General features: G+C 68.2%; 63 protein-coding genes (2 of these 63 cut by a window edge). 9 read left to right on the top strand and 54 right to left on the bottom strand.

The genetic code is table 11. The annotated features are described in order from the left end of the window. From xylB to glmS, 4 genes are all read right to left on the bottom strand, one after another. On the bottom strand, positions 1–752 hold the 5' portion of the coding sequence (gene xylB / locus DL990_RS07350) for a xylulokinase (RefSeq protein WP_125798220.1). Its footprint begins 676 nt before the window's first position; the window shows 752 of its 1428 coding nt (coding positions 1–752); the start codon lies at positions 750–752; the stop codon falls past the left edge of the window. Further along, on the bottom strand, positions 742–1557 hold the full coding sequence (locus DL990_RS07345) for a DeoR/GlpR family DNA-binding transcription regulator (protein ID WP_125788854.1): 816 nt from the start codon (positions 1555–1557) through the stop codon (positions 742–744). The genes xylB and DL990_RS07345 overlap by 11 nt, the downstream gene beginning before the upstream one ends. Before the next feature lie 234 nt (positions 1558–1791). Further along, positions 1792–3231, bottom strand: coding sequence for an NAD(P)H-hydrate dehydratase (locus tag DL990_RS07340; protein ID WP_125798219.1), 1440 nt, complete (start codon positions 3229–3231; stop codon positions 1792–1794). Positions 3232–3245: 14 nt separating this feature from the next. After that, entirely contained in the window at positions 3246–5108 is a 1863-nt protein-coding gene (gene glmS / locus DL990_RS07335; protein WP_125798218.1) for a glutamine--fructose-6-phosphate transaminase (isomerizing), read from the bottom strand. A 129-nt stretch (positions 5109–5237) separates the two neighbouring features. Between glmS and DL990_RS07330 the strand changes: the two genes are divergently transcribed. Further along, on the top strand, positions 5238–6062 hold the full coding sequence (locus DL990_RS07330) for a dienelactone hydrolase family protein (protein ID WP_125788851.1): 825 nt from the start codon (positions 5238–5240) through the stop codon (positions 6060–6062). A 237-nt stretch (positions 6063–6299) separates the two neighbouring features. On the opposite strand, the gene DL990_RS07325 is transcribed toward DL990_RS07330, so the two are convergent. From DL990_RS07325 to DL990_RS07305, 5 genes are all read right to left on the bottom strand, one after another. After that, a complete protein-coding gene (locus tag DL990_RS07325; protein ID WP_125798217.1) occupies positions 6300–6845 on the bottom strand; it encodes a hypothetical protein in 546 nt (181 codons plus the stop codon). A gap of 28 nt (positions 6846–6873) precedes the next feature. Then, on the bottom strand, positions 6874–9276 hold the full coding sequence (locus tag DL990_RS07320; protein ID WP_125798216.1) for a hypothetical protein: 2403 nt from the start codon (positions 9274–9276) through the stop codon (positions 6874–6876). Beyond that, positions 9273–9587, bottom strand: a complete 315-nt coding sequence (locus DL990_RS07315; RefSeq protein ID WP_007031081.1) for a hypothetical protein — start codon at positions 9585–9587, stop codon at positions 9273–9275. Before DL990_RS07315 ends, DL990_RS07320 begins: the two co-directional genes overlap by 4 nt. Before the next feature lie 138 nt (positions 9588–9725). Further along, positions 9726–10031, bottom strand: a complete 306-nt coding sequence (locus DL990_RS07310) for an acyl carrier protein (protein WP_233599203.1) — start codon at positions 10029–10031, stop codon at positions 9726–9728. Continuing rightward, positions 10021–11739, bottom strand: coding sequence for a fatty acyl-AMP ligase (locus DL990_RS07305; RefSeq protein WP_125798215.1), 1719 nt, complete (start codon positions 11737–11739; stop codon positions 10021–10023). Before DL990_RS07305 ends, DL990_RS07310 begins: the two co-directional genes overlap by 11 nt. A gap of 15 nt (positions 11740–11754) precedes the next feature. Between DL990_RS07305 and DL990_RS07300 the strand changes: the two genes are divergently transcribed. Continuing rightward, positions 11755–12687, top strand: a complete 933-nt coding sequence (locus DL990_RS07300) for a cytochrome P450 (protein WP_125788847.1) — start codon at positions 11755–11757, stop codon at positions 12685–12687. Positions 12688–12691: 4 nt separating this feature from the next. On the opposite strand, the gene DL990_RS07295 is transcribed toward DL990_RS07300, so the two are convergent. From DL990_RS07295 to rplM, 6 genes are all read right to left on the bottom strand, one after another. Then, entirely contained in the window at positions 12692–13165 is a 474-nt protein-coding gene (locus DL990_RS07295; RefSeq protein ID WP_125798214.1) for a hypothetical protein, read from the bottom strand. An 18-nt stretch (positions 13166–13183) separates the two neighbouring features. Beyond that, positions 13184–15571 (bottom strand): hypothetical protein, encoded by a 2388-nt coding sequence (locus tag DL990_RS07290; protein ID WP_125788845.1) that lies wholly within the window; start codon positions 15569–15571, stop codon positions 13184–13186. Then, complete coding sequence (locus DL990_RS07285) at positions 15571–15885, bottom strand: type VII secretion target (protein WP_233620412.1); 315 nt, start codon at positions 15883–15885, stop codon at positions 15571–15573. The genes DL990_RS07290 and DL990_RS07285 overlap by 1 nt, the downstream gene beginning before the upstream one ends. Positions 15886–15963: 78 nt before the next feature. Beyond that, positions 15964–17298 (bottom strand): phosphoglucosamine mutase, encoded by a 1335-nt coding sequence (gene glmM, locus DL990_RS07280; protein ID WP_125798213.1) that lies wholly within the window; start codon positions 17296–17298, stop codon positions 15964–15966. A 231-nt stretch (positions 17299–17529) separates the two neighbouring features. Further along, entirely contained in the window at positions 17530–18033 is a 504-nt protein-coding gene (gene rpsI / locus DL990_RS07275; protein ID WP_125788842.1) for a 30S ribosomal protein S9, read from the bottom strand. Between the two features lie 14 nt (positions 18034–18047). After that, the gene (gene rplM / locus DL990_RS07270; protein ID WP_005166833.1) at positions 18048–18500 is read right to left on the bottom strand and encodes a 50S ribosomal protein L13; all 453 of its coding nucleotides are present in this window, start codon (positions 18498–18500) and stop codon (positions 18048–18050) included. A gap of 277 nt (positions 18501–18777) precedes the next feature. Here rplM and DL990_RS07265 point away from each other — a divergent pair, with 277 nt between their 5' ends. Continuing rightward, entirely contained in the window at positions 18778–19668 is an 891-nt protein-coding gene (locus DL990_RS07265; protein ID WP_125788841.1) for a hypothetical protein, read from the top strand. Between the two features lie 3 nt (positions 19669–19671). Next, positions 19672–20409, top strand: a complete 738-nt coding sequence (locus tag DL990_RS07260; protein ID WP_125798212.1) for a DUF4333 domain-containing protein — start codon at positions 19672–19674, stop codon at positions 20407–20409. Positions 20410–20529: 120 nt separating this feature from the next. Here DL990_RS07260 and DL990_RS07255 read toward each other — a convergent pair whose 3' ends face one another. From DL990_RS07255 to eccCa, 4 genes are all read right to left on the bottom strand, one after another. Further along, positions 20530–20814, bottom strand: a complete 285-nt coding sequence (locus DL990_RS07255; protein WP_125788839.1) for a WXG100 family type VII secretion target — start codon at positions 20812–20814, stop codon at positions 20530–20532. A 53-nt stretch (positions 20815–20867) separates the two neighbouring features. Then, positions 20868–21188 carry a WXG100 family type VII secretion target gene (locus DL990_RS07250; RefSeq protein WP_125788838.1) on the bottom strand — a complete coding sequence of 107 codons (321 nt, stop codon included), beginning with the start codon at positions 21186–21188 and terminating at the stop codon, positions 20868–20870. A 608-nt stretch (positions 21189–21796) separates the two neighbouring features. Beyond that, entirely contained in the window at positions 21797–23737 is a 1941-nt protein-coding gene (locus tag DL990_RS07240) for a type VII secretion-associated protein (protein WP_125798211.1), read from the bottom strand. Between the two features lie 68 nt (positions 23738–23805). Further along, positions 23806–27813 (bottom strand): type VII secretion protein EccCa, encoded by a 4008-nt coding sequence (eccCa, locus tag DL990_RS07235; RefSeq protein WP_125798210.1) that lies wholly within the window; start codon positions 27811–27813, stop codon positions 23806–23808. Between the two features lie 470 nt (positions 27814–28283). On the opposite strand from eccCa, the gene eccD reads away from it, so the two are divergent. After that, positions 28284–29648 carry a type VII secretion integral membrane protein EccD gene (gene eccD / locus DL990_RS07230; protein ID WP_125798209.1) on the top strand — a complete coding sequence of 455 codons (1365 nt, stop codon included), beginning with the start codon at positions 28284–28286 and terminating at the stop codon, positions 29646–29648. 23 nt (positions 29649–29671) lie between these two features. Further along, positions 29672–31303 carry a type VII secretion-associated serine protease mycosin gene (gene mycP, locus DL990_RS07225; RefSeq protein WP_125788834.1) on the top strand — a complete coding sequence of 544 codons (1632 nt, stop codon included), beginning with the start codon at positions 29672–29674 and terminating at the stop codon, positions 31301–31303. A 98-nt stretch (positions 31304–31401) separates the two neighbouring features. On the opposite strand, the gene DL990_RS07220 is transcribed toward mycP, so the two are convergent. From DL990_RS07220 to eccB, 3 genes are all read right to left on the bottom strand, one after another. After that, positions 31402–32547 (bottom strand): WXG100 family type VII secretion target, encoded by a 1146-nt coding sequence (locus DL990_RS07220; RefSeq protein WP_125798208.1) that lies wholly within the window; start codon positions 32545–32547, stop codon positions 31402–31404. Positions 32548–32552: 5 nt separating this feature from the next. Further along, complete coding sequence (locus DL990_RS07215; protein ID WP_125788832.1) at positions 32553–32867, bottom strand: hypothetical protein; 315 nt, start codon at positions 32865–32867, stop codon at positions 32553–32555. A 68-nt stretch (positions 32868–32935) separates the two neighbouring features. After that, entirely contained in the window at positions 32936–34549 is a 1614-nt protein-coding gene (gene eccB, locus DL990_RS07210; protein WP_125798207.1) for a type VII secretion protein EccB, read from the bottom strand. A 576-nt stretch (positions 34550–35125) separates the two neighbouring features. Between eccB and eccE the strand changes: the two genes are divergently transcribed. The 3 genes from eccE (at position 35126) to DL990_RS07190 (ending at position 38227) form a co-directional block, all read left to right on the top strand. Then, entirely contained in the window at positions 35126–36307 is a 1182-nt protein-coding gene (gene eccE, locus DL990_RS07200; RefSeq protein ID WP_199746244.1) for a type VII secretion protein EccE, read from the top strand. Then, complete coding sequence (locus tag DL990_RS07195) at positions 36304–37026, top strand: hypothetical protein (RefSeq protein ID WP_125788830.1); 723 nt, start codon at positions 36304–36306, stop codon at positions 37024–37026. The genes eccE and DL990_RS07195 overlap by 4 nt, the downstream gene beginning before the upstream one ends. Before the next feature lie 241 nt (positions 37027–37267). Next, positions 37268–38227, top strand: a complete 960-nt coding sequence (locus DL990_RS07190; RefSeq protein WP_125798206.1) for an endonuclease domain-containing protein — start codon at positions 37268–37270, stop codon at positions 38225–38227. On the opposite strand, the gene truA is transcribed toward DL990_RS07190, so the two are convergent. The 32 genes from truA to rplW all read right to left on the bottom strand — a co-directional run. Next, complete coding sequence (gene truA, locus DL990_RS07185) at positions 38197–39030, bottom strand: tRNA pseudouridine(38-40) synthase TruA (protein ID WP_125798465.1); 834 nt, start codon at positions 39028–39030, stop codon at positions 38197–38199. The two genes, DL990_RS07190 and truA, sit on opposite strands and share 31 nt — an antisense overlap. Before the next feature lie 73 nt (positions 39031–39103). Continuing rightward, a complete protein-coding gene (gene rplQ / locus DL990_RS07180) occupies positions 39104–39667 on the bottom strand; it encodes a 50S ribosomal protein L17 (RefSeq protein WP_125798205.1) in 564 nt (187 codons plus the stop codon). A 75-nt stretch (positions 39668–39742) separates the two neighbouring features. Continuing rightward, on the bottom strand, positions 39743–40816 hold the full coding sequence (locus DL990_RS07175; RefSeq protein ID WP_005166811.1) for a DNA-directed RNA polymerase subunit alpha: 1074 nt from the start codon (positions 40814–40816) through the stop codon (positions 39743–39745). A gap of 127 nt (positions 40817–40943) precedes the next feature. Then, a complete protein-coding gene (rpsD, locus tag DL990_RS07170; RefSeq protein ID WP_037314696.1) occupies positions 40944–41549 on the bottom strand; it encodes a 30S ribosomal protein S4 in 606 nt (201 codons plus the stop codon). A 23-nt stretch (positions 41550–41572) separates the two neighbouring features. Next, on the bottom strand, positions 41573–41980 hold the full coding sequence (gene rpsK, locus DL990_RS07165) for a 30S ribosomal protein S11 (protein WP_020643222.1): 408 nt from the start codon (positions 41978–41980) through the stop codon (positions 41573–41575). A gap of 18 nt (positions 41981–41998) precedes the next feature. Beyond that, complete coding sequence (locus DL990_RS07160) at positions 41999–42184, bottom strand: hypothetical protein (RefSeq protein WP_034304268.1); 186 nt, start codon at positions 42182–42184, stop codon at positions 41999–42001. After that, positions 42181–42561 carry a 30S ribosomal protein S13 gene (gene rpsM, locus DL990_RS07155; protein ID WP_005166805.1) on the bottom strand — a complete coding sequence of 127 codons (381 nt, stop codon included), beginning with the start codon at positions 42559–42561 and terminating at the stop codon, positions 42181–42183. The genes DL990_RS07160 and rpsM overlap by 4 nt, the downstream gene beginning before the upstream one ends. Positions 42562–42766: 205 nt before the next feature. Next, a complete protein-coding gene (rpmJ, locus tag DL990_RS07150) occupies positions 42767–42880 on the bottom strand; it encodes a 50S ribosomal protein L36 (RefSeq protein ID WP_004558882.1) in 114 nt (37 codons plus the stop codon). Positions 42881–42916: 36 nt separating this feature from the next. Further along, the gene (gene infA, locus DL990_RS07145) at positions 42917–43138 is read right to left on the bottom strand and encodes a translation initiation factor IF-1 (protein ID WP_005166804.1); all 222 of its coding nucleotides are present in this window, start codon (positions 43136–43138) and stop codon (positions 42917–42919) included. Positions 43139–43682: 544 nt separating this feature from the next. Beyond that, the gene (map, locus tag DL990_RS07140; RefSeq protein ID WP_125788828.1) at positions 43683–44459 is read right to left on the bottom strand and encodes a type I methionyl aminopeptidase; all 777 of its coding nucleotides are present in this window, start codon (positions 44457–44459) and stop codon (positions 43683–43685) included. A 44-nt stretch (positions 44460–44503) separates the two neighbouring features. Then, positions 44504–45058, bottom strand: a complete 555-nt coding sequence (locus DL990_RS07135) for an adenylate kinase (protein WP_125788827.1) — start codon at positions 45056–45058, stop codon at positions 44504–44506. Beyond that, entirely contained in the window at positions 45055–46362 is a 1308-nt protein-coding gene (gene secY, locus DL990_RS07130; protein WP_034304262.1) for a preprotein translocase subunit SecY, read from the bottom strand. The genes DL990_RS07135 and secY overlap by 4 nt, the downstream gene beginning before the upstream one ends. A gap of 322 nt (positions 46363–46684) precedes the next feature. Beyond that, on the bottom strand, positions 46685–47317 hold the full coding sequence (locus DL990_RS07125; RefSeq protein WP_125788826.1) for a LysE family translocator: 633 nt from the start codon (positions 47315–47317) through the stop codon (positions 46685–46687). Positions 47318–47367: 50 nt separating this feature from the next. Next, positions 47368–48033, bottom strand: a complete 666-nt coding sequence (locus tag DL990_RS07120) for a hypothetical protein (RefSeq protein WP_233620410.1) — start codon at positions 48031–48033, stop codon at positions 47368–47370. 423 nt (positions 48034–48456) lie between these two features. Beyond that, on the bottom strand, positions 48457–48903 hold the full coding sequence (rplO, locus tag DL990_RS07115) for a 50S ribosomal protein L15 (RefSeq protein WP_125788825.1): 447 nt from the start codon (positions 48901–48903) through the stop codon (positions 48457–48459). Continuing rightward, positions 48900–49085, bottom strand: coding sequence for a 50S ribosomal protein L30 (rpmD, locus tag DL990_RS07110; protein ID WP_076163011.1), 186 nt, complete (start codon positions 49083–49085; stop codon positions 48900–48902). Before rpmD ends, rplO begins: the two co-directional genes overlap by 4 nt. A gap of 1 nt (position 49086) precedes the next feature. Then, positions 49087–49734 carry a 30S ribosomal protein S5 gene (gene rpsE, locus DL990_RS07105; RefSeq protein ID WP_076163010.1) on the bottom strand — a complete coding sequence of 216 codons (648 nt, stop codon included), beginning with the start codon at positions 49732–49734 and terminating at the stop codon, positions 49087–49089. 31 nt (positions 49735–49765) lie between these two features. Beyond that, complete coding sequence (rplR, locus tag DL990_RS07100; RefSeq protein ID WP_037314970.1) at positions 49766–50164, bottom strand: 50S ribosomal protein L18; 399 nt, start codon at positions 50162–50164, stop codon at positions 49766–49768. Between the two features lie 2 nt (positions 50165–50166). Next, complete coding sequence (gene rplF, locus DL990_RS07095) at positions 50167–50706, bottom strand: 50S ribosomal protein L6 (protein ID WP_125798204.1); 540 nt, start codon at positions 50704–50706, stop codon at positions 50167–50169. A gap of 16 nt (positions 50707–50722) precedes the next feature. Beyond that, the gene (rpsH, locus tag DL990_RS07090) at positions 50723–51121 is read right to left on the bottom strand and encodes a 30S ribosomal protein S8 (RefSeq protein WP_005166791.1); all 399 of its coding nucleotides are present in this window, start codon (positions 51119–51121) and stop codon (positions 50723–50725) included. An 80-nt stretch (positions 51122–51201) separates the two neighbouring features. Then, entirely contained in the window at positions 51202–51387 is a 186-nt protein-coding gene (locus tag DL990_RS07085) for a type Z 30S ribosomal protein S14 (protein ID WP_125788823.1), read from the bottom strand. 4 nt (positions 51388–51391) lie between these two features. Then, positions 51392–51955, bottom strand: a complete 564-nt coding sequence (gene rplE / locus DL990_RS07080) for a 50S ribosomal protein L5 (RefSeq protein WP_061979954.1) — start codon at positions 51953–51955, stop codon at positions 51392–51394. A 2-nt stretch (positions 51956–51957) separates the two neighbouring features. Next, entirely contained in the window at positions 51958–52272 is a 315-nt protein-coding gene (gene rplX / locus DL990_RS07075; RefSeq protein ID WP_125788822.1) for a 50S ribosomal protein L24, read from the bottom strand. 3 nt (positions 52273–52275) lie between these two features. After that, positions 52276–52644 carry a 50S ribosomal protein L14 gene (gene rplN, locus DL990_RS07070; protein WP_125788821.1) on the bottom strand — a complete coding sequence of 123 codons (369 nt, stop codon included), beginning with the start codon at positions 52642–52644 and terminating at the stop codon, positions 52276–52278. A 79-nt stretch (positions 52645–52723) separates the two neighbouring features. Beyond that, entirely contained in the window at positions 52724–53005 is a 282-nt protein-coding gene (gene rpsQ, locus DL990_RS07065) for a 30S ribosomal protein S17 (RefSeq protein ID WP_007031041.1), read from the bottom strand. Then, on the bottom strand, positions 53002–53250 hold the full coding sequence (rpmC, locus tag DL990_RS07060; protein WP_007031040.1) for a 50S ribosomal protein L29: 249 nt from the start codon (positions 53248–53250) through the stop codon (positions 53002–53004). Before rpmC ends, rpsQ begins: the two co-directional genes overlap by 4 nt. Continuing rightward, positions 53250–53669, bottom strand: coding sequence for a 50S ribosomal protein L16 (gene rplP / locus DL990_RS07055; RefSeq protein ID WP_061979956.1), 420 nt, complete (start codon positions 53667–53669; stop codon positions 53250–53252). Before rplP ends, rpmC begins: the two co-directional genes overlap by 1 nt. Positions 53670–53672: 3 nt before the next feature. Then, a complete protein-coding gene (gene rpsC / locus DL990_RS07050; protein WP_125788820.1) occupies positions 53673–54524 on the bottom strand; it encodes a 30S ribosomal protein S3 in 852 nt (283 codons plus the stop codon). Next, a complete protein-coding gene (gene rplV, locus DL990_RS07045; protein WP_125788819.1) occupies positions 54524–54940 on the bottom strand; it encodes a 50S ribosomal protein L22 in 417 nt (138 codons plus the stop codon). Before rplV ends, rpsC begins: the two co-directional genes overlap by 1 nt. 29 nt (positions 54941–54969) lie before the next feature. Then, the gene (gene rpsS, locus DL990_RS07040) at positions 54970–55251 is read right to left on the bottom strand and encodes a 30S ribosomal protein S19 (RefSeq protein WP_026468892.1); all 282 of its coding nucleotides are present in this window, start codon (positions 55249–55251) and stop codon (positions 54970–54972) included. Positions 55252–55269: 18 nt separating this feature from the next. After that, positions 55270–56106 (bottom strand): 50S ribosomal protein L2, encoded by an 837-nt coding sequence (gene rplB, locus DL990_RS07035; RefSeq protein ID WP_125788818.1) that lies wholly within the window; start codon positions 56104–56106, stop codon positions 55270–55272. A 16-nt stretch (positions 56107–56122) separates the two neighbouring features. After that, positions 56123–56149: the end of a 50S ribosomal protein L23 gene (gene rplW, locus DL990_RS07030; RefSeq protein WP_101612167.1), read on the bottom strand. Its footprint extends 285 nt past the window's final position; 27 of the gene's 312 nt are visible here — the last part of the coding sequence; the start codon falls outside the window, past its right edge; it ends in the stop codon at positions 56123–56125.

Here is a 56149-nt window from a genome sequence, read left to right as displayed (position 1 = left end):
CCGAAGACGGTGCCGCTGGTGCCCAGCGAGACCACGACGTCGCCGGAGGCGAGTTCGAGACCGAGCGCGGCGGCCATGTTGTCGCCGGTGCCTGCCGAGACCAGGATCCCGTCCGGGGTGTGGCCCGCGGCTTCCGCGTGGCCGATGACCTTGGGCAGTTCGGGCGTGCGGCCACCGAAGGCGTGGGCGAGGAGATCCTTGCGGTATTCGCCGGTGGCGGGCGAGAAGTAGCCGGTGCCGGAGGCGTCACCGCGGTCGGTGACCGGCTCGGCGCCGTCACCCAGCAGCCGCCAGGTCAGCCAGTCATGCGGAAGCAGGACGCGGGCGACGCGATCGGCCAGTTCGGGCTCGTGCTCCGCCATCCAACGCAGCTTCGTGACGGTGAAACTGGCGACCGGCAGCGAGCCGACGGATTTCGCCCAGTTCTCGGGACCGAGTTCGACGCCGACTTCTTCGGCCGCCTTCGCGGACCTGGTGTCGTTCCACAGCAACGCGGGCCGGACGACTTCACCCGCCTCGTCAAGGGTGACCATGCCGTGCTGCTGACCGCCGACGCCGATGGCGCCGACGCCGTCGAGCAGGCCTCCCGTGGCCTCGCGGAACGCGTCCCACCACACGGCGGGGGCGACCTCGGTGCCGTCGGGATGCGAGGCACGGCCGGTGCGGACGATTTCGCCGGTGTTCGCGTCGCAGACGACGACCTTCGTCGACTGGGTCGACGAGTCGATTCCGGCGACCAGCTCAGAACTCATATTCCGGGCCCTCCGGTGCGCATTCGACCTGCTCGATGGCGGTTCCCGCGGTCAGCGCCGCCTCGATCTCCTCGGTCGGCGCCTCTTCGTCGGTGATCAGGAGGTCGTAGTCGCCGATGTCGCCGTACGCGTAGGTGGCGGTGCGGCCGAACTTGGAGTTGTCGACCACCAGGACACTGCGGTCGGCGGTGCGCAACGCGGCCTTCTTGAGCTCGGCGTAGTCCTGGACCGGGTGGAACAGGCGGCCGACCGCGACCGCGGCGACCGAGACGAACGCGATGTCGGCGTGCGTGCGGTCGAGGAACGCGATGACGTCCGGGCCGGCGCACGAGTCGAACTCGTGGTGGTAGCGGCCGCCCGCCAGCACGACCTCGACACTCTTGGCCGGGCCGAGGATGCGGGCGGCTTCGAGCGAGTTGGTGATGACGGTGAGGTCTTCGATCCGGCCGAGACGGCGGACCAGCGGGAAAAGCGTCGTCGAATCGTCGACGAAGACGGTCTGGCCGGAGTGGACGTGCGCCGCGGCGGCCTCGCCCAGCGCGTCCTTCGTGGCCTGGTTGAAGGTGTCACGGAACCGGGCTGCCGACTCCATGGTCGTCGCGGGGTACGCCTCGACCTTGCCGCGGAGTTTGCGGAGGAGCCGGCGCTCGGCGAGTTCGTCGAGGTCGCGGTGCATCGTCATGAGGCTGACGCCGAACCGGGTGGTGAGGTCGTCGATGCGGACTTCGCCGGTGGCGATGACGTGGTCGAGGATCTCCTGGCGTCGCTGCTCGACGGCGGCGTCCGAAGGCCTGGTCTTAGACATGGGCGACACCGTTCACGACCCGGACCATCGCGGTCTCGGCGGGGTGGGTGTCGGCGCTCACACCTGCTTCTTACCAGATTATTCGCCTGGAGTTAACACGTAACTCGATAACTCCCGCATTTTTCTCGCCTCGCCCTCTGACCCCGTCGTGTCGCCTTTAGCGGGCTAAGTGCGCTCTGAGGGCACCCGCCCGCAGAGCGCACTTAGGGGGCTAAAGGCGCGTCGGCGCCCTGGTCAGGAGGCGAGAGACCGAGCCGACCGGATGGCGTCCGGGATCGCGGCGAGGATGCCGGACGCCGAGGTGGGGGCGCCGTCGGCGGCCAGCGAACCGGCGAGCGAGTGGACGTGCGCGGCGGCACCGGCCGCAAGCCACGGGTCGAGCCCGGCGGCCAGCAGCGCGCCGACCAGACCGGACAGCACGTCCCCCGAACCGGCCGTCGCGAGCCACGATCCCCGCGGCGTGTTCACCAGCGCGCGCCCGTCCGGCGCCGCAACCACCGTGCAGTACCCCTTCAAGAGCACGACCGCGTCGTACTTCCGCGCGGCCGAACGCGCCGCCGCGACCCTGTCCGCCCCCGGCGGCGAACCCATCAGCCGCTCGAACTCGCCGGCGTGCGGGGTCAGCACGAGCGGCGTGTCGGGATCGCGCGCGTCGAGCACGTCGGGCGAACCCGCGATGATCGTCGTCGCGTCGGCGTCCGCGCACACCGGCACGCCGCGGCCGAGCACGAACCGCAGCACGTCCCGGCCCTCGTGTCCGGTGCCGATCCCCGGGCCGACCACCCACGCCTGCACCCGGCCCGCGTCGGTGACCGAACCCGTCGCGATGACCTCGGGCCAATGGCCTCGCACCACGTCCGCGGCATGACCGGCATACCGCACCAGCCCGGACGTCGCCCGCACCGCCGCACCGGCCGCGAGCACGGCCGCCCCCGGATACGTCGCCGATCCGGCGGCCACCCCGACCACGCCCTGGCTGTACTTGTCGTCACTCGGACCGGGCATCGGCCAGGCGGCGGCGACGTCCGCCGTGTCGAGTCGCTGTAGGTCGGGCTTACTGAGCCGGAGTCCGATGTCCACCAGCGACACCTCGCCGCAGGACGCGGGCGCGAGGGCGTGCACCGGTTTGAGCGCGCCGAAGGTGACCGTCCGGTCGGCCACGACCGCCGGACCGTCGACGGCGCCGGTGTCCGGATCCACCCCGCTCGGCAGATCCACGGCCAGCACCGGCGAACTCACGTGCTCCAGCAGCGCGGCGGCGTCCGGCCGCAAAGGCCCGCGCGCCGAGATACCGACGATCCCGTCGACGACGAGATCCGCCCGGCTGATCCACTGTGGACCGTCCTCAAGGGACACGATCTTGCCACCGGATCGCTTCAAGGCGGCCAAACCCGGGCCATGCGCGCGTTCAGGCTTCAACAAGATCGCCGAGACGGCCACATTGCGGCGACGCAAGAACGCACCCGCCCACAAGGCGTCACCGCCGTTGTTTCCCGATCCGACGAGCAACGTCACCCGCCGCCCCGACACCGAACCCGTGTGCTCGGCCAGCATTTCGGCGGCGTGCACCGCGAGACCGAAAGCCGCTCGCCGCATGAGCTCGCCGTCAGGAGTGACGGCGAGCAACCGGTTCTCCGCCGCGCGAATCCGTTCCGTGGTCCAGATTCCCTGCACGACGCCTCCGGTCTCTATTCGACGGTGACCGACTTCGCCAGGTTACGCGGCTTGTCCACGTCGTACCCCCGCGTGCGGGCGATCTCGGCGGCCAGCACCTGCAGCGGCACCGTGGAAACCAACGGCTGCAGCAAGGTCGGGACGGCCGGGATCTCGATCAGTTCGTCGGCGAACGGGCGGACGGTCTCGTCGCCCTCCTCCGCGATCACGATCGTGCGGGCGCCACGCGCCTGGATCTCGCTGATGTTCGACACCAGCTTCGAGTGCAGCACCGCGCGCCCCTTCGGCGACGGCATCACCACGACGACGGGCAGGCCTTCTTCGATCAGCGCGATCGGGCCGTGCTTGAGCTCGCCCGCGGCGAAACCCTCGGCGTGCATGTACGCCAGTTCCTTGAGCTTCAGCGCGCCTTCGAGGGCGACCGGGAAACCGACGTGACGGCCGAGGAACAGCACGGCCTTCGAGTCGGCGATCCGGCGGCCGAGGTCACGGACCTGGTCCACAGTGGACAGGACCTTCTGCACCGCGGCGGGCATGGCCTCGAGTTCGGCGAACTCACGGGCGACCTCGTCCGGGTACTTGGTGCCGCGGGCCTGCGCGAGCGCCAGGCCGACCAGGTAGTTGGCCGCGATCTGCGCCAGGAACGCCTTGGTCGAGGCGACGCCGATCTCCGGACCGGCGTGCGTGTAGAGGACTGCGTCGGACTCGCGCGGGATCTGCGCGCCGTTGGTGTTGCAGACGGCCAGGACGCGGGCCTTCTGCTCGCGCGCGTGGCGGACGGCTTCGAGGGTGTCCGCGGTCTCGCCCGACTGGGAGACGGCGACGACCAGCGTCGCGCGGTCCAGCACCGGGTCGCGGTAGCGGAACTCGCTGGCCAGTTCGACCTCGACCGGGAGGCGGCACCAGTGCTCGATGGCGTACTTGGCGACGAGGCCCGAGTGGTACGCGGATCCGCAGGCGACGACGAAGACCTTGTCGACGTCACGCAGATCCTGATCGGAGATGCGCTGCTCGTCGAGGATGATCCGGCCGCCGTCGAAGTGACCGCGCAGCGTGTTCGCCAGCGCTTCCGGCTGCTCCTCGATCTCCTTGAGCATGAAGTACTCGTGGCCGCCCTTTTCCGCGGCCGACAGGTCCCAGTCGACGGTGAACGGCTTGGCCTGGGCGGCGTCACCGTGGAAGTCGGTGACCTCGTAACCCTCGCGGGTGATCACGACGAGCTGGTCCTGTCCGAGCTCGACCGCCTCGCGGGTGTGCTCGATGAACGCGGCGACGTCGGAAGCGACGAAGTGCTCCCCCTCGCCGACGCCGACCACCAGCGGCGACGAACGGCGGGCGGCGACGACGGTGTCCGGCTGGTCGGCGATGGTCACGACCAGGGTGAACGCGCCCTCGAGACGACGGCAGACCGCGGCGACGCTGGCCGGGAAGTCGCCCTTCGTGTCGCCCTCGGTGTAGGCGCGAGAGATCAGGTGCGCGGCGGTCTCGGAGTCGGTGTCGCTCGCCATCTCGACGCCGTCGGCCTCGAGCTCGGCGCGCAGGGCGGCGAAGTTCTCGATGATGCCGTTGTGCACGACGGCGACGCGCTGGGAGGCGTCGCGGTGCGGGTGCGAGTTGCGGTCGACCGGGGCGCCGTGGGTGGCCCAGCGGGTGTGCCCCATTCCGGCGGTGCCGGTGAAGGTGTCCCTGCCGACCGTGTCGAGCTGGGCCTCCAGGTTGGCCAGGCGTCCCGCCTTGCGCTCGACGTTCAGCGCTCCCGCGCCGTCGAGGACGGCGACGCCCGCCGAGTCATAGCCGCGGTACTCCATCCGGCGAAGCCCGCCGATGACGACGTCCAGAGCCGGGCGGTGTCCGACGTATCCCACGATTCCACACACGGCCACCAGCCTAACGACGGAAATTCGGCCCCTTCGCCCGGGCGCCCGCGCGTCGCCTTTAGCGGGCTAAACGCGATGCGCGGGGCGGCGCGCGGGCCGGACGGGGGTGCGGGCAGTAAGGTCACGAGCATGGCCAGCAAGCCCAAGCAGCTGCTCGCGGAGCTGTCCCACCCAGGTCCGCACGAGGTTCTGCGCGGCAACCTCGCCCTGGTCGGGCTCCCCGGTGTCGTGTTCACGCCCCGTTCCGGGCTCGGTCTGCCCGCGATCGCGTTCGGGCACGGCTGGTTGCAGCCGACCGGGAGCTACCGGCACCTGCTCCGGCACCTCGCGAGCTGGGGCATCGTCGCGGCGGCCCCGGCCACCCAGCGCGGGCCGCTGCCTTCGCACCGGCTGCTGGCCGGCGACCTCCTCACCACGCTCGACTTGATCACGACGGTCCGCCTCGGACCGGACGGCATCAGCGTCGACCCGGCGAAACTCGGCCTGGCCGGACATTCGACCGGCGGCGGTTCGGCGGTGCTGGCCGCCGCGCAGGCCGCCGAGAACGACGAGCGACCCGAGATCCGCGCCGTCGCGACCATCACCCCCGCGCAGACACTGCCACCCGCGACCGTGTCGGCCCGGTCGGTGACCGCACCCGGCCTGCATCTCGCGGCGGGGGAAGACCTGGTCGCGCCGCCGGTCGGGCACGCCGAGGCCATCGCGGACGCGTGGGGCGGGCCGGTGCAGCTGCGGACGCTCGGGAAGTCGTCGCACCTCGGGGTCACCGAGGGCAGGCACTGGAGCCAGTTGCTGCTGCACGGGAAGCCGCATCGCGGGACCCAGCAGCTGACGAGGGCGCTGTTCACCGCGTTCTTCCTCACTCACCTGACGGGGACGACGAAGTACCAGCCCCTGCTGGACGCCGACGTCAAACGCGCCCCGATCGAAGCCCAGGACGAACCCGCCGCCTGACCCGCTCCGGAGCGCGTTTAGCCCCCTAAACGCGATCTGGCCCCGGACGCGCTCCCGGTTACTTAGCCTGCCTACGCGTCGCGTTTAGCCCGCTAAAGGCGACGCGTGCCCGAACGAGGGCACCGCGGCGCCGGATCGCGTTTAGCCCGCTAAAGGCGACGCGCTGCCGCGGGGCGAGGTGGGCGAAAGAAAGGGCCCGGCTCTGGCGAGCCGGGCCCTGAAGTGCGGTGAAGCCGATCAGTCGACCATCCACGAGTTGTTCGAGAAGTCGTCGTCGTCGAATCCCTTGTCGTCGCGCGCGTGCCGACCTCGACGACGCGCGGGCGTCCCAGGTTCTTCCGGCGGCGCGGCACTCGGTGCGGGTGCCGGCGTCGGCGCCGCGGACGGGACGTCCACCGTCGCCGGGATCCCTGGCACCCCTGGCGCGACCGGAGGAGGCGGCGGAGGCAGCGGCGCCGGACGCGGAGCGTCGGGCCGCGCGCCGAACTCGGCGAACCGGGCGTCCGGCTTGTCGTCGTCTTCGATGTCGAAGCCGATCGTGTGGCTGCGGTCGGCGGTCGTCTTGCCGGTCAGCCAGCCACCCGCCTCCTTGCTCCGCTTCCCCAGCTCCTGCATGTGGGCGGCGTACTTGTCATGGATGGCGGCATCCTTCTGCATGGTCTCCGCCGCCTGGGCCTTGGCATCGGCAAGATGCCGTTCCCGCAGCCCGCGCTGCTCCACCTGCTCCGTGATGGCGGCGTCCTGCCTGGACATGGCGGCCGCCAGCCGGTCAACAGCGCTCATCGGTCCTCCCTCGTTCCCCGGCTACCGATCATCGCTCGTAACTGATCGAACGGTCGCCACCATCGTCGTCGAGCGAGCCGCTGATCCGGCCGCCCGCGCCACTGGTCTCGAAAATGCCACCCTCGACGCGGTACTGGCTCGACCCGCGTTGCGTGTCACCCCCGCCACCACCGGCCGCGCCGCCCATGGCACCCATTCCACCCATCATGCCGCCCATTCCGGCGGGCGAGCTTCCGGCACCCGCACCGGCAGCCGCGGGCGCCGGGTCCATCCCGCCGGGAGCCACCCCGAGACCGGCGTCGGCCCCGGCCGGCTGCGCGCCGCCTCCGGTCTGAATGCCCGCTTCGAGGGAACCGGCTTCGTTCAGCGAAGCCGCCGCACCGCCGTCGATGGCGCCGCCGAGCGCGCCTTCGAAGCTGCCTCCGCCTCCGCCGCCGCTGGCGGCAGGCACGGTGCCGTCGCCACCAGCACCCGAAGCGGCACCACCGGCCTCCGCGGACCCCGCGGCGGTCCCTTCCGCACCGACACCCACACCGACCTCGACGCCGCCCGGAGCGCTGAAGCCACCACCGGGAGGCGCGATGCCATCGGCCGGGGCGGGCATCGCCTGGACGTCTTCGACCTTGCCGGGCTGCGGATTGCCGGGATTCCGGTCGTCGAGACCGTTCTTGAGGTCATCGGTCTCGAGGACGTCGCCGGGCTTGAGTTCCTTCTTCTCACCCTTTTCGTCGAGGGTGTAGGTGGTCGGCTCGCCCTTGCCGTCGTCGACGGTCACCACGGTCGGACCGTTCGGGCCGTCGGGCTGTTCGGCGGTGATCTTGAGGTTGCCGTCCTGGATGTGGATCTTGCCGTCCGGGCCGGGCCGGTAGACGCCATCGGCGCCAGGCTCGCCTTCCTTGACCGCGCCCTTCGGGCCGAAGTCGCCGTCCTTGCCCTCTTCGCCGGGCTTGGCGTCCTTGCCTTCTTCGCCCTTCGGGTCGTCGAAGTCGAGCTTGTAGTCCTTCTCGTTGCCCTTGCCATCGTCGACCTTGATGTCCATTTTGCCGTCTTTATCCGGCTCGGTCATCTCGATCTTGTTGTCGCCCTTTTCGACGGTCATGGTGTCCTGACCGTCGATGCCGTCCTTGATCGCCTCACCCGTCGCCGGGTCGATCGGGTACGGCTTGCCGGTCTCGGGGTCCAGCTCGAGCGGCTTGCCGGTCACCGGGTTCGTGCCCTCGGCGGGCTTGTCCTCCGGCTTCGGCGTCTCGGGGACCGTAGCGGCGGGCGGCGTGCTGGCACCGCCCCCGCTGCCGCTTCCACCGCCGCTCCCGCTCCCGCTCCCGCTCCCACTTCCGCCGCCGTTGCCTCCGCCGTTTCCGCCACCGTTGCCGCCGTTGTCATTGCCCTTGCCGTCGTCGGCGGGCGGCTTCTCGGCCCCTGGCGCGGGGAACGGGTTCGTGTAGTCCTCCATGAACCGCGAAAGCTCGTGATACTGCGTGTTGATCGTTTCCGTCGCGTTCTTGCAGAGCTTTTTGAAGTTCTCGAACCGCTCACCGAACTCGGTGGCGAACGAACCCTTCAGCCACTGCTTCGCGGCCCCGATCGCGTAGTCCTTGTTTTCGTCGTTCAGCTTGCAGTCGTCGTCACGCAGCCGTTCGGCGAGGTTGTTACCAGGACACGCGGAGTCGAGCCAGTACGCGACGTCCATGAGCTTTTCTTTGGAATCGACCTTGCCGTTCGCGATCTCGACGACCTGCTTCGCCGTGAACAGCGGCGCCGTGGCGACTTTGTCGACACGCAGCTTCAGCGTTTCGTCGACCTTCAGCTTGAGCGCGCTGTAGATCTTGTCGATGGTCGAAGGCACCAATTTGATGGCGCCGTCCATCTGCGCGACGAGTTCTTTCGCGTCGGGCTGGATCCGCTGCTCGTATTTGACCTTCGCGGCCGTCGCGCCCTCCCCCTTCCAATCGTGGAAGAGCGTGGTCAGCGCCGAAGTCGCGTCCGTCCTGGTCTGCTCGACGGCCTTTTTGGCGTCGCCGAGATCCTCGACCTCGTCGAACATCTTCTGGAAGTTGATCTCACGGTTCTCGTGGAACCGGTCCCAGACGTCGGTCTTGTAATTGATCTCATACGGCCGGTCGGGCATCTTGTTCCAGACCTGCTCGGCCCAGTCGGAAAAGAAGCTCAGCGCCGGATTCCCGAGGTCGAGCACCTGGTCGGACTTGGTCGTCGAACCGCCCGCGGCCGGCCTGGACATGGCGTCGAGATCCTTGTCCGCCTTTTCCACGGCGGTCTTCTGCTTCTTGTCCGCGGCCGCGTTCGAATCACGCTCGGCGATGGCCTTCTCGTAGGCGTCGTCGCCACCGAAGAGCAGCTTGTCCTTCGTGCCCTGTGTGATGTACGGGTCGTCGAGGAGGGCTTTCTTCTGCTCCCACGTGTACTTGCTCATTGCGTCCCCGCCTTGTTGGCAGCCGCGGCGTTCGCCTGGTCGGATGAGGTGTAGCGAGTCGACGCGGTACTGACCCCTCCGGCGAGCTGGGTGAGCTGGCCCGCGTAGCCCTTCATCGCGTCGGAAATGGCGAGAATCCCGGTGGCGTAGCCCTTTTGGTAGTCCTTGTGCACCCGGCCGAAGTCCGCAGGCTGCACCTGGGTCGGCCCCACCTTCCCTGCCTCGGACGTCGTGTTCTCAGCTGCGCGCTCCAACGACGTCGACGCCGTGAGCATCGCCTCTGAATCGGCTTTGTAGCCCCCGTCCGGCATGACCGGTGCCCCCTTCGTCCCGCTGTATCCGCCTCGTTGTCCTACCTACGACGCACGCCGGTGGCCTCAGGTGCCGTCGCATATGCACACAGAATGTACCCACCGGCCATCGAGGCCGCAGGAACATTCACACCTTTGCTAACTCAAACGATTTCGGCGCAAGAAGCCTGGTAGGCCGCGTTTTCGCGGTTTCGCGCCCGCTTCGACGGCCTCGGCGAGAACGGTCGCCGCGCCCCGGATGTCGACAAGGCGATCCAGCTCGTCGAGGTCGATGTCGATGCCGAACTCCACCTCGACCGTCGCGAGGAGCCGGACGCGGCGCCGCGAGTCGACGCCCATCTCGGCGAAGGGCGTGTTCTCGTCGATGGTGTCCGGATCGACGTCGAAGGTCTCGCAGACGAGGGCCTTGATCTCGTCGACGTACTCGCTCGCGTCAGCTGCCATGGGGGGATTCTGTCCCATCCGGCGTCCAGTACCGCGTTCTGGCCGCGGAACGCGCGACCTTGCCGCTGGAGGTCCGCGGCAGGCCACCGGGTTTCACCAGGAAGAAGGCCCGGAGACGCACGTCGTGGCGCTCGGCGACGGCGCGGGTGGCGGCCCGTGCGATCTCGGATTCGTCGAAGTCGAGGGCCTTCCGCGCACGCTCGGCGACCACGACGACGCCCTCGCCTTCGTCGCCGTCGACCGAGAACGCGGCGACCCGCTCCGGCCCGAGGACGGGGTGGGCGGCGGCAACGGTCTCTTCGATGTCGTGCGGGCTGTGGTTACGGCCGTCGATGATGATCAGATCCTTCAGGCGGCCGGTCACGGAGAGCCTGCCATCGCGGATCGTGCCGAGGTCGCCGGTGCGGAGCCAGCCGCCTTCCCCGTCGAGTTCGGCGTCGAACACCTCGGCGGTCAGCTCCGGACGCCGCCAGTACCCGGCCGCCACGTTGGGCCCCTTGACCCAGATCTCTCCCATCCCGCCCAGGTCGACTTTAGCGGGCAAAACGCGATCCGACGGGGCGACGACGCGGACCCGCTGGCCCCGTGGCCGGCCGATCTCGACGACCTCGCGGCCGTCCACTTCGGTCACCACCGGGCCGCTGGAATCGCCGCTGGCGACGTAGACCGTCGCCTCGGCCAACCCGTAGGACGGCCGGAACGCGCCCTGCGGGAAGCCGTGGGGCTCGTACGCCGCGAGGAAATCCCGGACGGTCGCCCCGCGGACCGGTTCACTGCCGCTGAGCGCGATCGCCACGGTCGAGAGGTCGTACTCGGCACGCTTCGCCTCGGGCACGGCCTCCGTCACCAGGTCGTACGCGAAGTTCGGGGCCGCGGTGAGCGTGTTCGGATACGACGACATCAGCAGCAGCCAGCGCTCCGGGCGCCGGATGAACTCCAGCGGCGCGATGAACACCGTCCGGCCGCCGGCGTGCATTGTCCCGGCGAGCAACTGCGCCAGCCCCATGTCGTGGAAGAACGGGATCCAGCCGACGCACGTGGTGTGCTCGTCGACGTCGTAGGCGTCGCAGATCTGCCAGCAGGCGGCCGACAACGCCCGATGCGTGATGATCACGCCGGCGGGTGATCGCGTCGTGCCGGAGGTGTACTGCAGGTAGGCGGGGTCTTCGGGGGAAACCGGTGCCGGCAGGGATCGGTCCGCCGGATCCAGCGGCAGGGTGTCGACGGCGACGATCTCGCGCGGCGCCGGAACCGGTTCGGCCTCGGCGAACTCCGTCAGCCGTTCGACCAGCGCTTCCGACGTGAGCCAGATGTCGGCGTCGCAGTCGTTGAGCACCCCGACGAGCCGCTCGCGGTGAGCGCGGACGTCCGGAGCGGACAGCGGAACCGCGACGGCGCCGGCGTACAGCGCGCCGAAGAACGCGACGACGTAAGAGAGGTCCTGCCGCGCCGTGATCGCGACGCGGTCTCCCGGCTGGATCAGTTCGCGCAGCTTCGCCGCGACAGCGCGGACGTGGCCGAGAAGCTCGGCCCAGGTCAGCGTGTCCTCGACGGGTTCGTGCCGGTTCGAGCAGTCGAGGTGGGTGTACGCCGGACGCTCGACCTCGGCGCGCTCGAGCAGACGGTGCACGAGCGGGGTCCGCAACACTTCGTCGGGCACTTCTGATGACGGTTTCGAGGGCACTGGCACATCCTCCGGCCGCGGCATGGGCATCATACGAGCGTGGACGACTTCTTCGTGCTGGACGATCCGGCGGATCGCGTCAAGGCGCTGCGCGACCGCGAGCTCAGCTCGAACCCGGGTGGCGCCGCCGCCGAGACCCCGAACCTCCTGTTGATGGACGGCGCGGACCACCGGCGGCTGCGCGCTGTCGTCAAGGAGGTCATCGCCCTGGTGGAGCCCCTGCCGGACGCCGTGCTCACCGACCTCCGGATCGCGATTAGCCCGCTAAAGTCGCTCTCGCGGTTCGACCTGGTGGCCGATTTCGCCAGGCCGGTGGCGGCCAGGGTGACGGAGGCGATGCTCGGCACGGTCGAGCCACTCGGCGAGAAGCTGCTGACGAACCTTTCGGAGACCGCCGCGAACCTGGACGTCTGGTCGGGCGGGCCTGCCGGGGCCGACACCGCCGCGCTCAGGGTCGCGATGTTCTTCCTCAAGGCGACGGCCGTCGAAGGCGGCGGGCTGGCGCTGCTCCGCGAAGCGCACGAAGCAGGCCGGATCACCGAAGACGAGCTGATGATCACGCCCGTGATGCTCGCCCACGCGGCGTACGAGAATTCCATGAACTTCCTCGCCCTCGCCGGCCTCGAACTCCTACGCCGCCCAGACGTCCTCGACGACGTACGCGGCCTGATCCACGAAATCGCCCCGACCCGCTTCGCCGCCCGCCGCGTGATCGCGCCGTTCTCCTTGGCGGGCAAGGACTTCGCCGCCGGGGACAAACTGGCCATCCCGCTTGGCCCCGACGCCGAACTCGCGTTCGGCCTCGGACGGCACACCTGTCCCGGCTCACGAGTCGCGGTCGCCGAGGGCGAAGTGGCGCTTCGCGCCCTTGCCGAGGTCCTGACTCCCGACCATGTCGCCGAAGACGTGCGATACAAGACGCACGCCGTCTTCCACGGTGTCGAGCGGGCCATCGTGGCGCTGCGGACCTGACCGTTCAGGTCGCCAGCCAGTCGGTGTCGGCGAAATCGTCGTCGTCACCGCGTGCGGCCGCCCGCCGATGCCGCCCTGCCGGACGCTCTTCGGCGACCGGGGCCGGAGGCGGCGGAGGTGGAGGCGGCACGGGAGGAGCGGCCCGGTACGCGATCGGCGGCTCGTCGGCCGTCCGGTACCCGGCGCGGCGCTCGTTCTCGGTCTCGTCCTCCTCGAACCCGAAGTCGCCGTCGTCTTCGACCTTTTCGCTGAGAGTCGACTCGGTCGCCCAGCCGCCCGCGGCCTCCGCTCGCTTCTTCTGCTCGAGTCGTGCCGTCAGCGCCGCGCTCGTCTCCTGCTTGAGCTGGTCGCCGGCGGCCCGGGTCTCCTCGATCGCCTTGGTCGCGCGGTTGTCGACCAGGTACATCCGGTCGCCGTTCTCGCGCTCCAACCCGGCCAGCTTGTGCCGGAGTCTGGCGAGATCCTCCTCAGGATTCACTGATCCCTCCCCTGACCGCTAGCGGAAACCGATGACGCCGTCGTCGTCGAGCGAGCCGCTGATCCGGCTGCCCGTCGTCGCGGTGTCGAACAGGCCGCCGTCGACCCGGTATCCGCTGGACGTGCGCTGCTGATCTTCGCCGGATCCTTGTCCGCCTCCGGCCGCGCCGCCGCCCATCATGCCCATGCCGCCCATCATCCCCGCACCGGCCGCGGCCGGGTCCTGGGCGCCCCCGCCAGGGGCGGAACCGAGTCCGGACGGCGCCGACGGAGCGGACGCGCCGCCGCCGGATCCGGCCGGATCCGACGTGTCGCCGAGACCGCTGTCCCCACCGGCGAACGGGTCGCTCAACGACTGCGCCGTCGTCGATTCGGAACCACCGTCCGCGGCCACCGCCACCGGTTCGGCCGGCTGGCCTGGCACCGGCGCGGGCGCTCCGCCGCCGGTCCCGCCGGACGTGGTGTCGTGCGGGCGGACACCCTGCTCGGCCTGCTGACGCGCGACCTCTTCGACCGGCCGGGCCGCGGCGGCACCTTCCGCGGCATGCCTTCCGGCGGGCTGCGGCGCGGAGTCCGGGCTCCGGTCGTCTTCACCCAAGGTGTACTTCGACGGCTGCCCCGACCCGTCGTCGACGGTCACCAGTGTCGGCCCGTCGGGACCGTTCGGCCGTTCCGCGGTGATCTTGAGACCGCCGTCTTCGATGCGGATCTTGCCGTCAGGGCCCGGCTGATGGACCTGACCCGGGTTGGCCGGCTGCTCGGCGGCCGGCGTGGCCTTGCCGTCACCGAAGTCGAGGTCGTAGTCCTTGGCCTGGCCGGTGCCGTCCTGGACCGATATGCCCATCTTCCCGTCGGCGCCGGGCTCGGCCATGGAGATCTTGCGGTCGCCCTGCTCGACCGTCACCGGCTCGGGCCGGGTGGCCTCGGTGCCGTTCTTGATCGCCTCACCCGTCCGGGGGTCGATCGGATACGGCTCCCCGGTGGCCGGGTCGACGTCGAGCGGCTTGTCCGTGACCGGGTTCTTCTCCTGGCCCGGCACTTCGGGCTTTTCCGGCTGGATGTTCTCGTGATTGCTCGGCGTCATGCGGCCTGCCCCGCCCCCACCGGAAGACGGGCCACCACCAGTACCCGACGACGGACCGCCGCCACCGCCGGTGTCCTTGCCGCCACCGCCCTTCTCGACGGGCTTCTCGCCACCCGTCTCCGGGGTCTTGCCCAAGTCCGCGAACGGGTTCTCGACCACCTGGCCGAGTGAATCGAAGTACGCCTTCCACGCGCCGTTGATCGCGTCGCGCGTGTTCTTGCACACCAGCTGGAAGTTCTCGATGTGCTTGCCGAACCAGGCGAGGAAGACGTTCTTCAGCCAGGCGACCGCCTGAGGTTTGAGTACCTCGTCGATGGTGCTCTGGTCGATGTCGCCGCCGTCGTCGTTGAACGCGTCCTTGGCTTCGATGCTCAGGAACTTGATGCAGTGGATGATGTCGTTCTGACTGCACGAGCCGTCCGCGATGCGGATGATCCGCTCGATGTCCTGCGCCGTCGCGCCGTCGATGTTGTCGGTGTACCACTTCTGCAGCCACTCGACCTTTTCGCGGCAGAACTTGCCCACCGAGGCGTTGGTCCGCAGAAGTCCGTCGCCCGCGGCTTTGAAGGCCTCGGCGACCAGACCGGTCTTGTCCGAATAGGCCTTCTGGTAGGCACGCGCCTGCTCGGCCGCGGCGCCTTCCCAGGTGCCGAGCGAGTTCCCCAGCTTCCCGGAGACGTCCTGCGCCGACCCGGCGACGGCCGTGCTGACCGCGGTCAACTCGTCGGCGCTCGCCTTGAACAGGTTGAACGGGATGTTGTCCTGTTCGTGGTACAGCCGCTGGAGTTCGCCGAGGGAGACGGCCGCTCCGCCGCCCGCCAGGCTCAGCGCGCGGAGGTAGGCCGGGTGGAAGATCTCGTAGACCTTGAATCCCGACAGACCGGGGACCATGATGTCGTTCGAATTCGCGCAGCCCGGGTCGGTCTCGGTGGCGCGGCCGGCGATCTCCTGGGTCTTCGCCGCGTCCCTGTTCAGTGCGTCGCGATCGCCCTGCCGCCCGGCGGCCTGGCTCGCGTCGTACTTCTCTTGCGCGGTCTTGTATGCCTTTTTGACCTCTTCGAGGGAACCGTCATTGAAGTCGAGGTCCCCCTCGGTGATCCAGTCACCGTTCATCGACTTGAGGTGGTCCCGGAAGCCGTTTCGCTCGGCTTCGCTGGCGAACCCACAGCTTTCCGGGGTCTCGTCCTCGATGTAGTCAATGTAGTTGAGGGCGAGTTCGCGTTTGGTGTCGCGATCGATGTTCGGGTCGTTGAGGATCTTCTCGACTTCGGCCCGGCTGGGAATGTCGTGCCCGGTGTCGCCGCCGACATCTGCGAGAGGCATCAGTGCTTCCTCATCTCGGCGGCGTTGGAGTCCTCATTGGACTGGTAAAGGTCCTTGGACGCCGCGAGTTTGCGGCCGAACTCGTCCGAGGCCGCGAGGTAACTGCGCGCGCACTTCGCCAAGCGCTGGATGCTCGCGGAATAGCCGGTGAAGCAGTCCCCGTGCGCGGGCCCGAAACTCCCGGCGTTCAGGTTGATCTGCTCGACCGCCCCGATCGGCCCTTCGCAAGCCTGCTTGGGCAGGTCCTGCAGGACCTTGGCGGCCTCGTTCAGCTGCGCCGGATCGACCTTGTGCCCGTTGCCCGTCACCGTCACCCTCCCCTAGGTATACGCACACGGAATGTACCGGGCCGGTAACCCGGGCGCAGCGACTTGGGAAGATCGTGAGAGGGCTTACGAGGCGGACGAGACGACGCCCGCGAGCCGGTCCGCGGCCGCCTGTGCGGTGTCGTGCGCGGGGGCCTCGACCATGACGCGGACCAGCTGTTCGGTGCCCGACGGGCGCAGCAGGACACGGCCTTCTTCGCCGAGTTCGGCCTCGACGGCGCCGACGGCGTCGCGGACCGCGGCCGAGACGGCGACCGCCGCCTTGTCCGCCACCGGAACGTTCACCAGCACCTGCGGCAGGCGGTTCATGACGGCGGCGAGTTCGGCGAGTGACTTGCCGGTGGACGCCATGCGGCTCATCACCCGCAGCGCGGTGAGGAGACCGTCGCCGGTGGTCGCGTAGGCGGGAAGGACGACGTGGCCGGACTGCTCGCCGCCGAGCGCGAGCCCGCTCGCGCGGAGCTCCTCCAGGACGTAACGGTCGCCGACGGCGGTGGTGACGAGGTTGATGTCGTGCGCGCGCATCGCCAGGTGCAGACCGAGGTTGCTCATCACCGTCGCGACCAGTGTGTTCTTGGTCAGCTCGCCGGTCTCGGCGAGAGCGAGCGCGAGGACGGCCATGATCTGGTCGCCGTCGATGAGTTCACCCGCGGCGTCGACCGCGACACAGCGGTCGGCGTCACCGTCGTGCGCGATCCCGAGGTCCGCGCCGTGCTCGACGACGGCCGCACGCAACGCGTCCGGGTGATTCGAGCCACAGTGCTCGTTGATGTTCACGCCATCGGGGTCGGCGTGGATCGCGATGACCTCGGCACCGGCCTTGCGGTAGACCTCGGGGGCGGCGAAGGACGATGCGCCGTTAGCGCAGTCGACGACGACGCGCAGACCCGCGAGCGGATGCGGGGTGGCCGAAAGCAGGTGCTGGATGTAGCGGTCACCCGCGTCCGCGACGTCCTTGACGCGGCCGACGCCGATGCCGGTCGGGCGCGTGACGGGAGCGGCGAGACCGGCTTCGATCTCGTCCTCGATCCCGTCGGGGAGCTTGTGCCCGCCCGCCGCGAACAGCTTGATGCCGTTGTCGGGCATGGGGTTGTGGGAGGCGGAGATCATCACGCCGAGATCCGCTTCGAGCGCGCCGACCAGGTACGCGACGGCGGGCGTCGGGAGGACACCGAGGCGGAGCACATCGGCACCGGCGGAGGTGAGACCCGCCACGACGGCGGCCTCGAGCATCTCGCCGCTGGCACGCGGGTCACGGCCGACGACCGCGACCGGACGGTGCGAACGGTCGTGGGCCGCGAGGACGCGGGCGGCGCTGGCGGCGAGCGAGAGCGCCAGCTCCGGGGTCAGCTCCTCGTTGGCGAGGCCACGTACGCCGTCGGTACCGAATAGACGAGCCATCTGTCGACCTCCTTGAAAAACCACCACGACAACCTAGCCAGTACCCCCGGTTTCGCCTTTAGCGGGCTAAACGCGACGCGCGGAGCGCGTTTAGCCCGCTAAAGGCGAACGCGTGGGGCACGTGGGACTGCTGTGACAACGGGGTCCTCGGGCACGCCGAGACCCCGGAAACACGGAAGCGCCCATCCGAGAGACGGATGGGCGCTTCCGCGGGTTGCGCCAGAGGCGCGATCAGCGCTTGCTGTACTGCGGAGCCTTACGGGCCTTCTTGAGGCCGTACTTCTTCCGCTCCGTGGCGCGAGCGTCACGGGTCAGGAAGCCGGCCTTCTTCAGGGCCGGGCGGTCGTCGGCGTCGACCTCGACGAGCGCACGGGCGATCGCGAGACGGAGCGCACCGGCCTGGCCCGAGATCCCGCCACCGTGCAGGTTGGCGAAGATGTCGAACGAGTCGGGCTTGTCGACCGTCACCAGCGGCTCACGGATGAGCTGCTGGTGCACCTTGTTCGGGAAGTACTCTTCGAGCGTGCGGCCGTTGAGCTTGAACTCACCGGTACCGGGAACGACGCGCACCCGGACGACGGCCTCCTTGCGGCGACCGACGGTCTGGGCGTTGCCACCGGCGGCACGCGACGGGCGCGCGGTGCCGGGGGTCTCGCTCGTCGCGACGGCCTCGCCGACGGCGGGGGTCTCCGTGGTCGCGACGGCTTCGGTCGCGGTCTCCTCGGTGCTGGTCACAGACTGTTCCTCACTCACTGCGCGACCTGCGCGATCTTGGTGATCTCGCGCGCCTGCGGCTGCTGCGCGGCGTGCGGGTGCTCGGCGCCGGCGTAGACCTTGAGCTTCTTCGCCTGGGCGCGGCCGAGCTTGTTCTTCGGGAGCATGCCCTTGACGACCTTCTCGAGCAGGTGCTCGGGCTTGGTGTCGAGCAGTTCACCGAAGGAGCGCTTACGCAGACCACCGGGGTAACCGCTGTGCCGGTACGCGAACTTCTGCTCGCGCTTGTTACCGGTGAGCGCGACCTTCTCGGCGTTGACGATGATGACGAAGTCACCGGTGTCCACGTGCGGAGCGTAGGTCGGCTTGTGCTTGCCGCGCAGCAGCGTGGCGACCTCGGTCGCGAGCCGGCCGAGCACGACATCCTCGGCGTCGATCACGTGCCAGGCACGAGTGACGTCGCCGGGCTTGGGGCTGTACGTGGGCAAGGGTCTACCTCGTCGTCAACATTGCGTGTGGGTTCTGTGCGGGCCTAGCGCTTACGCGCCGCAGCGCACAACGACATATGAAGATACCCCCACGCCCGACCCTACTGCGAAGCGGGGGTCGGTCCGGGGTCCCATACTAGGACCGGCGCCCGGCGGGCGCCCCGCAACTGTACCTCGCCGGTGTGGCGGAACCGCCCACGGCATCGTCCTTCGCGGGAGAGGATGAGACGATCCGGACGCGCACCGCGCGCGGGGGACTCGATTCAGGGGAACGGCGATGAAGAAACGTCCAACGACCATCTTGTGCGTGCTGAGCGCTGTGCTGGTGCTCACCACCGCCTGCGGCCAGGGGCGCGCGGGCACGGCCGTGCCGAAGGGCGACGACGCGGCGACCTACGTCGGCACGAAGTTCCAGACGGCGATGAACAAGCTGCAGGACACCATCGGCGACCAGCGCGACGTCACCAGCGAGTCGGGCGCCTACTTCCGCTTCGACGAGAAGTACATCCGCAGCACGATCTCGTCCGCCCGCACCGGTTCCCCGGAGGGCCGGGTCAGCCGTCAACGCTCGCAGAAGAACCCGGACGACAGCATCGACTGGTACACCCCGGGCGACGGGACCGTCGAATACGTGTACCTCGGCCCCGTCTACAAGAGCCTCGCCCCGACGCCGTGGGTTTCGATGCCGAAGTCGGAGACCGGGCTGACCATCCCCTGCGCCTGGGTCGGGATCATCACCGCCTGCAAGATGGCCGACGCGATCGCCGTGGCCTACAACGCGGACAAGAAGATCGTGAAGGGCGCGAAAAGTCTTCCGGAGAACCGGATCGAGCTGACCGCCGACATCCCGTTCGGGAAGTTCATGGAACGACGGGTGGAGATCCTGCCGCCGTCGATCAGCGGGGCGATCACCGGCGACATGAAGAAGGCCCCGGTTCGGACCACCGTCTCCCTCAACTCGGACGGGACGCTGAACCAGATCGTGATGGACGCCAAGATCGAGGGCGGCGGGCACAAGCTCGAACTGCGCTACGACTTCCGCTTCACCGGCAAAGCGAGCACCCAGGACCTGCCGAAGCTACCGGACGCCTCGCAGATCACCGTGCTGCCGGACAAGGCGGCCAAGGACGATTTCAACCGCCGGTTCAACGAGTTGAAAGGCGTCTGAGGCATGACGGAACAGCAGCCGCAACAGCCGCAGCAGTGGTGGCAGCCGCCGGCGAACCCCGGAAACCAGCAGCAGGGCTGGCAGCAGGAAGGCCAGGCGACCGGGCCGCATCCCGGGCAGTGGCAGCAGAACGATCCCAATGCCGCGACCACCGGTTCCTACACCGGCCAATGGCAGCAGCAGCCCGGCGTCAGCGGCTCGTTTTCCGGGCCCTGGCAACAGAACGCCGCACCCGCGCCGGGCACGACGTGGCAGCAACCGCAGCAGCAGCCCGCGCCGCAGCAGCAGGATTGGCAAGCACCGCAACAGGTTCCGGGCACTCCCCCGCAGGGACAGTACGGCGGAGGCTTCCAGCCCGCCCAGCAGGCACAGTCGTCGCAGTACGGCGGGCTCGGCGCTTTCGGCTCGGAGCCCCCGAAGAAACCCAAGGTTTCCAAGAAGACCTTGCTGATCGGCGGGATCGCGACGGCCGTCGTGATCGCGAGCGGCGTCGGGGCTTGGCTGCTCGGCGCGTTCGCGGGTGACACTCTCGACGAGAAGTCGGTCCAGGACGGCGTCGTCCGCGTGCTCAACGAGCACTACGGGGAGCCGGACGTGAAGAACGTGACATGTCCTTCCGGCCAACGGGTGGAGAACGGGACCACGTTCGATTGCTCGATCGATCTTTCGGGACAGCAGAAGAAGGTCACCGTCCGGGTGCTGAACACCACACCGGAATTCGAGGTCGGCTCGCCGCACTGACCTCCACCGACACGGAAAGCCGCGACGGAACCCGTCGCGGCTTTTCCTTTGACACAAACGAAACGGCGGGCTCGGCATCCGAAGATGCCTGCCCGCCGTTGCTCGTTCCGAGCGTGAGACTCAGAACAGGCCGGTGACGCCCTGCTCCGTGCTCTGGTAGCCGTCGGCCAGCTGCGGCAGCACGCCGGCGACCTGCGCGAGCAGCTGCTTGAGCTCCTCGAACTTGTTGTCCCACTCCTGCTGAGCGGCCATGTACGCGACCTTCGCGTCACCGTCCCAGGTGTTGACCAGCGGGGCCAGGTCGCTCTTCAGCTGCCCGAAGAGGCCTTCCAGCTCACCGCCGGTGTTCTTGCAGTCGTCGGCCGCCGCGTGGATCGTGGCGTAATCGACCTTCATCTCGCCCATGAGTTCCTCCAGTCAGATATAAGAAGTCTTGGTTTTGGTGCGGTGTAGCCGAATCAGCCGAGGACGCCGAAGCCCTGGTTGACCGACTTGATGAGCTCCTGCTGCTGCTGCTCGGTCGCGTTGTACTTCGAACCGGCCTGCTCGAGCAGGTCACCGATGTTCTGGAGGGCCTGGTTGAGCCCGCGGCCCGCCGAGTCGAAGCGCGTCATCACGTTGTTGAACGCGAGCGCCGCGTCGCCGGTCCAGCCCGCGCGAGTGGCTTCGATGTTGTCGCGAAGCTTGCTCAGGTTCTGGTCCATCGAGACGCGGACCTCGGTCACGCGCTTCTCGGACTGAGTGAACTGCTCAACTGTCCCGGTAAATCCGCCAGCCATGGGAGCTACCCCCTTCGTTCGTGGTTTATCCGTACTTGGTGAAGTTCGTTTGGTACGGACCTACGACGGAGACACTGCCACGTCTGGTTCCCTCTTGTCGCTCGTTGGTTTCAAGTAGTTGCTTGCGTTAACGCTCGCGGCGGGAACCGAACGCGGAAACCCGGACGGCACGCCGCGAATCGCGTGCCGAAAAAGGCCTTCACCACGCGATTTAGCAAACGCACAGGGGTCGGTCAATCGCCTCGGCTCATGATTCGCGACTGCGAAAAGTCCTCGTCGTCGTCACCCACACGTGGCCTTCTGGCCGCCGGCTCTGGCCGAAGGGGAACCAAGTCCGCCGCTGAGGGCAAAGCGGGAACCGGAAGACCGGCCCCCGTGCGGAACCGTTTCGCGGCGTTCCGGACAGCGGCGGGGGTCGGCGCTGTCTCGCCGCCCGCGAGCCGTCCCTTGCCGAATTGCTTCGCCAGTTCCGCGTTCTCGCCCCGGCGGCGTTCGTACCGTGCCTTGGCCGTGCGGGCGACCTGCCGGGCATAAGTGACCGCGTCACGCCCTGTGCGGGCGAAGTGTTCGGCGGCGGTCTCGGGTTCGGGTGGCATTCGCCTCCCCCTTCAGTTGACGACCACCATCGTTTTGACGACCTGCTCGCAGGCCGCGCTCACGCGTTGTTCGAGCGGTGAGCCGGTGCCGTATTGGCAACCGATGTGGACGCGAGTCTTTCCCTGCGCGACGACGTACCAGTCGACGCGCGCGCTCGGCTTGGTCTCGCGGTAGTAGATGACGGTCCGGCCAGCGTAGTTCGCGGAGCCGTTGAAGCCACTGTACTTATGCGGTTCCATCCGTGCCCCGGAGCTGAGTTCGTCGACGAGTTTCTGTCTGTCGGCCGTCGCGTCGTAGGCCATCACGTACTCCTGGGCGACCACGAGGTCGTCGCCGGTGAGGGAGTCGCTCGGGTGGATCACCACCTGACGGTTGGCGACGCGGTCGTCGGTTTGCGTCCAGTCCATCGGCGCGATGAAGCGATAGTCGTACTGGGCGAGCGTCCGGCCTTCGGGCTCGGCCTCCCCGCTGTTGACGGCGAAGAGGACGCCACCGACGACCGCCGCTACGGCGACCACGGCCGCGGCGATGATCCAGGGCGTCTTCTTGCCCTTCCCGCCGCGCTCGGCGGGTTTGGTCTCGCGGGAAGGCTCACCCGGCCGCCACGGCGGCGGGGCCGCTATCCCCTGCTGTCCCATCGGAGGCGACGGCGGCCCTTGCCGCATCGCGTTTAGCGGGCTAAACGCGCTCTGCGGGGGCGGGCCGGGCGGGAACTGGGGGCGCGGGGTTTCGGGGCGCCGGTCGGCGGGGGTGGGCGCGGGGGCACCGCCGACGCGCGAGACCGCGGAACCCGCGAGCGACCCCGTCCGGTCCGGGTCGATCAGCACCGCGCGCAGGGCACCGCGGGCGACCACCGTCTCCGGCTGGTCCAGCGTGGTGGGCACGACACCGGTCCGCTCGTGCACCAGCCGGGACACCATCGGGATCCGGCTCGACCCACCCACGAGGAAGATCGCCGTCAGCTGCTTCGGCCGCAGCCCGGAATCGCCGATCGCGGCCACGGTCAGCTCGACCGCGCGCCCGAGCGGGCCCGCGATGATCCGCTCGAGGTCCTCCCGGGTCACGTGGGCGTCGGCGAACGGCGGCGGCATCGGAACGTCGGTGTACGCGTGCCGGGACAGCGTCTCCTTCGCGCCGCGCACGTCCTGCCGCAGCACACGGCGGCGCCGCCGATCGGTGAGTTCGCGGCCTTCGACGAGCTTCCGCCATTCCGGCGGATCGACGGACGACACCAGCGAACCCACGTGCTCCAGGAGCGCCTGATCGACGTCCGCTCCCCCGAAGCTCGGATCCCCCCGGGTGGCCAGCACCTGGAACCCGGCGCGTTTAGCGGGCGAACTGCGATCCGCCGGGCTGCCGGGCATGCGCTGGACCACGGAGACGTCGACGGTGCCACCGCCGAGGTCGAGCACCGCCAGTGCGTCGCCGGGGCGGCCGCTGAACTCGACGGTGCGCTCGGAGTTGAGGTCGGCCGGAGCGAACGTCGCCGCGTGATAGACCGCCGCGGCGACCGGCTCCGGCACGAGCGCGACCTGACGCGCGAGCCCGCCCGCCGCCTGCCGGAGCAGCCGGGTCCGGGTCGCGCCCCAATCGGCGGGGTGGGTCAGGACGAGCAGCTCGACCTCGGCGTCACCGGCGAGCCGGCGCGCCTCGGTCACCGCGCGTTTCAGCACGGCGTGGACGACGTCGGTCACGCGGAGGACGTTGTCGCCGAGCAGCAGGTCGCCTTCGTCGATCCGGCGCTTCGGATTCGGCTCGTAGCGCGACGGATCCACCGCCGCCTGCCGTTCCGCCTCCTGGCCGACGAACAGCGTCCCATCCGGCGCGGCGTAGACCGCCGACGACATCAAGGGCTGCCCGTCCACCACGACCACCTGCGGCTCGCGGCCGTTGATCGAGGCGACTACGCAGGTGCTCGATGTCCCGAAGTCCACCGCTACCCGCACAGTCACTAGCCACTCCCGCAGATCGTCGTCGTCACCCCTCGCCCAGCCGGGACCTCACCTGGTTCCGCGGGAGGTCAGTCCGGCTGGATCCACGAGACCTGCATGAGCTGCTTGCCGTGCTTCCGGGTCACGAGGTTGCCTCGGCCCGGCGGCATCTGGCTCGGCTTCACGTTCGCGACGAGGTTGCCTTCGTCACGCGAGCCGTTCATGACCATACCGGGCGCCGCGATCTCCCTGAGCTTGCCGAGGATCGGGTCGAACATCGCCCGGCTCGCGCCACCACTGCGGCGCACGACGATGACGTGCAGACCGACGTCCTTCGCCTGCGCGAGGAACTCGGCGAGCGGCTTCAGCGGGTTGCTCGTCTGGGTGGCGACCAGGTCGTAGTCGTCGACGATGACGAACAGCTCCGGACCTGTCCACCAGGACCGGGTCTTGAGCTGCTCCTGCGTGACGTCCGGACCGGGGAGCCGCCGGGTCATCGACCCGTGGACGTCCTTGACCATGCTGTCGAGCTGCGCGGCGGACACCGCGTAGCCGAGCAGCTGGTCCCCGCCGACGAAGCCGAGCATCGTGCGCCGGTAGTCGACGAGGATGATGACCGCTTCCTGCGTCGTGTACCGCTCGGTGATGCCTCGGGTGATCTGGCGCAGCAGGTTCGTCTTGCCCGACTCGCCGTCCGCGAACGCGTAGAAGTGCGAATCGGAGGCGAAGTCGAGGTAGATCGGCTGGAGGTCTTCCTCGTTGACGCCGATCGGCACCAGCTTCGAGTTGCGCTTGGAGTCGATGGACAGGACCTCGTCGTAGGTGACCATCTCCGGCAGCAGGCGGACCTGCGGCGCCGGACGGCCCTTCCACGCCGCCTTGATCTTCGCCACCGCGTCGGCGGCGTCGGCGGCGACGTCGTCCGCGTTGCTCGAGCCGTCGATCCGCGGCAGACCGGTCAGCAGGTGCAGCTTGTCCCTGGTGAGACCGCGGCCCGGACGTGCGGCCGGGACGTTCACCGCGACCCGGCGGTCGATGTCCGACTCGCTCGGATCACCGAGGCGCAGCTCGAACCGGGAACCGATCATGTCCTTGATCGCCGGCCGGATGTCCGCCCACCGGTTCGCCGCGATGATGACGTGCACACCGTAGGAAAGACCCTGGGTGGCCAGCTTGGTGATCGAGATCTCCAGCTCGTCGAAGTCGTCCCGCAGCGCCTTCCAGTTGTCGACGATCAGGAAGGCGTCACCGAAGGCGTCTTCCTCAGGCTTGATTTCGCCGCGCCGCTTGCGGTTGCGGAACTCGTTCATCGAGTCGATGCCCATGGCACCGAACCGGCCTTCCCGCTCGGTGAGCAGGGTGGTCAGCTCGGCCACGATCCGGCGGGCCTTGTCCGGCTCGCGGCGGGCGACGGCGACACCACCGACGTGCGGCAGGCCCTGGAGACCGGCCAACGTACCGCCACCGAGGTCGAGCGCGTAGAACTGCGCCTCCTCGGGGGTGTGGGTCAGCGCCATCGACATGATCAGCGTCCGGAGCATGGTCGACTTGCCCGACTGCGGACCGCCGACGATCACACCGTGCCCGGCGCCACCGGAGAAGTCGGCCCACAGCAGGTCACGGCGCTGCTCGTACGGACGGTCGACGATGCCCATCGGCACCTGCAGCCGTCCGTTGCCGAAGAACCCGACCGGGGAAAGACCGCGGTCGTCGGTGGGGTTCAGGTTCGGCAACAGGGTGTCGAGCGAGTTCGGTTCCTTGAGCGGCGGCAGCCAGACCTCGTGCGCGGGCGGGCCCTGGCCGATCAGCCGGGACACGATCACATCGAGCTCACTGGGCTCGACGGCCTCCTCCTGCTTGGCCTCTTCCACCGGCGCGGCTTCGATCTGCTGCGGCTCCGGCTCCTTCGGCAGTTCGACGAAGTCCGGGACGAACAGCTGCGGGCGCTTGTCCGCGCGAACCACCGTCGCGGCCGGGCCCGCCGCCTTGATCCCCGCGGGCCGGTACGGGCCCGAGACGTACGAGGCCTTGAAGCGGACCAGCGTCGAGGTGTCGTACTTGAGGTAACCACCACCTGGCACGGACGGCAGCTCGAACGCGTCGGGCACGCCGATCGCGGCACGGGATTCCGCGGCGGAGAAGGTCTTCAGACCGATGCGGTAGGAAAGGTGCGAGTCGAGACCGCGCAGCTTGCCCTCTTCCAGCCGCTGCGACGCGAGGAGCATGTGCATCTGCAGCGACCGGCCGAGACGGCCGATGGCGACGAACAGGTCGATGAAGTCCGGCTTCGCGGCCAGCAGCTCGGAGAACTCGTCACAGACGATGAAGAGCGCGGGCAGCGGGTCGAGGTCGGCGCCGTTCTCGCGGGCCTTCTCGTACTCCCAGACGTTCTTGAAGTTACCGCCGTTCTTCAGCGCTTCCTGGCGCCTGTTCATTTCGCCTGCCAGGGCGTCCTTCATCCGGTCGACCAGCGTGACCTCGTCCGCGAGGTTGGTGATGACCGCGGAGACGTGCGGCGCCGCGTCCAGACCGAGGAACGTCGCACCACCCTTGAAGTCGACGAGGACGAAGTTCAGCGTGCTCGACGAGTGCGTGGCGAGCATGCCCAGCACCAGGGTGCGAAGGAACTCCGACTTACCGGAACCGGTCGCCCCGATGCACAGGCCGTGCGGGCCCATGCCCTCCATCGCGGCTTCCTTGATGTCCAGCTCGACCGGCTGGCCGTACTCGCCGACGCCGAACGGGACGCGGTAGCGGTCTCGCACCGGGCGCGGCCGCCAGGACTGCTGGACGTCGAAGGTCATCGGGTCGCCGGGGATGCCCAGCAGTTCGAGCAGACCGGGGTTGGACAGCAGCGGTTCTTCCTCGGCGGCGTCCTGCGCGGCGGTGCCGACGCGGTACGGGGCGAGGAGCCTTGCGAGGGCTTCGGCCTCGACCACGCTGAGCGTGTCCGGGCGGCCGAACCATTCGACGCCGCCGGCGCTGCGCGCGCCGAGGCGGTCTTCTTCGACGACCAGCCGCAGACCGCGGCGGGCCGCGAGGTTGCCGATGGAGTCGGAAAGATCGATCAGGGTGACGCCGACCAGACCCTCTTCGAGGATGATCTGCTCCTCGCGGGTGACCTCGGCGTCGTCGACGATGATGACGACGTGCGGCTGGTCCGGGGCGGGCGTCGCGTTGCGAGAGAACCGCTGGCGGTCACGGAGTTCCTCGTCGAGCCACTGCTCGATCTGCGCGAGCGAGCCGGCCATCATCCGCAGCTGGCCGATACCGTCGGCGAGCGCCGGGTGCTGGGCGTGCGGCAGCCACTTCGCCCACTCCCACTCCTCCTTGGCGCGGCCCGCCGTCGCGACCGCGATGAGGACGTCGTCGGGGCTGTGGAAGGTGACCAACTGCGCCAGCATCGCCCGGGTGAGACCGCGGGTGAGGCCGCGGTCGCCCTGCATGCTGACCGCGGCGAACCCGCGGAGGGTGATCTGGGTCGGCAGGTCCGGGACGATCGAGTGCGCGCGGACGAACCGGCGCAGGGCGAGCGTGGCGATCGGCTCCAGCTCGTCGACGGGGCCGGTCTGCGGCGGCACCAGCCGCGTCGCGAGCCGGTGCGAGCTGCGGCCGACGCGGAGGTGGAGGAAGTCCTGGTCGTTTTGGCGGCGCTCCCACATGCGGCGGCTCGCGGCCAGCGACCACATCGTCTGCGGGTCGGGGTGAACCCACTCGAGCGCGGCACGCTGGTCGACCATGGCCTCGCGGGCCCTGTCGCGCATCTGGCCGAGGTAGCGCAGGTAGTCCTTGCGGTCCTCGTCCATCTCAGCCTTTTTGGCGCCACCGCCCTTGCCCGCGCCACCGGCCATCATGCCGACGGTGCTGAGCACCATCATGCCGCCCATCATCATCATCATGGGATTGCGTCCACCCGTGGTGAACATGAAGACCATCATCCCGATGGAGGCGACGATCATCACCGCGGGAAGCAGCTTCATGACGATGTTGCCCGGGATGGTGCGCGGCACCTCAGGCGGCGGTTCGAGATGCACCTCGCCACCCGGCGGCCGAGGCGCCGCCAGGCGCGGTGACTTCTTGAACTGCAGCGTGCTCATCGAAGGACCCCTCTTCAAACTCGACGATGGCGGCCACCGTTGGTGCGCGTACTGGTGCGCGAGACAACCTATCGAACGTGGCCGGTGAAATCCGGACAACGCCGAGAACGACCCCGGACGAGGGCCGTACGCATGCCGGGAGTGTAAGGCTCCGGCTCCGCCGACGTGCGTTTAGCGGGCTAAGTGCGATCCGGCGGCCCAGACGCCCGACGTGCGTTTAGCCCCCTAATCGCGATCTGGCGGCCGGGGTCCGCTCAGGTGCCCACGGCTCCGGCGCGTCACGATTAGCCCGCTAAAGTCGACGCGCCGGCAGCTGATCTGAGGGGCTCGGAGGTCGCCTCTCTTACTTTTGCCGGTCTTTTTCCGACAGTCGATGATGTGGGCACCCGGGTTCGGTATAGGTTCCCCCGGGAGCAGACTCTCAGGGCAGGGGGAAGGCAGTGGCAACGGGCACGACGGTATTCAGCAGGGTGACGGTGGTCGCGCCACGCACCCGGATCGACGTGGCTTTGCCGGCTGACGTCGCGGTGGCGGACCTGCTGCCCATGCTGTTGGAGATGGCGAAGGAGGCGACGCCGGACGGCGGCGCCCGCCACGGCGGCTGGGCACTCGCGAAGCTGGGCGACGCGCCGCTCGACCCGAGCCGGACCCTCGCGTCCCTCGGTGTCGTCGACGGCGAGCTCCTCCAGCTGCGCAAGCGCAACGAGAACCCGCCGCCTCCGCTGTACGACGACGTCGTCGACGCGATCGCCGAGTCGTCCCCGGACAGTTTCCGTCCGTGGACCAAGGAGACGGCGCGCCGCTTCGGGCACATCGCGGGCGGGCTGGCGCTGTTCTTCGCGGCACTCGCGCTCTTCACCAGCGGGTCGTTCTACGGCGGAAACGCACTCGCCGCCGCGATCGCGGGCGGTGTCGGCGCGATCGCATGCGTCGCGATCGGCGCGACACTGGCCAAGGCCTACAAGGCCGAAGCGACCGGCGTGCTGATCGCCGCGGCGGGCGGACTTCCGCTGGCCTTCGTCAGCGGCTTCTACATCGTGCCGGGGTTGTCCCTGTGGGCGAACCTGCTTCTCGCGAGCACTCTCGTGATCATCGTGGCGGCGGTCTGCATCCTCGTCATCGGGCACGGCATCACCACCTTCATCGCGGCCGCGACGACGGCCACGATCTCGGCGCTGACGTTCCTGGCCGCGACGCTCATCGACACTCCGATCGCCGGCATCTTGGCCGGCGCCACCGCGTTCTCTCTGGCGTGCATCTCGCTGCTGCCGCGCGCGACGATCAAACTCGCGGCCCTCCCGACGCCGCACGTGCCCGGTAGCGCCGAAGAGCTCAAGGAAGACTCAGGCTTCCCGGACTACCGCGCCATCGAACGCCGTACCGCGGTCGCGCACGAGTACATGACCGGCCTGCTGACCGGCTGCGGCGCGGCCACCGCGCTGTTCGCGATCATCGCCTCGACGTCTCCGTCGGTCTTCGGCCCGATTCTCGGCGTGATCGCCACGCTGGTCCTGCTCCTGCGGGCGCGGGCGTACGCGAACGGCGCGCAGGCGATCGCCCTCCTGACCACCGGCATGGTGTCCGGCGCGGGAATCCTGCTCGGCTGGATGTGGTCGGCGAGCCCGCTGAACCGCGTCCTGTTCGTGTTCGGCGCGCTGCTGCTGATCGGCGCCGGCGCGCTCGTGGTCGGCGTGATCTTCCCGAACCAGCGCTTCTCGCCGCCGCTGCGGCGGACCGTGGAGATCTTCGAGGCCATCTTCATCGCGACGGTGCTCCCGCTGGCGCTCGGCGTCATGGATCTCTACACGACGCTGCGCCACCTCAACTTCAAGTGACGACCCGATCGGATGATGCTCTGATGGCCGTAGCGCGGAAGTCCAGGGGGACGCGCGTCCGCCACATCGGCCTCGCCGGGCGTACCGGAACGGTGCTGCTGGCGGCCGGTATCGGTGTTCTCTCTCCGGCGTCGGTGGCGCTTCCCGCCTGGGCGCAGCAAAGCAGCGTCGCGGCGGACGCCGACGGCTACTTCGCGACCCCGCCTCCGGTGGACAAGTCGAAGAAGCCGGCGGACGAGGGCAAGCCGGACAAGAACTACGAGAAGAAGACCGAGTGCGTGCAGCGCAGCAAGCTCGGCGGCGACCAGGTCGACATCAAGAACCGTCCGTGGGGCCAGGAGTACCTGCAGATCGAAAAGGTGCACCAGCTGATGCGCGGCGCCACCCAGTCGGTCGGCGGAGGCGTCAAGGTCGCCGTGATCGACACCGGCGTCACCGCGCACCCGTACTTCGGAGGCCGTGTCGAATCGGGTGGTGACTACGTCGCGCCCCCCGGCGGCGGCAAGGCACCGGGGCTCGAGGACTGCGACGGCCACGGCACCGAGGTCGCGGGGATCATCGCCGCGAATCCGCCCGACGCGAGCATCGGGTTCCGGGGAGTAGCGCCCGACGCCACGATCCTGTCGATCCGTCAGTCAAGCCAGAACTACGAGGAAGCGGAGAAGAAGCCCGAGCCGCCGGCGTCCAGCGCCGCTCCGCCGTCTTCGCCGAACAATCCGGGATCCCAGCTTCCGCCGTCCTCACAGGGAAACGGTGCCGTCGGCGGCACCGCACCGGGTCAGGACAAGGGCGGGCGGCAGCAGGAACAGGGCAAGACCGCAGGCACGCTGAAGACGCTCGCGCAGGCCGTGGTCCGGGCCGTCGACAAGGGCGCCCAGGTGATCAACATGTCGGTCGACAACTGTCGTCGGGCGGACGGGAACATCACCCTCGGCGAGCAGCAGCTTCAGGCGGCGGTGAACTACGCCGTCGAGAACAACGTGGTCGTCGTCGCGGCGGCGGGCAACGTCGGTGAGAAATGCCCGCAGAACGATCAGCCGGACCCCAAGTCCCCCAAGATGATCGTCACGCCGCCGTGGTTCTCCGACGACGTCCTGTCGGTCGCGGCGATCGACGACACCGGCGGTGTCGCGGATTTCAGCGTCAACGGGCCGTGGGTCAGTGTCGCCGCTCCGGGCACCAAGATCATCTCGCTGGACCCGGCCGAAGGGTCGAGCAGCCTCGCCAACCTGACGATCGAGGGAAACGGGAAGCCCGGTGCCATCCAGGGCACCAGCTTCGCCGCGCCGTACGTCGCCGGGCTGGCCGCTCTCGTGCGGGCGAAGTTCCCGGGACTGCCGGCTCGTGACGTGATGAACCGGATCAAGGCGACGGCGCAGCATCCGGCCGCACCGGGCGGGCGGGACAACTTCGTCGGCTTCGGCGTCGTCGACCCGATCGCGGCGCTGACGGCGATCGTTCCGTCGGAGGCGGACAAGGCCAAGCCGGTCCCGCTGCCCGCGAATCTGCCGCCCGCGAACGACCGCGATCCGGCCCCGATGATCGTCGCGCTCGCCGGAACCGGTGGGGGCCTGGTGGCGCTGCTCGTCACGCTGTTCGTGGTCCACTCGGTCCGCCGCAACCGGCCGGCCGCCCCTGCCCGCAAAACCCCGTAGGCGTCGACTTTAGCGGGCTAAACGTGATCCGAGCGGGACTCGCCTCCGAGCCGCCCAGATCGCGGTTAGCCCGCTAAAGTCGCTCCGCCGCTGGGGGCCTACTTGGCGGGCTTGGGCTTCGGAGCGGGTTTCGCCGGAGCGTCGTCCTCGCCGATCACGGGCGGGACGACCTGGCCGGGCTCGCCGACCACGTCGGACGGTTTCGAAGCGGGCCGCGTCTTCGACTGGTGAGCCGTCTGGCCTCCCCCGCCCATGCCGCCCATCATGGGGGCCATCCCCATCGGCATCATCGCCGATCCCGCCCCGGCGACGCCCTGCCCATGGGCCGGAGCGGTCTGAACGGGCGCGACCTCCGGGATCGGGGCCTGGCCTTGCTCGATCAGCGGTTCCTGCGACCCGGTCTTCCTGCCGTCGGCCGAGGACGGCGACGTCGACTGTTCGTCCGACGCAGCGCCGGAATCCACCTCAGCGGCGGCCTTCTCCGGCACCGGCGCACCCGGCGCTTCGGAATCGTCGTGGAGTTTGAACTCGTCCTGCGGGTAGCGGTGGGCGATCTCGATGCTTCGCGAGCCGGCATCAGGATCATCGACGCCGTCGCAAAACCGCACGAAGCCCTCGAGGACGTCGCGCGCGGCTTCGTAGAGGGCTTTGGCCGACTCCTGCGCCTCCTCCAGCTGAGTTCGCGCGCGCCGGACGCCACCGACCGGCAGCATCGCGGTCTCGGAGGTCAGCTCCGCCGTGTCGACCAGGATCTCGACGAGGTCGGTCAGGATGCGACGGATCGACAACACCAGCTCGTCCAGCGAACCCGCCAGGGTGGTGAGGGCGTCTTCGACGTCGGAGCCCGCGGCGTTGATGTCCACGATGTACGTGACGAACGCGTCAGCGTCCTTGCCTGCCCACCCGGCGTCGAGGCGCCCGAGGTCCTCGGCAAGTTCTTTCGAAACGGTGCCCGAGGCCTTCGCCGCTTTCCGGAGCCGGTCCGCCTCGTCCTTCAAGTCCTCCCAGCGCCCCGCCAGCGGGGACAGGTAGGCCTCGACCGGATCGATCAGCCCCAGATGGCCGGACAGTTCCGAAACGAAGGCGAGATGCGGCGCAGCGGCCTCGACCAGCTCCTCACCACCCGAGCCCGGCGCGTTTAGCGGGCTAAACGCGCTCTGGGGCGCCACGGGAGCGGCAGCCGAACGGGCGGCCGCCATCGGGTGCGGGAGGGAATCCGTCGGGTTCTCCGATTCGGCGATCATGCGGTTCAGAGCTCCACGGCGCGCTTGATCATCTGCGCGGCCTCGTCGTCGTGCCCGGCATGCCGCGCGGTCACCGTGTGCAGGGCCTCGGACGCCGACCTCAGCGCGGCCGCGCCTTCCACCAGCTGACGTCGGATGGCCTCCGCCGCGCGCCCGTAGGACGCGCCGAGGCCCAGTTCCTCACCCAACGTTCCGTGGGACTCGACGGTGACACCGTCCCCGGTCACGTCCGTGGCCGCCAGCTCGAGCTCTCCGGCGGCCACGTCCACCCGCTTCGCATAGTCACCGACGACGACGCCGTCGATCTTCAGGCCGGCCACTGCACCCTCCACTCACCCGATACCGCTTGGGCGTTGAGACGCTCGCGCCGTCCGGCGGGTTCCCGCGATCAGTTACCCGCCGGAGCCTGCTGCGATTGCGTGGCGACCGAACCGGCCCGGTCGTCGATCGGCACGGTGTCGAACGTCCGGAGCACGTCCTGCGTGTTCAGCGAAGCGCCGGTGGGCAGGATCCTGATGATCGACTCCGGCGCGGGCACCCGCTTGTTGAGCCCGATCGAGTCCGCCGTCACCGCATCGGGGACGCCGTAACGGATCCCCCGATCGGAGATCAGCTGGATCGGTCCCTTGTCGAAGGTCTCCTTGCCGGTCGCCGACTGGACGACGGCCGCGAAACCGGGCTCCATGAAGAAGCTGTTGATCGGGGCGCCCACCGGGCCGGGAGTGCCGATCTTGACGCCGGGCGCGGAACCGTCGGCGTTCCTGCCCTTCGGCAGCTTGTCGTCGACGAACACCGCCGTGTGCCCGTCCCGGTTGGAGCCGTCGCCCGTGATGGACCAGCTCAGGCACGAGACCCGGGAACCCTGGGTCGCGTTGAGCACCGTCGGCACCGTCTGGGGGTAGGCGTCGAGTTCGACGACCTGGGAGACCCGCGTGAGGTTGCGGATCTTGCCCAGCGGCACGGACATGACCGAAGTGCTGCCGTCGTTCTTCCCGGTCTGCACGATGTCCGCGACGGCCGGGGAAATGGGCTGGATCCCTTCCTTCGTGATGAGGTAGAAGTCCTTCCGCCCTTCGGCCTGTTCGGTGGAGAAGACGTCGCCGACCTTCATGCCTTCGATTTCGAAGTTGGGGGTCTCGCCGTCCCCGGGGACGGTCGGGAGCTTCAGCTCCGGCACCTCGGGAATCGCGTCGAGCAGCCCCTGGGAGATACCGCGGGGCTGGTCGGACAGCTTCAGCGCGGAACGGACGGCGCTCGCGTCCGGCTTGATCTCGGCCTTGACCGCGTTCGCGTTCCGGAGGTTGGGATCCGGCCTCTGCCGGTAGATCAGGTACTCCCTGCCGTTGGCGCCCTTGGCGAGCAACGCCTCGTTCTGGCCGAGTTCGCGGTTCCCGAGCTGTTTCACACCCGCGTAGACGGTCGTCTCCGTCTTCGACAGATCCGGCTGGGGCACCGACGGGTCGTACATGACCTCGTCGCACACGCCCCAGTCCGCGGAGACACGCTGGCTTTCCGTCGGCATCAGCTGCGGGCCGTTCGGAATGCCCATGAGCTGACCGCGGGGAATGTTCTTCAGCTGTTCGTCCGAGACGACTGTGGGGTTCTTCACTTCGGAGGCCTGCGTCGGCCCGGAAGGCTTGGCCCCCGCCTGCTGCGCCCCTTGTTTCGACTGCGCGATGATCAGCAGCCGCGCGGACGCGAGGTTGAAGGTCGGAATCAGTTTCTTCGGGTTCCCGGCCACGACGTACACCGTTCCGGATTGCTCGCCGATGACGATGTTTCCCGCGTCCGGCACGGACGGCTTCGGGCTCAGCAGGCCCCAGATGACGAAGACCAGGACGCCCAGCGCGGCCAGCACGACCCCCACGATGGTGGCCCGCGTGTGCGTGCGCATCGGGTCGTGGAGCATGACGGCGTCGCGACGGACCAGCGCGGATTGCATCCGTCGCAGAACGAACTGATAAGCCTGAACTTGAGACTTAGTAGTCGGTGTTGATGGCATTCTCGACCTACAGTCCTCCCCGTCGCGGTACGGTTCCGCAGGATAGCCGTACGGGGACCGTCTGGTGTGGGGTTTCTACCAACTCCAGCTAGTGTCAAGTTCCTCGGGACCGGCTTTCCGGGTACGCAGCACGCACGAGGGGAAGAGAAAGCGCGGATGTCCGTCACCACTCCTCCACGTCCGCCCGGCCCTCCGGGGCCGCAACCTCCTGGTCGTCCGCCGGGACCGCCGCCAAGGCCCGGCAGACCGGGTGGTCCGGGCGGCCCGGCCGGAGGCCCGGGAGGTCCCGGAGTTCCTCGCGGTCCCGGCGGCCCTGGAGGGCCTGGCGGACCGCAGGGTCCTGGCGGCCCCGGTGGCCCGGGAGGCCCGGGAGGCCCGGGAGGCCCCAAGGGTCCCGGCGGGCCTGGTGGCCCAGGGGGTCCTGGTGGCCCGGGGGGTCCTGGTGGGCCTGGTGGCCCGGGCGGTCCTCCGTCCGGTGGCCCCGGCCCGCAGTCCGGCCCTCCGCCCGCTCCAGCGGCGCGGATCGCCGCGCCGACGGCGCGCCGGACCGGCGGGATCAACCTCGGCCCGCTCCCGGTGGCGAACCTGGTCGTGCTCGAACTCGGGCTCGCGATCGGCCTCGTCCTGCTCGCGATCAACATGAAGCTCAAGTACGTCGCGATCGGCGTGCTCGGGGTCGCGATCATCATCGCGTTCCTGCGCTGGGGCGGCCGCTGGTTCACCCAATGGGCCGGGCTCACCCTGCGGTACATGTTCCGTTCACACGATCGTGTGGCGAATCCGCTTCCGCCGAGCAGCATCGAGTCGCTCGCCGCCGAAGAGGACGCCGTCACCGGCCCTGACGACGCCCGGGTGAACCTGCTTCGCCTCGCCGTTCCCGATCTCGTCGTCGCGCACGGTGTGGACCACGAACGTCAGCAGGTCGGCCTCGCGTGGAACGACGGGACGTGGACCGCCGTCCTGCTCGTCGAACCCGCGCCCGCGCTGATCACCCAGGCGGGTGGCGCGCCGAGCCTGCCGCTGTCCGCGCTCGCGCCGTGCCTCGAAGACCGCGGTGTGGTCCTCGACTCGATCCAGATGATCTGGCACTGCTACCCGGGCAGCGCCGCGCTTCCGTCGGACTCTCCGGCCCTCAGCTCTTACATGGAGGTGCTCGGCCCGCTGCCCGCTGCCGCGCGGCGGACTACGTGGGTCGCCATCCGGCTCGACCCGCGCCGGTGCCCGGCCGCCATCCGCGAACGTGGCGGCGGCGTCGTCGGTGCGCATCGCGCGCTGATCGGCGCGCTGTCGCGGGTGCGCAACGCCTTGGAGTCGCAAGGCGTGCCGACCCGGCCGCTCGATCCGGACGAGCTGCTGCGGTCCAGCATTTCGGCCGCGGAGCTGACCGCGGTCGCCGGCTCGCAGGGGAAGGTCGGCCTGCAGGAGCGCTGGACCGGCGTCACCGCGGCGGGCATCGGGCACGCGAGCTACGCGATCACCAGCTGGCCGAAGGGCAAGATCAGCGGCAGCCTGAACGCGCTGACCAGTGTCCGCGCGTTGTCGGCGACGGTGGCGATGTCGATCTCGCCGTCCGCCGACGAAGGCAAGATCGGCCTTCGGGGAATCGTTCGACTGAGCGCGCGGAATCCCCGTGAACTGGACGCCGCCGACCAGCGGCTGCAGGGCATCTCGGACCGGCTGGGAGTGGCGTTGACGCCGCTGCGCGGCCTGCAGATCTCCGGGTTCTCCGCGACTTTGCCGATCGGAGGCACGGCATGAGCACCCGCATGCGCGATGCCGGCCAGAGCGCCGGTGTCGCCCCGGAATTCACCGTCGACCCGGCGATGCTCGATGCGATCAGCCCTTCCGGTGATCGCGGCGGGATCGTCCTCGGCTCCGGGCTCAAGGGCGAGCCGCTGACGATCTCCGCGCTGCGCTCGGCGCCGACCCGGATCGTGCTCGTCGGTGGCCTGTACCTGGCTCGTCAGGTGGCGCTGCGCGCGATGGCGGTCGGGGCGTGGGTCGTCGTGGCGACCGGACGTCCGGCCGCGTGGCAGGTTCTTCCGCAGGCCGCGGGAAATCAGCCCAACGGCAGGCCTTCGCCGCTGGTGCAGATCCGGCGGCTGTCGCCGGTGGACCTCCCGCGCCCGTCCGAGGACGCGCCGCTGCTGGTCGTGACCGACGGGGGGCCGACCCCGCAGGACCTGTTCCCGCCGCGGTCGCCGTGGCAGACGACGGTCTACGTGCTGCCGTACCTGCATCCGCAGGCCGGGGCGACCGCGAACGCGGCCGACCTCGTGCTGATGCAGCGGCTCCCGCCGGGCCAGGCCGAACTCGCCGCGCGAATCTGGCGGCTCCCGCCCCAGATGATGAAGCAGCTCACGACGTTGAAAGACGACCAGGTCGTCGCTCTGGGCCGAAACCTCTGGCGCCCTCTTCGCCTGGTAACCACGGCGAAAGAGCAGCAGATCCTGGGCCCCGTACGCCGCGGCGACTAATCCGACGCGGCGACTTTAGCGGGCTAACCGCGCTCTGCGGGGGCACTGTCCATATCGGACAGTGCCCCCGTCTTGCGTCTGCCGCGCGTCGCGTTTAGGCCGCTAAAGTCGACCTGGGCGTGGGGTTTAGGCGTCAAGAGGGAATCGCGCAGGCTGTGGATAAGCCGGGGGTTGTGGATAAATCGCCCCCGAGAGGCAGTGACGGCCGTGCCTTGTCGGTCTTGTCGATCACCGTGTCGGCATGACCAAGCCTTACGATTCATCTCACCTCCCCGAAGTCTTCCGCGGCTCAGACGCACGCAAGGCGGGCCTGATCACGGCCAGCCGTCTGCGTGGCCCGAGCGTCCGGCGACTGTTCCAGGACGTCTACACGCGCGCTGACGTCGAAGTCACGCATGAACTACGGTGCCGCGGGGCCGCGTTACTGGCACCGCCGGAAGCCGTGCTGACCGGGCGATCGGCCGCGACCGTCCAGGGCGTCCAGCTGGCCAAGCCCCATGATCCGGTCGAGATGGTCGTACCGGAGAAACAACGCTTCGGCCCGATCGTCGGTATCAAGATTCGGCGGACCGAGGTCAAACCCGAAGAATCGAGGCCGTGGAACGGAATTCGCATCGCGCGGAGAAGTCGAATCGCACTGGACCTGCTCCTCCGGCTTTCTCCTCGCAAATCCGGATGGGTACGACGGCTCCGCATCGGCGTCCCCGATCTGGACCAGTTCATGAGAGCCGAAAAACTGACCGACCTGCACCTCAATGGAGAGTTCTACGGTCGCCGCAATCGAGGAATCCGCTTGGCCAGGCACGCTTTGCGCCTCTCCGACCCTCGCGCGGAGTCGCCTCCGGAATCGGAACTGCGGATCGTGCTGGCCGCCGGCGGCATTACCGCGACACCCCAGCTCGAGGTCTTCTCCCGAACTGGTCATTTCGTCGCTCGTCTCGACCTCGGCGACGAGACGTACCGGGTCGCCATCGAATACGACGGCCGATGGCACAACACTCCAAAGCAACGAGCCCACGATCGCAAACGGCGAAGACGGGCGGAGGCCGAGGGCTGGCGTTTCGTCATCGTCACCGCGGATGACCTGGCGAACGACTTCAAAGGCATCGTCGAGGCCGTCTGGCAGGCCCGCCGAGGCGCGTTTAGCCCGCTAACCGCGCCGCGGCCGGATCAGGAGGAGGTGCGCATGGCCCGCGTTTGATCCGCACGGGCGGCGAGTTCGTTGTCCGGCGGGTAGTCGACGGCCATCAGCGTCAGGCCGTGTGCGGGAGCGACAGCGCTGTCACGCGTCCGGCTCTCCAGAACGTCGCCGGGCCAATCGAGCGGACGACGGCCGTCGCCGACCAAGAGCAGGGCCCCCACGAGGCTACGCACCATCGAATGGCAGAACGCGTCAGCGGAGACCGCGACCTCGACCGCGTACGGACCGGTCCGCCGCCATTCGAGCCGCTGCAGCTCGCGAATGGTCGTCCCGCCTTCACGCTGCTTACAGAAGGCCGCGAAGTCCTGAAGCCCCAAGAGAGCCGACGACGCCTCGTTCATCGCATCGACCGAGAGCGGACGGGGCCAGGCCAGGGTGTCGTGACGCCGCAACGGATCCACGCCCCATGGCGCATCCGAAACACGGTAAAGGTAGTGACGCCGCACGGCCGAGAACCGCGCGTCGAACCCAGGCGCCGCGACCCGGGCATCCAACACCCGCACGTCCCCCGGCAGGTACCGATTCCAGCGGTGACGCATCCGCCCCAGGTCAGGAATGCCCTGCTCGTCCACTTCCAGGCGACCGGATCGCGTTTTGCCCCCTAAAGGCGACACGTCGACGTGGACCACCTGGCCGGACGCGTGCACACCGGCGTCGGTGCGGCCGGCGACGACGACGGACTTCGGGACCGAGGCTCCTGGGGGCTGCTTCGCGAGCGCCTCTTCGAGGACTCCCTGCACCGTGCGCCGCCCGGGCTGCCGTGCCCAGCCGGAGAAATCGGTGCCGTCGTAGGCGACATCCAGACGCAGACGAACGAGCCCGCCCTCCGCAGTGGGAGTGGCGGGCTCGTCCGGGGTGTTCGGTGCCGTCAGGACGTCAGTCCTTCTTGCTGTCCGCGTCCGCGGCGGGGGCCTCAGCGGCCTCGTCGGCGGCGGGAGCCTCGGTGGCCTCCGGAGCCTCGGTGGCGGCCGTGTCGGCAACCTCAGGGGCCTCGGTGGTCTCCTCGGCGGCCGGGGAGGCAGCCTTCGGCTCGTCCTTCGCGAACTTCGTCTTGCGCGCGGCCTCGGCCTCGGCGGTGACGGTCTTCTCGGCAACCAGCTCGATGACGGCCATGGGGGCGTTGTCGCCCTTGCGCGCCATCGTCTTGGTGATCCGGGTGTAGCCACCCGGACGCTCCGCGAAGAACGGACCGATCTCGGCGATCAGCTTGTGCACGACATCCTTGTCGCGCACGATGCGCTGGATCTGACGACGGTTGTGCAGGTCGCCCCGCTTCGCCTTCGTGATCAGCTTCTCGGCCAGCGGGCGCACCCGCCGGGCCTTCGCCTCGGTCGTCGTGATCTTGCCGTGCTCGAACAGCTGGGTGGCCAGGTTGGCCAAGATCAGCCGTTCGTGCGCGGGCGACCCGCCGAGACGGGGTCCCTTTGTGGGGGTGGGCATCGGTTCTCCTCGTTCAGCTCACAGCTGGAGGCCGAGGCTCCCCCACCCCTACCGGTGAGGGAGCCGAAGCTGGCCTTACAGCTGCTCCGTCTCTGCGTAGTCCTGGCCATCGTCGTGGCCGTTGTCCGAAATTCCGTCCGTGATGCTGTCGACGCCCTCGGACCAGCCTTCACCGTCGTAGCTGGCCGCGGCCGCGGTCGGGTCGAACCCGGGCGGGCTGTCCTTCAGCGCGAGGCCGAGACCGACGAGCTTGAGCTTGACCTCGTCGATCGACTTCGCACCGAAGTTGCGGATGTCCAGCAGGTCGGCCTCGCTGCGCGAGACCAGTTCGCCGACGGTGTGGATGCCCTCGCGCTTGAGGCAGTTGTACGACCGGACGGTGAGGTCCAGGTCCTCGATCGGCATCGCGTAGGCGGCGATGGTGTCCGCCTCCTGCGGCGACGGGCCGATCTCGATGCCTTCGGCGTCGACGTTCAGCTCGCGCGCGAGACCGAACAGCTCCACCAGCGTCTTACCGGCCGACGCGACAGCGTCCCGCGGCGTGATCGACGGCTTCGTCTCCACGTCCAGGATCAGCTTGTCGAAGTCGGTGCGCTGCTCGACACGGGTCGCCTCGACCTTGTACGTCACCTTCAGCACCGGGGAGTAGATGGAGTCGACCGGGATCCGGCCGATCTCCGCGCCCGCCTGCTTGTTCTGCAGGGCCGGAACGTAACCGCGGCCGCGCTCGACGACGAGCTCGATCTCGAGCTTGCCCTTGCCGTTCAGCGACGCGATGTGCAGATCCGGGTTGTGCACGGTGACACCGGCCGGGGGCACGATGTCGGCAGCGGTGACCTCACCGGGGCCCTGCTTGCGCAGGTACATGGTGACCGGCTCGTCCTCTTCCGAGGAGACCACGAGCTCCTTGAGGTTCAGGATGATGTCGGTGACGTCTTCCTTCACCCCGGGAACGGTGGTGAACTCGTGCAGCACGCCGTCGATGCGGATGCTCGTCACGGCCGCGCCCGGAATGGACGACAGCAGCGTGCGACGCAGCGAGTTGCCGAGCGTGTAGCCGAAGCCGGGCTCCAGCGGTTCGATGGTGAACCGGGAGCGAGTCTCGTTGACCGTCTCTTCGCCGAGAGCCGGCCGCTGGGAAATCAGCATCTTTCCTAATTCCTTTCCAAACGGCGCCCGCCATATGACACCGAAAGGGATGGCGAAACGGCGGCGCACTCCGGGCGCCGCCGCCCGTGCCCACACCGGGCCGGGGTTTCCCCGGCCCGGTGATGGATCACTTCGAGTAGAGCTCGACGATCAGCTGTTCCTGGACCGGAACGTCGATCTGAGCGCGCTCCGGGAGCTGGTGGACCAGCACACGGAGGTTGGACGGAACAACCTGGAGCCACGCGGGAACGGGACGCTCGCCGAACGACTCCTTGGCAGCGACGAAGGGCAGCATCGCGAACGACTTCGGCCGCACGTCGATGATGTCCCACTTGCTGACCTGGTACGAGGGCACGTTGACCTTGACGCCGTTGACCACGAAGTGACCGTGGCTCACCAGCTGACGCGCCTGACGGCGGGTGCGGGCGATGCCGGCGCGGTAGATCACGTTGTCCAGACGGGACTCGAGGATCTGCAGCAGGTTCTCACCGGTCTTACCCGGACGCCGGACGGCTTCCTTGTAGTACCGGACGAACTGACGCTCGAGAACGCCGTAGGTGTAGCGAGCCTTCTGCTTCTCCTGCGACTGCAGGAGGTACTCGGACTCCTTGATGCGCCCGCGGCCGTGCTGGCCCGGCGGGTAGGGGCGACGCTCGAAAGCCTGGTCGCCGCCGATGAGGTCAACCTTGAGGCGACGCGAAATACGCGTCGCGGGGCCGGTGTAACGAGCCATTTCTTCTTACTCCTCCCCGTTCCTCAGACCCGGCGCCGCTTGGGCGGGCGGCAGCCGTTGTGAGGCTGCGGGGTCACGTCCTGGATGGTGCCGACCTCGAGGCCGGCGGCCTGCAGCGAGCGGATCGCCGTCTCGCGACCCGAACCCGGGCCCTTCACGAAGACGTCGACCTTCTTCATGCCGTGCTCGGCAGCCTTGCGGGCGGCGCTCTCGGCGGCCATCTGCGCGGCGAACGGGGTGGACTTACGCGAGCCCTTGAAGCCCACGTGACCACTCGACGCCCACGCGATCACGGCACCGGTCGGGTCCGTGATCGAGACGATGGTGTTGTTGAAGGTGCTCTTGATGTGCGCGTGACCGTGCGCGACATTCTTCTTTTCCTTACGGCGGACCTTCTTGGCCCCCGCCGCAGTACGAGACTTCGGTGGCATGTTTTGAGGGTTCTCCTGTTAGCGCGCGTTCTCTTGGTGAGCGGCGACCGCTTCGGCCTGTCCGCGCCGGATGATCGAACCGGCGTCGGTGTACAGGTTGCGGAGCGCCATCGGGCGGGCGTAGAGCGCCTTGGGCGAGACACAAGCCGAGCCACGACGGCGGACGCCGCCCATCTGCACGACCTTCTTGCCCTGGACGCTCACTTCTTGCCAGCCTTCTTCTTGCCGGCGACCGTCTTCTTCGGACCCTTACGGGTGCGGGCGTTCGTCTTGGTGCGCTGACCACGGACGGGAAGTCCGCGACGCCAGCGAAGGCCCTCGTAGCACCCGATCTCGATCTTCCGACGGATGTCGGCGTTCACCTCGCGGCGAAGGTCACCCTCGACCTTGAAGTTCTCCTCGATGTAGACCCGCAGCTTGGCGAGGTCGTCATCGCTCAGATCCTTGACGCGGGTGTCCGCGTTGAGCTCGGCAGCCGCGATGAGCTGCTTCGAGCGGGTACGGCCGATGCCGTAGATGTAAGTCAGCGCGATCTCCAACCGCTTTTCGCGGGGGAGGTCTACGCCAGCGAGTCGTGCCATTGGCGTTGATGCTCCTTCATAGAATTCATCTTCAGGTCTGCTCCCCGTCCGGTTCCGGGACCGACTCGCCTGTCGTGCCCTTGGCTTGCGCTTCGGGTGTCCCGGCCTCGGCCTGAAGTCCGAGGGTGAACCGGGCCGTTCGCACGGCCCGGCAGGTGCGGGGAGATTGTGTAGCCGTCAATCCACTCTGTACGAGTGCGAGTGATCAGCCCTGCCGCTGCTTGTGCCGCAGGTTCTCGCAGATCACCATGATCCGGCCGTGACGGCGGATCACCTTGCACTTGTCGCAGATCTTCTTGACGCTCGGCTGGACCTTCACGTCTCCTGCTCTCCTGCTTGTGCTAACTCGTCGTGATCACTTGTAGCGGTAGACGATGCGACCACGAGACAAGTCGTAGGGCGAGAGCTCCACGACGACCCTGTCCTCGGGCAGAATGCGGATGTAGTGCTGCCGCATCTTGCCGCTGATGTGTGCAAGGACCTTGTGGCCGTTCTCCAACTCGACGCGGAACATCGCGTTGGGAAGCGGCTCGACTACGCGGCCTTCGACCTCGATGGCCCCGTCTTTCTTGCCCATGTCCTCCGCATTTCCTGTCGCTACGCTGTGCTATCAGTCAGAGCTTTGAGTGCTTGGCTGAGTGGTGCATCGGCACACTCCAACCCGGGTCCAATGTCCGTTCGCGAGAATTCACGAGCGCGCAGGATCCGGGCGCGATGAGTACACCGACTTGACAGTGTACGCAACCCGTGTCGTGAGCCCCAAACGGGGGGTGACTGTGTTAGACGACCCCTGAGTCCGCCTGCTGCGACCTCAACCATCGTACGCCCCCGGCCGACCTGCGTTTAGCGGGCTAAACGCGCTCCGGCGGGTCTGCGACCTGGCGCGTTCTGCGGGCGAGGTGCACCCGATAGGGGTAGCGGGCGGCGGCCCTGCCGACGCGACCCGAGCGCTGCGCCGGCCTGCGGACCGACTTGCGTTTCGCGGGCTAACTGCGATCCGGGCGCCTTCGCCTTTAGCGGGCTAAACGCGCTCCGGTGATCGCGTTTAGGAGGCCAAACGCAGGGCGGGGCGCACTTGCGTTTAGCGGGCTAAACGCGATCCGAGAGCGAGGAGGCCCAGGTCAGGCGTCTTCGGGGGCGGTCAGCACCCATGGGCCGTCGTCGGTGATCGCGACGGTGTGCTCCCAGTGCGCGGCTCGCGAGCCGTCCGCGGTCACGACGGTCCACCCGTCGTCGAGCTCGACGGTCTCACCGCCGCCACCGGTCAGCATGGGCTCGATCGCGAGCGCCATGCCGGTCTTGAGCCGCGGGCCCTTGCCCGGTTTGCCCAGGTTCGGCAGGAACGGGTCCATGTGCATCTGGCGCCCGATACCGTGACCGCCGTACTCGACGATCATCCCGTACTCGATGCCGTCTTCCTGGCTCGCGTTCTCGGCCGCGGTCTGCACCGCGTGCGAGATGTCCGTGAGCCGGCCGCCGGACGACACCGCGGCGATTCCCGCCCACATCGCCGCCTCGGTGGCGGCCGAAAGCGCCAGATCCGCCTTCGACACCTCACCGATCGCGAGGGTGACCGCGGAGTCGCCATGCCAGCCGTCGAGGATGGCGCCGCAATCCACCGAAATGATGTCGCCGTCGTTCAAGGCCTGCGTCTTCGACGGGATGCCATGGACGATCTGCTCGTTCACCGAAGCGCAGATCGACGCCGGAAAGCCGTGATACCCCTTGAACGAGGGCACCGCGCCGGCGTCGCGGATCGTCTGCTCGGCGAGTTCGTCGAGATCGGCCGTGGTCGCCCCCGGCTTGGCGATCTCGCGCACCGCGGTGAGGGTGCGCCAGACGACCAGCCCGGCGGCCCGCATCGCCTGGAGCTCGCCAGGAGTCTTGATTTCGATCATGCGCCCACGACGAAGCCGTTGCAGTACACGCAGTCCTCCGAGGTTCACGTGCGGTCGCGCAGCGCTTCCAGCACGCGGGCGGAGATCTCGTCGACCGTGCCGACGCCGTCGACGGTGACCAGGATGTCCGCGTAGTACTCGAGCAGCGGAGCCGTCTCGGACACGTAGATCTGCTGACGACGACGGATGACCTCTTCGGTGTCGTCAGAGCGGCCGCGGGACAGCAGCCGCTCGACGACGACGTCTTCCGAGACCTGGAGCTGGATGACCGCGTTCAGCTTGGTGTCGACCTCGCCGAGGATCTCACCGAGAACGTCGGCCTGCTTGGTGTTCCGAGGGAACCCGTCCAGCAGGAAACCGACCTTGGCGTCGGGTTCGGCAAGGCGTTCGCGCACCATCTCGTTCGTGACCGAATCGGGCACGAGTTCGCCGGAATCCAGGTAGCGCTTGGCCTCCTGGCCCAGCGGCGTCTGCTCGCCCACGTGGGCGCGGAACAGATCGCCGGTCGAGATGTGCGGGATCCGGAGCTTCTCCGACAGTGCTACCGCCTGAGTACCTTTGCCCGCGCCAGGAGGGCCAACGAGAACCAGGCGCGTCACTTCAAGAACCCTTCGTAGTTACGTTGCATCAGCTGGCTTTCGATCTGCTTCACGGTGTCGAGACCGACACCGACCATGATCAGCACAGCCGTGCCACCGAACGGGAAGTTCTGGTTGTTCCCGCTACCGGTAACGGACAGGAAGAAGTTCGGAAGGATCGCGATGATGCCCAGGTACAGCGAGCCCGGCAGGGTGATGCGGCCGAGGACGTAGCTGAGGTACTCCGCGGTGGGACGGCCCGGACGGATACCCGGGATGAAGCCACCGAACTTCTTCATTTCTTCCGCACGCTCGTCCACGTTGAACGTGATCGTGATGTAGAAGTACGTGAAGAAGATGATCAACGCGAAGTACAGCAGGACGTGCGCCCAGCTGGACTGGTTGACGATGTAGTTCTGGATGAAGACCTGCCAGCCGGCGTTGCTGTTGGCGTCACCGACGAGGCGGCTGATCAGGTCCGGCAGGTAGAGCAGCGACGAGGCGAAGATGACCGGGATGACGCCGGCCTGGTTCACCTTGATCGGCAGGTACGTCGACGTTCCGCCGTACATGCGACGGCCGATCATGCGCTTGGCGTACTGCACCGGGATCCGGCGCTGGCCCTGCTCGACGAAGATGACGCTGGCGATGATCACCAGGCCGAACACGCAGATCAGGGTGAAGACCACCGGGCCGGCGCTGCTGAGGATGTTGCCACCCTCGATCGGGATCCGGGCCGCGATGTTCAGGAAGATGAGGACGGACATGCCATTGCCGACGCCGCGCTCGGTGATCAGCTCACCCAGCCACATCATGACGGCGGTACCGGCGGTCATCGTGATGACGATGATGGCCAGCGTGTAGACACTGTTGTCCGGGATGATCGCGGTGTCGCACTGCGGGAAGAGCTGCTTGCGGTCGGCGAGCGCCACCACACCGGTGGCCTGCAGGATCGCGAGGGCGATCGTCAGGTACCGGGTGTACTGGGTCAGCTTGCCCTGGCCGGCCTGGCCTTCCTTCTTCAGTTCCTCGAACCGCGGGATGACCACGGTGAGGAGCTGGACGATGATGCTCGCCGTGATGTACGGCATGATGCCGGTCGAGAACAGCGACAGCTGCAGCAGTGCACCGCCACTGAACAGGTTCAGCAGCTGATAGACGCCCTCCTGCGACCCGGTCTCCGTACATTGCTGCACGGCGGAATACGAGATACCCGGGGCCGGAATGGTGGCACCGATTCGGTAGACCGCGACGATGGCTAGCGTGAACAGGATCTTCTTACGTAGATCCGGCGTCGCTAGAGCCGAGCGGAAGGCGCTGAGCACGCGGGGAACCTCCTCGGCGTCGTCGGCTGTCTTACCGACGATCGGCTTGGCCGGCCTGGGGCCGGCGGGAACACACAGCTTTCTGGCACAAGCCAGGAACGCTTCGGGGCACACTCGTCCCGAAGCGTGTCGCCGACTCTAACAGCTTCACTGGGCGTGTCCGCAGTGCGTGTGGGTTTTCCGGACGAAGGTTGGTCCGCGAGGTTGATCGACTCGCGCTTCTCGCTCCGGAACCTTGACAGATCACCTTGTCGTCACTCACTTTCCTGGCCCCACCGGATCGCACTTAGCCCGCTAAACGCGCTGTGATCAGGGACGGGGTTCAGGAGCTCGAAGCGGCGAGCGCGCCCGCCATCCCGAGGAGCACGACGCCGGTGCCGCGGTCGACGTTCCGACTCGCGCGGCGAGACAGCCGGAGCGACTTCACGAGCGCTCCCGCCCCGATGTAGGTCGCGCCCGCGACGAACTCGGCGAGCAGGTAGACGACGCCGAGGATCGCGATCTGACTGGAAAAGGAGCCGTGAGCTGCGTCGATGAACTGAGGCACGAACGCGGTGAAGATGAGGATCGCCTTCGGGTTCGTGATCGCGACGACGAATTCCTTCCTCGCGATCCGTAGCGCCGGTATGGATTCAGTACCCTGCGGCGCCTGGACCAGCGCGGTTCGCCCGGCCCGGAACGTCGACCACAGCAGGCGCCCGCCGATCCAGACCAGGTAGGCGACGCCCGCCCACTTGATCACCGTGAGTGCAAGTTCGGAAGCCGCGAGGAGCTGTCCGAGCCCTGCCGCGACAGCTGCGATCAACACCGTGAATGCGGCCAAACGGCCTAACAGGCCGGCGAGCCCTTTCCACGCCCCCTGTGTCATGCCGTGGTGCAGGCCGAGCAGATTGTTCGCCCCTGGCGTAAAAGCCACGAGCACCGCCGCTCCGAAAAAGACCGCTACCCAAGTCATCGGCCACCTCCTCCCCCACCGTATCGGCGGCCGCGAGCGCGTTTAGCGGGCTAATCGCGCTCTTTTGCGCCGGATTCCGGCGGAGGCGCGAACGCCGAATAGTCCGGTGCCGACGACGGTGCCTCCGGCGGAAGCACCGTGATGGAGATGCCGTCTTTCGGTGTGGGCACGTCCGCGAGGCTCGGGTCGCCGTTCATCGAGACCTCGTCGTCCTGGACGCGGTGGCTCATCACAGCCGCACCCGCCGCGGTCACGACCGCGGCGAAGAGCGCCCACATGCCCGCCTCCAGCGTCAGCGTCACCTCAGTGCCCTCTCCCATCGGGCGTCCGAGCCCCAACGTGACGGCGGTGACGACGACGCCCGCGAGGAATACCGCCGCGATGGTGGTGAGCCATCGGTCCAAAGTGCTCGGACCTCGGAGGCGGGCGGCGCGGACACTGGCGACCGTGGCCACCAGCAGGAACGCCGCGGCGATCAGGAGCGGGATGCCGACGGGCGACGTCGATGTCGTCTGTGGAGGGTGGTCGGGTTGGATGATCTTCAGGTCCCACGCACCGTGCACGACCTCGATCACGACCTCGGCGCTGGGATCGAAGCTGAGTCGATGCTCGGTGCTGAAGAACGGGAAGAGACAGCCCATGAGGGTCAACACCAGGGCCAAGGCCGCCAGTCCCGCCGCGACGAGCCTGCGGGGCTCGGGCCGGCCGGACCGCACTGGCCTTTCCGCGGGATCCATGCGACCCGGGACCGATACGACGATCGGCGGGGCATCCGCCTGCTGAGGGGGCTGCGGATCCTGCCCTGGAGGTATGGCCACCCCACGATCCTCCCAGGTCAGGCACCCCTCCGCCATGCTCCGGCCTCCTCGGCCAGAGCGCCTTTAGCCCCCTAATCGCGATCTGGACGGCGGGCACCTGGGCGACCGACAGAGCGCCTTTAGCCCCCTAATCGCGATCCGGGGGCCGGACGGGCTGCCCGCACCGGGATCGCGATTAGGGGGCTAAACGCAAGTCGGCGCGAGCGCCGGGCGGAAAGGCCAGATCGCGATTAGGGGGCTAAAGGCGCACGGGGTGAGCGCAAGCGAAAGGCCCGCCTGGCGGAGCCTGGCGGGCCTTTCGGTGAAGCGAGCGAAGAAAGCTCAGAGCGTGGTGGCGGAGCCACCGGCGGCGGAGAGCTTCTCCTTGGCGGAGCCGGAGAAAGCGTCGGCGGTGACGTCCAGCTTGACGCCGTTCAGGTCACCGTTGCCGAGCACCTTCACGAGCTTGTTCTTGCGAACAAGACCCTTCGCGACGAGCTCCTCGTTGCCGACCTTGCCACCCTCCGGGAAGACGCGGGCGATGTCGCCCAGGTTCACCGGCTGGTACTCGGTACGGAAGCGGTTCTTGAAGCCGCGAAGCTTCGGGAGCCGCATGTGGATGGGCATCTGCCCACCCTCGAAACCGGCGGGCACGTTCTTCCGGGCCTTGGTGCCCTTGGTACCGCGACCGGCGGTCTTGCCCTTCGAGCCCTCACCACGGCCGACGCGCATCTTCTCGCGCTTCGCGCCCGGAGCCGGACGAAGGTGGTGGATCTTGATGGCAGTCATGCCTTGACCTCCTCGACCTCCACCAGGTGGCGGACCGTGTGGATGAGGCCGCGAACCTGGGGGGTGTCTTCACGCACCACAGACTGCCGGATCTTGCGCAGCCCGAGGGTACGCAGCGATTCACGGTGGTTGTGCTTGGTGCCGATCTTGCTCTTGACCTGGGTCACCTTGAGCTGAGTCATGTCAGACCCCCTGGCCCGCACGCTGGCGCAGCATCCGAGCCGGGGCGACGTCCTCGAGCGGGAGACCGCGGCGGGCCGCGACCTCTTCGGGACGCTGCAGACCCTTCAGGGCCGCCACGGTCGCGTGCACGATGTTGATCGCGTTGTCGGAGCCGAGCGACTTCGACAGCACGTCGTGGACACCCGCGCACTCCAGCACCGCGCGGACCGGACCACCGGCGATGACACCGGTACCGGCGGAAGCCGGACGCAGCAGCACGACACCGGCGGCTTCCTCACCCTGGATGGGGTGGGGAATGGTGCCACCGACGCGGGGAACGCGGAAGAAGTTCTTCTTCGCTTCCTCGACGCCCTTGGCGATGGCCGCGGGAACTTCCTTGGCCTTGCCGTAGCCGACGCCGACCTGACCGTCGCCGTCACCGACGACCACCAGGGCGGTGAAGCTGAAGCGACGACCACCCTTGACGACCTTGGCGACGCGGTTGATCGTCACGACCTTCTCGAGGTGCGGGGTCTTGTCCTGGCCGGCCCCGCCACGACCGCTGTCGCGACGATCCCGGCCGCCACCACGACGTTCATTGCGGTCGTTGCCGCCCTGCCCGCCGGGTCCGCCCTGTCCGCCGCCGAATTGCCGTGTACGTCCCGGCATCAGGCTTTCCTTCCATTCACGAGCATCTGCATCAGAATTCCAACCCCGCTTCACGGGCGGCGTCAGCGAGAGCGGCGATGCGGCCGTGGTAAGCGTTACCGCCACGGTCGAACACCACGGTCGAGACACCGGCGTTCTTGGCGCGGTTGGCGACAAGCTCCCCGACCTTCGCGGCCTTGGCCTTCTTGTCGCCGTCGAGCGCGCGGACGTCCGCCTCGAGGGTGGACGCCGACGCCAGGGTCTTGCCGGCAAGGTCGTCGATCAGCTGCACGGCGATGTGCCGCGACGAACGCTTGACGACCAGGCGCGGGCGCTGGTCCGTGCCGTTGATCTTCTTGCGAAGGCGGAAGTGCCGACGGGCCTTCGCGACGCGGCGGCGGGTCGAGATGTCCTTGCCGACCGGCTTGCGCTTCGTAGTCGTGTCGCTCATGATCACTTACCCGTCTTTCCGACCTTGCGGCGGATCTTCTCACCCTCGTAGCGCAGGCCCTTGCCCTTGTACGGGTCCGGGCGGCGCAGCTTGCGGATGACCGCGGCGATCTGGCCGACCTTCTGCTTGTCGATGCCCGAGACCGAGAACCGGGTGGGGGTCTCGACCTTGAAGGTGATGCCTTCCGGGGCCTCGATCTTCACCGGGTGGCTGTAGCCGAGGGCGAACTCGAGGTCCGAACCCTTGGCCTGCACGCGGTAACCGACACCGTGGATTTCGAGCTTCTTCTCGTAGCCTTCGGTCACACCGACGACGAGGTTGTTGACCAGCGTCCGGGTGAGACCGTGCAGGGCACGGCTGGTGCGCTCCTCGTCGGGCCGCTTCACCTGCAGCGTGCCGTCTTCGGCGCGCTCCACGGTGATCGGCTCGGCGACGGTGTGCTCAAGGGTGCCCTTGGGCCCCTTGACCTTGATCTGCTGACCATCGATGGTCACCTCGACCCCGGAGGGGACGGCGACCGGCAGCTTTCCAATGCGTGACATGTCTGTGCCCCCTTCCTTACCAGACGTAGGCGAGGACTTCGCCGCCCACGCTGTTTCGCTTGGCCTGACGGTCGGTCTGGAGGCCGGACGACGTCGAGATGATCGCGACGCCGAGGCCACCGAGAACCGACGGCAGTTCGGTCGATTTTGCGTAGACCCGCAGGCCGGGCTTGGACACGCGGCGAAGGCCGGCGATGCTGCGCTCACGGTTGGGGCCGTACTTCAGCTCCACGATGAGGTTCTTGTGCTTCTCGCCCGGCTCGTCGCGGTAGCCCGAGATGTAGCCCTCGCGCTTGAGGATCTCGGCGATGTTCGCCTTGATCTTCGAGTGGGGAAGCACGACCTCGTCGTGGTAAGCCGAGTTCGCGTTACGCAGACGGGTCAAGAAGTCTGCGATGGGGTCGGTCATCGTCATGGTGACCTGTCAACCTTTCTCGCCCTGGTTCCCTGCATCGACTGCAAGGCCTGTGGCGAAGTGGGAGTTAAAAAAGACTCTTACCAGCTGGACTTGCGGACGCCGGGCAGCTCGCCCGCGTGTGCCATCTCGCGAAGGCAGATCCGGCAGAGCCCGAACTTGCGGAACACCGCGTGCGGGCGACCGCATCGCTGGCAACGCGTGTAACCGCGAACCTTGAACTTCGGCGTCTTCGCGGCCTTGTGGACCAGTGCTTTCTTGGCCATCGACTCAGTTCTCCTTGAACGGGAAGCCGAGCTTGCGAAGCAGCGCGCGGCCCTCGTCGTCGGTGTTGGCGGTGGTGACGACAGTGACGTCCATACCGCGCGGGCGGTCGATGGCGTCCGGGTCGATCTCGTGGAACATGGACTGCTCGTTGAGACCGAACGTGTAGTTGCCGTTGCCGTCGAACTGCTTCGGCGAAAGCCCGCGGAAGTCACGGATACGCGGAAGCGCGATGGTCAGCAGCCGGTCGAGGAACTCCCACATCCGGTCGCCGCGCAGCGTGACGCGCGCACCGATCGGCTGGCCCTCACGCAGCTTGAACTGCGCGATGGACTTGCGAGCCTTGCGAACCTCGGGCTTCTGCCCGGTGATCGCGGCCAGGTCGCGGATGGCGCCTTCGATCAGCTTGCTGTCACGGGCGGCGTCACCGACACCCATGTTCACGACGACCTTGACGACGCCCGGGATCTGGTGGACGTTCTCGAAGGAGAACTCCTCCTGGAGCTGTCCCTTGATCTCCTCGCGGTACCGCACCTTGAGGCGCGGGGCGATCTTCTCTGCGGTGGTCATGATCAGATGTCCTTACCGTTCCGGCGCGAGACCCGGACCTTCTTGCCGTCCTCGCCGATGCGGTAGCCGATGCGAGCCGGCTTGCCGTCGGAGTCGACGACCATCACGTTCGAGACGTGGATGGGCGCCTCCTGGGTGACGATGCCGCCGGACTGCGCACCGCGCTGGGTCTGGGAGATCCGCGTGTGCTTCTTGATCCGGTTCACGCCTTCGACCAGCACGCGCTCACGCTCGGGGTAGGCCTGGATGACCTTGCCCTTGGCACCCTTGTCCTTGCCGGCGATGACGACGACCGTGTCGCCCTTCTTCACCTTCATGCTCTACAACACCTCCGGCGCGAGCGAAATGATCTTCATGAACTTTCGGTCGCGCAGCTCGCGGCCCACCGGGCCGAAGATGCGGGTGCCGCGAGGCTCATTGTCGTTCTTGATGAGCACAGCAGCGTTTTCGTCGAAGCGGATGTAAGAACCGTCCGGACGACGGCGCTCCTTGCGCGTGCGAACGATGACGGCCTTGACGACGTCACCCTTCTTCACGCCGGCAGCCGGCATGGCGTCCTTCACGGTGGCGACGATGACGTCGCCGATGCCCGCGTAGCGCCGCCCCGAGCCGCCGAGAACGCGGATGCAAAGGATTTCCTTCGCGCCCGTGTTGTCGGCAACCCGAAGCCGCGACTCCTGCTGGATCACGTCTACTCCTGTATGTCGCGCTGGTTCTCGCGCTGAAACGCGAGCCTTGCGGAACTAAGGGACTCAAAAAGAGCCCTACTTACTTGGCCTTCTCCACGATCTGCACCAGACGCCAGCGCTTGGTCGCCGACAGCGGGCGGGTCTCCATCAGGGTGACCCGGTCGCCGACGCCAGCTTCGTTGTTCTCGTCGTGCACCTTGACCTTGCTGGTGCTGCGGAGAACCTTGGCGTAACGACGGTGCTTCTTGCGGTCTTCGAGCTCGACCACGATCGTCTTGTTCATCTTGTCCGAGACGACGTAACCCTCACGGACCTTGCGGTCGTTACGGGGGGCCGCCTCAGCGTTGGGCTGCTCGCTCATGCGGCACCTTCACTCTCGGCGTCAGGGGAAACGGACAGGCCGAGTTCACGCTCGCGCATGACCGTGTAGATCCGCGCGATGTCCGTGCGGACGGTGCGCAGACGGCGGTTGTTGTCGAGCTGTCCGGTCGCCATCTGGAAGCGGAGGTTGAAGAGCTCCTCCTTGTATTCCTTCAGACGCAGAACGAGCTCTTCCGCGGTGAGCTCACGCAGCTCCGATGCCTGGGCAGCACCTGCCTTCGCCATCAGAACTCACCACCTTCACGGGTCACGATGCGGCACTTCATGGGCAGCTTGTGGATCGCGCGACGGAGCGCCTCACGGGCGGTCTCCTCGTTCGGGAACGAGATCTCGAACATCACGCGGCCCGGCTTCACGTTGGCGATCCACCACTCGGGCGAACCCTTACCGGAACCCATGCGGGTTTCCGCCGGCTTCTTGGTCAGCGGGCGGTCCGGGTAGATGGTCGTCCACACCTTGCCGCCACGCTTGATGTGACGCGTCATGGCGATACGAGCGGACTCGATCTGCCGGTTGGTCACGTAGCTGTGCTCAAGCGCCTGGATGCCGTACTCGCCGAAGCTCACATTCGTACCGCCCTTGGCGGCACCGTGGCGCTTCGGGGAGTGCTGCTTCCGGTGCTTGACCCTGCGCGGGATGAGCACGTGTCAGCCCTCCGTCTTTTCTGCAGTCTCAGCAGCCGGGGCCTCAACGGCCGCAGGGGCGGTGTCGTCGCTCTTCGCGGCGGCAGCGGCCCGACCGGCTTCGGTCGAGGTCGGCGTCGTGCCCGACGCACCGGAACGGCGCGGGCGGGACGGACGGTCACCACGGTCACGGCGCGGGGCACGCTCGGCGGCCGCGGCGGCGTCACGCGCCTCCCTGGCCTTGAGGCCGCCCACGAGCTCGCCCTTGTAGATCCACACCTTCACGCCGATGCGACCGAACGTCGTCTTGGCCTCGAAGAAGCCGTAGTCGATGTCGGCACGCAGCGTGTGCAGCGGGACGCGGCCATCGCGGTAGTGCTCGGAGCGGGACATCTCGGCACCGCCGAGACGACCGCCGCACTGCACGCGGATGCCCTTGACCTGCGGCGAGCGCATGGAGGTCTGGATCGCCTTGCGCATCGCGCGGCGGAACGCCACACGGTTGCTCAGCTGCTCCGCGACACCCTGAGCGACGAGCTGGGCGTCGGCCTCGGGGTTCTTGACCTCGAGGATGTTCAGCTGGACCTGCTTGGCGGTCAGCTTCTCCAGCGCGCCGCGGATGCGGTCGGCCTCCGCACCGCGACGGCCGATGACGATGCCCGGCCGGGCGGTGTGGATGTCGACGCGGACCCGGTCACGGGTGCGCTCGATCTCGACCTTGGAGATCCCGGCGCGCTCCATGCCCGTGGACAGCAGCTTCCGGATCTTGACGTCCTCGGCCACGTACTCCGCGTACTGCTTGTCGGCGTACCAACGCGACTTCCAGTCCGTGGTGATACCCAGGCGGAAGCCGTGCGGGTTGATCTTCTGGCCCACTACCGGCCACCTGCCTTCTTCTTGCCCTGTGCCTTCTTGGCCTCGGCCTTCGGACGCGACTCCACCTCGACGGTGATGTGGCTGGTCCGCTTACGGATCCGGTACGCGCGGCCCTGGGCCCGCGGACGGATGCGCTTGAGGGTCGGGCCCTCGTCGGCGTAGGCGTTCTTGATCCAGAGGGTGTCCGGATCGAGATCGAGGTTGTTCTCGGCGTTGGCCATGGCGCTGGCGAGCACCTTCGCGACCGGCTCGCTTGCCGCCTGCGGGGCGAACTGGAGCACGGCCAAGGCGTCGGCGGCGCTACGTCCCTTGATCAGCTCGATCACCCGGCGCACCTTGGTAGGCGAGTCCCGGACGAAGCGAGCCCGCGCGTAAGCCGTCGGCAATGCCTCGGCCACGTCGTTCTGGGCGTTCATCGCTAGCTTCCTTGTTCTCTCGTGCCCGCTCAGCGGCGGCGCGACTTGCGGTCGTCCTTGATGTGGCCCTTGAAGGTCCTAGTCGGGGCGAACTCGCCCAACTTGTGACCCACCATCGCCTCGGTGACGAACACCGGGACGTGCTTGCGTCCGTCGTGGACCGCGATCGTGTGACCCAGGAAATCCGGGATGATCGTGGACCGACGCGACCAAGTCTTGATCACGGTCTTCTTGCCCGACTCGTTGAGAACGTCCACCTTCTTGAGCAGGTGGTCGTCCACGAAGGGGCCTTTTTTAAGGCTACGTGGCATGTGCTTCTACCTCCCTGCTCAGCGCTTGTTCTTGCCGGTACGGCGACGTCGGACGATCATCGAGTCCGAAGCCTTGCGGCGACGGGTACGACCCTCGGGCTTACCGTTCGGGTTCACCGGGTGACGACCACCGGAGGTCTTACCCTCACCACCACCGTGCGGGTGGTCGACCGGGTTCATGACGACACCACGGACGGTGGGACGCTTGCCGCGCCAGCGGTTACGGCCCGCCTTGCCCCAGTTGATGTTGGAGTGGTCGGAGTTGCCGACCTCGCCGATGGTGGCGCGGTTGCGCACGTCGACGTTCCGGATCTCGCCCGACGGGAGACGAAGCTGGGCGTAAGGCCCGTCCTTCGCCACCAGCTGCACCTTGGCACCGGCGGACCGCGCCATCTTCGCGCCGCCACCGGGGCGGAGCTCGATCGCGTGGATCACGGTGCCGACCGGGATGTTGCGCAGCGGCAGGTTGTTACCCGGCTTGATGTCGGCGCGGGGGCCGTTCTCAACCGTGTCACCCTGCTTGAGCTTCTCCGGGGCGATGATGTAGCGCTTCTCGCCGTCGGCGTAGTGCAGGAGCGCGATACGAGCGGACCGGTTGGGGTCGTACTCGATGTGCGCGACCTTGGCGGGAACGCCGTCCTTGTCGTTCCGGCGGAAGTCGATCAGCCGGTACGCACGCTTGTGGCCACCACCCTTGTGACGGGTGGTGATCTTGCCGCTGGAGTTACGGCCGCCGGTCTTGCTCAGCGGACGCAGCAGCGACTTCTCCGGGGTGGACCGAGTGATCTCGGCGAAGTCGGAGACGCTGGAACCGCGACGACCCGGGGTCGTCGGCTTGTACTTGCGGATGCCCATGTGTCAGCTCAGTCCTTTACGCGGTGGGTCCGCCGAAGATCTC

Source organism: Amycolatopsis sp. WAC 01416 (assembly GCF_003947485.1).
In the GTDB taxonomy this organism is placed as follows: domain Bacteria; phylum Actinomycetota; class Actinomycetes; order Mycobacteriales; family Pseudonocardiaceae; genus Amycolatopsis.
This window is presented reverse-complemented; position numbering and strand designations above follow the sequence as displayed.

Coding starts and splice junctions, on each gene's coding strand:
- DL990_RS07345 (WP_125788854.1), bottom strand. CDS start 1,557: ATGTCTAAGACCAGGCCTTCGGACGCCGCCGTCGAGCAGCGACGCCAG.
- DL990_RS07330 (WP_125788851.1), top strand. CDS start 5,238: ATGGCCAGCAAGCCCAAGCAGCTGCTCGCGGAGCTGTCCCACCCAGGT.
- DL990_RS07325 (WP_125798217.1), bottom strand. CDS start 6,845: ATGAGCGCTGTTGACCGGCTGGCGGCCGCCATGTCCAGGCAGGACGCC.
- DL990_RS07320 (WP_125798216.1), bottom strand. CDS start 9,276: ATGAGCAAGTACACGTGGGAGCAGAAGAAAGCCCTCCTCGACGACCCG.
- DL990_RS07315 (WP_007031081.1), bottom strand. CDS start 9,587: ATGCCGGACGGGGGCTACAAAGCCGATTCAGAGGCGATGCTCACGGCG.
- DL990_RS07310 (WP_233599203.1), bottom strand. CDS start 10,031: ATGGCAGCTGACGCGAGCGAGTACGTCGACGAGATCAAGGCCCTCGTC.
- DL990_RS07305 (WP_125798215.1), bottom strand. CDS start 11,739: ATGCCGCGGCCGGAGGATGTGCCAGTGCCCTCGAAACCGTCATCAGAA.
- DL990_RS07290 (WP_125788845.1), bottom strand. CDS start 15,571: ATGCCTCTCGCAGATGTCGGCGGCGACACCGGGCACGACATTCCCAGC.
- glmM (WP_125798213.1), bottom strand. CDS start 17,298: ATGGCTCGTCTATTCGGTACCGACGGCGTACGTGGCCTCGCCAACGAG.
- DL990_RS07265 (WP_125788841.1), top strand. CDS start 18,778: ATGAAGAAACGTCCAACGACCATCTTGTGCGTGCTGAGCGCTGTGCTG.
- DL990_RS07260 (WP_125798212.1), top strand. CDS start 19,672: ATGACGGAACAGCAGCCGCAACAGCCGCAGCAGTGGTGGCAGCCGCCG.
- DL990_RS07255 (WP_125788839.1), bottom strand. CDS start 20,814: ATGGGCGAGATGAAGGTCGATTACGCCACGATCCACGCGGCGGCCGAC.
- DL990_RS07250 (WP_125788838.1), bottom strand. CDS start 21,188: ATGGCTGGCGGATTTACCGGGACAGTTGAGCAGTTCACTCAGTCCGAG.
- eccCa (WP_125798210.1), bottom strand. CDS start 27,813: ATGAGCACGCTGCAGTTCAAGAAGTCACCGCGCCTGGCGGCGCCTCGG.
- mycP (WP_125788834.1), top strand. CDS start 29,672: ATGGCCGTAGCGCGGAAGTCCAGGGGGACGCGCGTCCGCCACATCGGC.
- DL990_RS07220 (WP_125798208.1), bottom strand. CDS start 32,547: ATGATCGCCGAATCGGAGAACCCGACGGATTCCCTCCCGCACCCGATG.
- eccB (WP_125798207.1), bottom strand. CDS start 34,549: ATGCCATCAACACCGACTACTAAGTCTCAAGTTCAGGCTTATCAGTTC.
- DL990_RS07195 (WP_125788830.1), top strand. CDS start 36,304: ATGAGCACCCGCATGCGCGATGCCGGCCAGAGCGCCGGTGTCGCCCCG.
- DL990_RS07190 (WP_125798206.1), top strand. CDS start 37,268: ATGACCAAGCCTTACGATTCATCTCACCTCCCCGAAGTCTTCCGCGGC.
- rplQ (WP_125798205.1), bottom strand. CDS start 39,667: ATGCCCACCCCCACAAAGGGACCCCGTCTCGGCGGGTCGCCCGCGCAC.
- DL990_RS07175 (WP_005166811.1), bottom strand. CDS start 40,816: ATGCTGATTTCCCAGCGGCCGGCTCTCGGCGAAGAGACGGTCAACGAG.
- rpsD (WP_037314696.1), bottom strand. CDS start 41,549: ATGGCTCGTTACACCGGCCCCGCGACGCGTATTTCGCGTCGCCTCAAG.
- rpsK (WP_020643222.1), bottom strand. CDS start 41,980: ATGCCACCGAAGTCTCGTACTGCGGCGGGGGCCAAGAAGGTCCGCCGT.
- rpsM (WP_005166805.1), bottom strand. CDS start 42,561: ATGGCACGACTCGCTGGCGTAGACCTCCCCCGCGAAAAGCGGTTGGAG.
- infA (WP_005166804.1), bottom strand. CDS start 43,138: ATGGGCAAGAAAGACGGGGCCATCGAGGTCGAAGGCCGCGTAGTCGAG.
- map (WP_125788828.1), bottom strand. CDS start 44,459: ATGATCGAAATCAAGACTCCTGGCGAGCTCCAGGCGATGCGGGCCGCC.
- DL990_RS07125 (WP_125788826.1), bottom strand. CDS start 47,317: ATGACTTGGGTAGCGGTCTTTTTCGGAGCGGCGGTGCTCGTGGCTTTT.
- rplO (WP_125788825.1), bottom strand. CDS start 48,903: ATGACTGCCATCAAGATCCACCACCTTCGTCCGGCTCCGGGCGCGAAG.
- rpmD (WP_076163011.1), bottom strand. CDS start 49,085: ATGACTCAGCTCAAGGTGACCCAGGTCAAGAGCAAGATCGGCACCAAG.
- rpsE (WP_076163010.1), bottom strand. CDS start 49,734: ATGCCGGGACGTACACGGCAATTCGGCGGCGGACAGGGCGGACCCGGC.
- rplR (WP_037314970.1), bottom strand. CDS start 50,164: ATGAGCGACACGACTACGAAGCGCAAGCCGGTCGGCAAGGACATCTCG.
- rplF (WP_125798204.1), bottom strand. CDS start 50,706: ATGTCACGCATTGGAAAGCTGCCGGTCGCCGTCCCCTCCGGGGTCGAG.
- rpsH (WP_005166791.1), bottom strand. CDS start 51,121: ATGACGATGACCGACCCCATCGCAGACTTCTTGACCCGTCTGCGTAAC.
- DL990_RS07085 (WP_125788823.1), bottom strand. CDS start 51,387: ATGGCCAAGAAAGCACTGGTCCACAAGGCCGCGAAGACGCCGAAGTTC.
- rplE (WP_061979954.1), bottom strand. CDS start 51,955: ATGACCACCGCAGAGAAGATCGCCCCGCGCCTCAAGGTGCGGTACCGC.
- rplX (WP_125788822.1), bottom strand. CDS start 52,272: ATGAAGGTGAAGAAGGGCGACACGGTCGTCGTCATCGCCGGCAAGGAC.
- rpsQ (WP_007031041.1), bottom strand. CDS start 53,005: ATGAGCGAGCAGCCCAACGCTGAGGCGGCCCCCCGTAACGACCGCAAG.
- rpmC (WP_007031040.1), bottom strand. CDS start 53,250: ATGGCGAAGGCAGGTGCTGCCCAGGCATCGGAGCTGCGTGAGCTCACC.
- rplV (WP_125788819.1), bottom strand. CDS start 54,940: ATGAACGCCCAGAACGACGTGGCCGAGGCATTGCCGACGGCTTACGCG.
- rpsS (WP_026468892.1), bottom strand. CDS start 55,251: ATGCCACGTAGCCTTAAAAAAGGCCCCTTCGTGGACGACCACCTGCTC.
- rplB (WP_125788818.1), bottom strand. CDS start 56,106: ATGGGCATCCGCAAGTACAAGCCGACGACCCCGGGTCGTCGCGGTTCC.